We start from the raw sequence: 56,724 nt of genomic DNA, 5'->3' as shown, positions 1-56,724 counted from the left end.
CTCCTCCTCGGCGGGGGTCTCCTCCGCGGCCGGCGCCTCGTCCATGGCCTCGGGCGAGGGAGCGGTCTCGACCGCCTGCTCGGCGACCTCGACGACCTCCGCCGCGTCGGCGGACGCCGCCGCGTCGGCCTGCGGGGCCTCCTCTGCCGGCGTCTCGACGACGGGGTCGGCCTTCTTCGTGCGGCGCGGCGCGCGCTTGCGCACCGGCTTCGCGGGCGCCTCCTCAGCCACGGGCGCCTCGGCGGCGGCGGGTGCCTCCTCGGCCGCGGGGGCCTCCTCGGCGGGCGCCTCGACGGCCGCGTCGGCCGTGCCGGCCGACTTCACGCGGCGCGGCGCGCGCTTGCGCACGGGCTTGGCGGGCGCCTCCTCGGCGGGTGCCGCGTCTGCGGCGGGCTGGGCGTCGGCCTGCGCACTCTCGGCGGGCGACGTCTCGGTCGCCTGCGCCTCGGGCTGCGCGTCGAAGAGGGTCTCTTCTCCGCCGACGGCGTCGTTCTGGATCTCGGAGATCGGCTCCACGAGTACTCCTGTCGGTATTGCGTGGCATGACCCGAACCGCACTGGCGGGATTCGCGTGACGCGCGCCACGACGCGCGTGGATCTCGGCCGGTCTCGGAGACGGCGGGGATCGTGCGGGGGCTTCGCAGAATTGCGACGGTGGCTTCGAACGTGCTATTCAGCACCCACCGGGATGTCCCTCACTGTACCACCTTTGAAATCGACGGCGAGCATGAGGGCGTCCCACGGGGTGTCCGCGACGCGGGCGACGAGCTCGGCTGCCTCGACGCGTCGGCCGGGGCCGTCGGCGAGGACGAGGACGCTCGGGCCCGCGCCCGAGACGACGGCCGCGAAGCCCGCCGCGCGCAGCGCCTGCACGAGCCGGTGCGTCTCGGGCATCGCCTCGGCGCGGTAGTTCTGGTGGAGCTTGTCCTCGGTCGCGGCGAGCAGCAGCTCGGGGCTCTGCGTGAGCGCCGCGATGAGGAGCGCCGAGCGCGAGACGTTGAACACGGCGTCCTCGCGCGGCACCTGCAAGGGCTGCAGGCTGCGTGCGAGGGAGGTCGACATGGTCGTCTCCGGGACGAAGACGACGGGCGCGACGCCGCGATGCACGAGGAGCTTCTTGTGCTGCGGGCCCCGCTCGTCGACCCACGCGATCGTGAGCCCGCCGAAGAGGGCGGGTGCGACGTTGTCGGGGTGTCCTTCGAGCTCGGTCGCGAGGCGGAGGAGGTCGTTCTCGGAGAGCTCGACGTCGCCCTCGAGGAGCCCCTTCGCGGCGAGCACGCCGGCCGAGACGGCGGCGCCCGAGGAGCCGAGGCCGCGCCCGTGCGGGACGCCGTTGTGCGCGACGAGCCGCAGGCCCGGCGCGGGGCGCCCCGCATCGGCGAAGACGTGGCGGATGGCGCGCACGATGAGGTGCGACTCGTCGCGGGGGATCTCCTCCGCGCCCGACCCGGTCACCTCGATCTCGAGCTCGCTCTCCGGCAGGGCCGTCACGGTGAGCTCGTCGTACGCCGACAGCGCGAGGCCGAGGGTGTCGAACCCGGGGCCCAGGTTGGCGCTCGTGGCCGGCACGCGGACGTGCACCGAGCGCCGGGCTGGCGTCACGCGGGCGCTCCGACGGGAGCGAGCCCGAGCACGTCGGCGACGTCGGATGTCGAGGCGTCGACGACCGTCGGGGTCACCTCCGAGCCGTCCTCCTGCTTGAGCGCCCACTGCGGGTCCTTGAGCCCGTGGCCCGTGACGGTGATCGCGACGCGCGAGCCCGCGGGGATCGCGCCCGCCTCGGCGCGCTCGAGGAGACCGGCGACGCCGATCGCGGACGCCGGCTCGACGAACACGCCGGCCGTGCTCGCGAGGAGCCGCTGCGCGGCGAGGATGGCCGAGTCGGAGATCGCGCCGAAGTACCCGTCGGTCTTCTCGCGCGCCGCGAGGGCGAGCTCCCACGAGGCGGGGTTGCCGATGCGGATGGCCGTGGCGATCGTCTCCGGGTTCTTCACGACCTCGCCGCGGACGATGGGCGCCGAGCCCTCTGCCTGGAAGCCGAACATGCGCGGCACGCGCGTCGACGTGCCGGCCTCTGCGTCCTCGACGTACCCGCGCGAGTACGCGGTGTAGTTGCCCGCGTTGCCGATCGGGATGAAGTGGAATTCGGGGGCGTCGCCGAGCTGCGAGACGATCTCGTACGCCGCGGTCTTCTGGCCCTCGATGCGGTCGGGGTTGACCGAGTTCACGAGGTGCACGGGGTAGCTCTCGCTGAGCTCGCGCGCGATCTCGAGGCAGTCGTCGAAGTTGCCGCGGATCTGGATGAGCTGGCCGCCGTGGATGACGGCCTGGCTGAGCTTGCCCATGGCGATCTTGCCCTCGGGCACGAGGACCGCCGCGGTGATCCCCGCGTGCGCGGCGTACGCCGCGGCCGAGGCCGACGTGTTGCCGGTCGACGCGCAGATGACGGCCTTCGCGCCGTGCTCGACGGCGCGCGAGAGCGCGACGGTCATGCCGCGGTCCTTGAACGAGCCGGTCGGGTTCATGCCCTCGAACTTGATCCAGACATCCGCGCCCGTGCGCTGCGACAGGGCGGGTGCCGGGATGAGCGGCGTGCCGCCCTCGCCGAGGGTCACGACGGTCGAGGCGTCGGTGACGCCCAGACGGTCGGCGTACTCGCGCATCACTCCGCGCCAGACGTGGGCCATGGTCATTCTCCTTCCACGCGCAGCACCGAGGCCACGCGCTCGACGACATCGCTCTGAGCGAGGCGGGCGACGGTGTCGCTGAGCGCCTGCTCCCGAGCCCTGTGGGTTCCGATCACGATGCGGGCGGTGCCCTCGTCATCGACGGTCTGCTCGACGGTCGCCGCGGAGACGCCGCCGTCGTTGAGGATGCCCGCGATCGTCGCGAGCACGCCCTGCTCGTCCGACACCTCGAGGGTGATCTGGTAGCGCGTCGTGATGCGCCCGATCTCGGCGGTCGGCAGGCTCTGGCGCGCCGACTCCCCCACGCCCACGCCGCCGGCGATGTGGCGGCGGGCGGCCGAGACGACGTCGCCGAGCACGGCCGACGCGGTCTGCACGCCGCCCGCTCCCGCGCCGTAGAACATGAGGGGGCCCGCCGCCTCGGCCTCGACGAACACGGCGTTGTTGCCGCCGTGCACCGTCGCGAGGGGATGGTCGCGGCTGATGAGCGCGGGATACACGCGCACCGAGATCGACTCGTCCTCCCCTTCGGCGCCGGGCAGGCGCTCGCACACGGCGAGGAGCTTGATGACGAAGCCCGCGCGGCGCGCGCCCTCGATCATGTCGGCCGTGATCGACTCGATGCCCTCGCGGTGCACGTGCTCCATCGCGACCTCGGTGTGGAACGCGAGGCTCGCGAGGATGGCCGCCTTCTGGGCCGCGTCGTATCCCTCGAGGTCGAGGGTCGGGTCGGCCTCGAGGTAGCCGAGGTCCGTCGCGATGCGCTGCGCCTCCTCGGCGGAGAGCCCCTCGCGGTCCATCTTGTCGAGGATGAAGTTCGTCGAGCCGTTGACGATGCCGAAGATGCGAACGATCCGGTCGCCTGCGAGCGAGTCCTTCAGGGGGCGGATGATCGGGATCGCGCCTGCGACGGCGGCCTCGTACGAGACGGACGCGCCGACCTGGTCGGCGGCGTCGAAGATCTCGGCGCCGTGAGCGGCGAGGAGGGCCTTGTTGCCCGTCACGACGTCGGCGCCCGAGTTCAGGGCGGTGAGGATGTGGGTGCGGGCGGGCTCGATGCCGCCCATGAGCTCGATGACGATGTCGGCGCCGACGATGAGGTTCTCGGCGTCGGTCGTGAGCAGCTCGCGCGGGAGCTCGACGTCGCGAGGGGCGTCGAGGTCGCGGACGAGGATGCCCGAGAGCTCGAGGCTCGCGCCGCTGCGCTCGGCGAGGTCGTCGCCGTGCTCGAGAAGCAGGCGCGCGACCTGCGAGCCGACGGAACCGGCGCCCAGCAGGGCGACCCTCAGCGTGCGGTGGTCGATCATCCTTCTCCCTCTCCGGCCGCGAGGCCGGTCTCGGTGTCGAGCCCGGCGTCGCGGGCGAGCAGATCGTCGATCGTCTCGCCGCGCACGATCACGCGGGCGCTCCCCCCGCGGACCGCCACGACGGGCGGACGCGGGACGTGGTTGTAGTTGCTCGCGAGCGGCACGGTGTACGCGCCCGTCGCGGGGACGGCGAGCAGGTCGCCGGGCGTGACGTCGCCCGGAAGGTACTCGTGGTCGACGACGATGTCGCCCGACTCGCAGTGCATGCCGACGACGCGCACGAGCGCGGGAGCGTCCATCCCCTCGCGCGACGCGAGCCGCGCCGAGTACTGAGCGCCGTACAGCGCGCCGCGCGCGTTGTCGCTCATGCCGCCGTCGACGCTCACGTAGAGGCGGTCGCGCTCTCCGTCGGGCGTCTGCACGCGGACCGGCTTCACGGTGCCGACCTCGTAGAGCGTGACGCCCGCGGTGCCGATGATGCTGCGGCCCGGCTCGAAGGCGAGGGTCGGCAGCGGGATGCCGCGCGCGTCGCACTCGTCCGCGACGGCCCCGACGATGCCCTCCGCGAGGTCCTCGATGGGCGAGGGATCGTCGGCTCGCGTGTAGGCGATCCCGAAGCCCCCGCCGAGGTTGAGCAGCGGGATCTCCCCGCCCGCGAGGAGGCGCTCGTGCAGCTCGACGAGCCGCGAGGCCGACTCGCGGAAGCCGGCGACGCCGAAGATCTGCGAGCCGATGTGGCAGTGGAGGCCGGCGAAGCGCACGTGTGGCAGCTCGCGGATGCGGGCCACCGCCTCCTCGGCCGCGCTGAGCGGGAACCCGAACTTCTGGTCCTCGTGCGCCGTCGCGAGGAAGCTGTGCGTCTCGGCGTGCACACCGCTGTTGACGCGCACGAGCACGCTCTGCATGACGTCGAGGCGCTCCGTGATCGCCGCGAGGCGCTCGATCTCGATGAGCGAGTCCACGATGATCGTGCCGACGCCGGCGGTGACGGCGCGCTCGAGCTCCCACACCTGCTTGTTGTTGCCGTGGAAGCCGATGTGCGAGGGCGCCACGCCGGCAGCGAGGGCGACCGCGAGCTCGCCGCCCGAGCAGACGTCGATCCGCAGGCCCGCGTCGACCATCCACCGCGCGATCTCGGCGCTCAGGAACGCCTTGCCGGCGTAGTAGACGCGCGCGTCGCCGCCGCGGCGAGCCGCAGCGGACGCGAACGCGTCGCGCGTGCGCACGGCGCGCGAGCGCGCCTCGTCCTCGTCGATCACGACGACCGGGGTCCCGTACTCTCGCGCGAGCGCCGTGGCGGGCACCCCGCCGATGACGAGCACCCCGTTCGCGTCGCGCGACGCCGATGCCGGCCAGACACCGGGCGCGAGGTCGTTCGGGTCAGCGGGAGACGTGAGCCATTCGGGCGCGAGGGCGGACGAGGACACGGGGCACCAATCAGTGGATGGGGGTTCGCCGCGGCGCGGGATGGTCACGTCGCCGCGGTGACTGAGAGTCTATGGCACGCCGCGCGCGACCCGTGCCGCGGGACGACGCACGACGACGCATCAGCCGCAGCTCGCCGCGGCGAGGGCGTCGGCGTCGGAGAGGACGCCGTCGGCGAACGCGAGGCGGACGACGAGATGCTCGTCGTCGATGTCGGCCGCGGTCACCTCGAGGCCGTCGGGGAGCGCATCGGCGCGGCACAGCGTGAACGGCCGCGCGAGGGCGCTGAGGTCGACCGGCGCCTGCGCGAGCGTGTCCGCGGTCAGCTCGAGGTCGCCGATCGAGATCGCCTCGGGGGTGAGCACGACGTCGCCGTCCGACACGCTCGGCACGGCGCTGAACGACAGCGGGATGTCCGCGCCCAGCAGGCTCACGTGCGTCGACAGGCGCGCGGCGGGCCCGGGGAGCTGCACGGCGACATCCCCCCACGTCGCCCAGCTGCCGCCGACCGCGGCGAGCAGCGCGTCGACATCCGCCGCGTCCATCCGGATGGCGGCGGTGCCGCCGAGCGCGCTCAGGTCGTCTCCCCGCACAGGCACCCCGTGCGCGCGCACCGCGACGTCGCCGGACAGCCCGCCGACCGCGACGTCGTCGCTCGCGACGGCGAGGTCGTCGAGCCGGCCCGCGATGAGCTGCGGGATGACGAGCCCGCCGACCCCGACCTCGATCGGCTGGTCGGCCGGCAGCGCGAGCTCCGACACGATCACGTCGCGCACCTGCTGCTTCACGAGCTCGCGCGCGACCGCCTCGCCGACGAGGAACGCCGCGGCCGCGACGGCGACGATCACGCCGACGGCGACGAGCGCCCTCAGCGGACGACGGCGGCGCGCCACGTCACATCCGCTCGGGCGCGCTCACACCGAGGAGGTCGAGCCCGTTGCGGAGCACCTGGCCGGTCGCGTCGTTCAGCCACAGGCGCGTGCCGTGCACGGGCTCGACGGGCTCGTCGCCCTTGGGCGTGACGCGGCAGCTGTCGTACCAGCGGTGGTACAGGCCGGCGAGCTCCTCGAGGTAGCGCGCGATGCGGTGCGGCTCGCGCAGCTCGGCGGCGAACGCCACGACGCGGGGGAACTCCTGGAGGGCGCCGAGCAGCGCGCTCTCGGTCTCGTGGTCGAGCAGCTCGGGCGCGAACGTCGAGCGGTCGACTCCCGCGTCCACGGCGTTGCGCGCGACGTTCACCGTGCGCGCGTGCGCGTACTGCACGTAGAAGACCGGGTTGTCGTTCGTGCGCCTGCGCAGCTGCTCGGGGTCGAGCGCGAGCGGCGAGTCGGCGGGGTACCGCGCGAGCGAGTACCGCAGCGCGTCCGTCCCGATCCACGAGATGAGGTCGTCCATCTCGATGATGTTGCCCGCGCGCTTGGACAGGCGCGCCCCGTTCACCGAGACGAGCTGCCCGATGAGCACCTCGATGTCCTTCTGGGGGTCGTCGCCCGCCGCGCCCGCGAGGGCCTTGAGACGGTGGACGTAGCCGTGGTGGTCGGCGCCCAGCAGGTAGATCTTGTGCTGATAGCCGCGGTCGGACTTCGAGAGGTAGTACGCCGCGTCGGCCGCGAAGTACGTGTAGATCTCGCTGTCGGAGCGGCGGACGACGCGGTCCTTGTCGTCGCCGAACGCGGTCGTGCGCACCCAGACGGCACCGCCGTCCTCGAACACGTGGCCCTGCTCGGCCAGGCGGTCGATGGCCTGGTCGATCGCGCTGGCGCCCTCGGCGCCCTTCTCGTGCAGCGTGCGCTCGCTGAAGAAGACGTCGAAGTGCACGTTGAACGTCTCGAGGGACTGCTTGATCTCCTCGAGCTGGCGCGCATAGCCGAGCTCGCGGGCGACGGCGAGCTGCGCGTCGTCGTCGAGCTCGAGCAGATCGGGGCGCTGCTCGAGGACGTGCGCGGCGAGATCGGCGATGTACTGGCCCGGGTAGCCGCCCTCCGGCGTCGGCTCCCCCTTGGCCGCCGCGAGCACGCTCGCGCCGAACTTGTCCATCTGCGCGCCCGCGTCGTTGATGTAGTACTCGCTGACGAGGTCGGCGCCGCTCGCCTTGAGCACGCGCGCGATCGAGTCGCCGAGCGCGGCCCAGCGCGTGTGGCCGATGTGGAGCGGGCCCGTGGGGTTCGCGCTCACGAACTCGAGGTTGATCGTGTTGCCGACCTGCGTCTCGTTGCGCCCGTATGCGGCGCCCGCGTCGACGATCGTCTTCGCGAGGACCCCAGCCGCGGCGGCGTCGAGGCGGATGTTGATGAAGCCGGGGCCCGCGACCTCGACCGACGCGATGCCGTCGACCGAGCCGAGGGCGTCGGCGATCTCCTGCGCGAGTTCGCGCGGGTTCGCGCCGAGGCGCTTGGCGAGCTTCATGGCGATGTTCGTGGCCCAGTCGCCGTGATCGCGGTTCTTCGGGCGCTCGAAGACGACGTCGGCGGCGGCCAGGTCGAGGGACTCCTCGGGGCGGCGACGCTCGGCGATCGGAGAGAGGACGGCGAGCAGGGCGGCGGCGAGGGAATCCGGGTTCATAGCGTCACAAGTTTATGACGACGCACGGTGTGGCCACGCCGAGTGCTTATCCTCGTTCGCATGACCGCGGCGCACCCGACCCGCCGGCCCGTCGTGCTCGCCGCGGCGATCGGCTTCCTCCTGCTCGCCGCCGCCCTCGTGCTCGGGGTCTGGCGGCCCTGGGCGCCGCTCCCCGTGCCCGACGCGGCGGTCGCCTCCGACCGAGAGGCGGCTTCCGCCGAGAGCACCGCGACGATCGCGCTGCCCGACGACCCGACGGTGCTCGTCTTCGGCGATTCGTGGACCTACGGCTCGGCGGCGACGAGCCCGACGGGCGGGTACGCGTACCGCTTCGGGGAGCTCGAGGGCTGGGAAACCGTCGTCGACGGCGTGCGGGGCAGCGGGTACCTCAAGCCGGGGATCGACGGCCCGGCCTTCGGCGAGCGCATCGCCGCGCTCGATCCCGCGCTCGATCCGGATCTCGTCATCGTCCAGGGCTCGATCAACGACCGCCGTCAGGACCTGTCGCGCTACGCGGGCGCGGTGAATGCGGCATGGGACGCGCTCGCGGACCTCTACCCCGACGCCGCGATCGTCGTCCTCGGCCCCGCGCCGCACATCCTTCCGGTCGAGGACACGACGGCGGAGCTCGACCGCAGGCTCTCGGCGCTCGCGGCCGACCGCGGATGGCCGTACATCTCGCCCGTGCAGGACGAGTGGATCACGGCGGCCGACTACCTGCGGCTCATCGACACGTCGGAGCGCGGCGCGCGGCACCCCTCCGACGCCGGACACGCCCATCTCGCGGAGCGCCTCGTCGCGGCGATCGCGGAGATCACGGCCCCCGTGCAGGTCGAGGCCGCGGAGAACCAGCCCGAGCCGGCGCTCCCGGCGGCGCCCGACGTGTACGAGACACCCTCGCCGCGCTGATAAGCTCGATCAGCACGCCTCCGTAGCTCAGGGGATAGAGCGCCGGTTTCCGGTACCGAAGGTCGGGGGTTCGAATCCCTCCGGGGGCACCCGGTGCGAAGGCCCCGCTCGTCTGCGAGCGGGGCCTTCGCCGTTCCCGCCCCCCTGAGAGAATCGGACGATGGCCGACCCGCACCGCTTCGACCTCGCCGCGCTCGGCGCGGGGCTCACGGTGTCGACGGCGCGCGATGCGCTGCTTTCGGCCGCCCGGCACGGCGCGTTCGTCGTGACGGCGCCGCCCGGAACGGGCAAGACCACGTTCGTGCCACCGCTGCTCGCGAACGCGGTCGAGGGCCGCGTGCTCGTGACGCAGCCGCGGCGGGTCGCCGTGCGCGCGGCCGCCCGCCGCATCGCGCAGCTGGACGGGGCGGAGCTCGGCGGCCCGGTCGGCTTCAGCGTCCGCGGCGAGCGCGAGGTCGGCCCGCGCACGCGCATCGAGCTCCTCACCCCCGGCGTGCTGCTGCGCCGACTGCTCGCCGATCCCGGTCTCGACGGCGTCGACGCGGTCATCCTCGACGAGGTGCACGAGCGCTCGCTCGACGGCGACCTCCTCCTCGGGATGCTCGCCGAGGCACGCGCGCTCCGCGACGACCTCGTCGTGACGGCCATGTCGGCGACCCTCGATGCGGACGCCGTCGCCCGCCTGCTCGGCAGCGCTGATCATCCCGCGCCCGTCATCGATGTGCCGTCGCCCCTCCATCCGCTTGCGATCGAGTACGCGCCGGGAGATGCACCGCGCCTCGACGAGCGCGGCGTCACGCGCGCGCACCTCGCGCACCTCGCCCGCGTCGCGACGGCCGCACAGCGCGAGGACGGCTGCGATGCCCTCGTCTTCGTGCCCTCGGCGCGCGATGTCGACGAGCTCGTGCGACTCATCCGCGACCGCGCGGCGGACATCGAGGTCCTCCCCCTGCACGGCCGGCTGCCCGCCCGCGAGCAGGATCGCGCCACGCAGGGGCGCCGCGCCGGGGAGCCGCCCCGCATCGTCGTGAGCACGGCGCTCGCCGAGAGCTCGCTCACGGTGCCCGGCGTGCGGCTCGTCGTCGACGCGGGCCTCTCGCGCGAGGTGCGCCGAGACCGCGGCCGCGACATGACCGGCCTCGTGACGGTCAGCGCGTCGCGAGCGAGCGCGGACCAGCGAGCCGGGCGCGCGGCACGGCAGGGCCCCGGCCGAGCGGTGCGCGCCTACGCGGAGGTCGACTTCGCGCGGATGCCGGTTGCCGCCGCACCGGAGATCGCCTCGGCCGACCTCGTCGACGCCCTGCTCCTCGCGGGAGCGTGGGGCACGCCGGGCGGCGAGGGCCTCGCCCTCCTCACCCCTCCCCCGCGCGCCGCGGTCGCTCAGGCGCTCTCCGTGCTGCACGCGCTCGAGCTGACCGACGCGAGCGGACGGCCGACGGATCTCGGGCGCCGCATCGCACCGCTTCCCGTCGGCGCTCGCGAGGCGCGGGCCCTCCTCGAGGGCGCCGCGATGCTCGGCGATGCGCGCGCGGCCGCCGAGGTCGTCGCGGCGATCTCCGACGACCACCGCGATGCCGACGCCGACCTCGGGCGGATGCTCCGCGAGCTCAGGGATGGCCGCGGCCCGGGCGCCGCGCGCTGGCGGCGCGAGACGACCCGGCTCGCCCGGATCGCGGCATCCGACGCGGCGCCCCGCGAGTCCGATTCCGGGCCATCCGCGCCAGGCGGGTCCGATTCCGGGCTATCCGCGCCGGGAGCCGTCGTCGCCCTCGCGCGGCCCGACTGGATCGCCCGGCGCACGGGCCCGCACGACCGGACGTACCTCCTCGCGAGCGGCACGCGCGCCGCGCTTCCCGCGGGCAGTGCGCTGAGCGCGTCGGAGTGGCTCGCGGTCTGGGAGGTCCAGCGCGCAGAGGGCCGCGCTGCCGAGGGCACCGGCGCCGTCATCCGGACGGCCGCCGCGCTCGCCGAGGAGGACGCGCTCGCGATCGGGGCGGGGCTCACAAGCGACGAACGCGCCGCACGCATCGAGGGCGGTCGCGTGCGCGTCCGCCGCACCCGCCGGCTCGGCGCCATCCTGCTCGCCGAGACGCCCGTCGCGGCGACCCCCGAGGACGTCGGCCCCGCCTTCGCCGCGCACGTCCGCGAGAGAGGCCTCGACGCGCTCGCGTGGCGTCCCGAGGCGCTCGCCCTGCGCGCGCGCCTCGCGCTCGTGCACCGGGAGATCGGCCGCCCGTGGCCCGAGGTCGACGACGCCTCCCTGCTCGCGCGCATCGACGACTGGCTGGGGCCCGACCTCTCCCGCCTGCGCGCCGACGTGTCCCTGCACGGGATCGACGTCGAGGCGGCGCTGCGGCGCCTGCTCCCCTGGCCGGAGGCCGCGCGCCTCGACGAGCTCGTGCCCGAGCGGCTCGCCGTGCCGTCCGGGTCGCGCGTGCGCATCGACTACGCGGGCGATGTGGATGCACGGCCCGTCGTCGCCGTGAAGCTGCAGGAGGTCTTCGGCCTCGCGCAGACGCCGCGCCTGGTCGACGGGCGCGTGCCCGTGCTCTTCCACCTGCTCTCCCCCGCGCGGCGTCCTCTCGCCGTGACCGACGACCTCGCGTCCTTCTGGAACGGCCCGTACCAGCAGGTGCGCAGGGAGATGCGCGGGCGCTACCCGCGCCATCCGTGGCCGGAGGATCCGTGGACGGCGCCCGCGACCGCGAAGACGAACCGCGCGGCCGGGCGCTGAGCCCGCTGTCGGCGCCGGGCGCACTCGGCGCGGGGCGCTGAGCCTGCTCGGCGCCGCTCAGCTCCGGAGAGCGAGGGCGAACGGCAGGACGGCCGTGGCGCCGGCCCTGCGGAGCTCGCGCGCGGCGAGCGTGAGCGTCCACCGGCTCTCGGCGAGGTCGTCGACGAGCAGGATCGGCCCCGCCGGCACCGCGAGCGGGGACGCGTCGAGGCGACCGTGCAGGTCGGCGACGCGGAACGCGCTGTTGCCGCCGGGGCGGCCGACCGGCGCAGCGGGATCGAGGGCCAGCTCGCCGAGGTAGGGCAGGCGCCCGACCCGCGCGAGCCCCTGGGCGGTCGAGGCGACGAGCTGCGGGTGGGAGCGCGAGGGCACGGAGACGACGGCGACGGGGCGCTCGTCCCAGCCCCAGTCGGCGAGCACGCGCACGCAGGCGTCGAGCAGGCGCGGGGGCACGGGCTGGTCGGGCGCGCCCGCGGCGAAGATCTCGCGCAGGGCACCGCCCCAGCCGAGATCGGTCAGGCGGGCGAGCGCGCGACCCTCGGCCGCCTGCTCCTCGGCCGGGATGCGGCCCTTGAGGGGCACGCCGAGCCGATCGAGACCGGACGGCCACTGGCGCCGCGGCTCGATGGGCACGCCGACGCGGTCGAGGGCGGAGGCGGCGGACGCCGAGACGCCCTGGCCGATCTCGGCGGAGAGCCACGGTCCCGCGCAGTTGTCGCAACGCCCGCACGGCGCCGCGGTGTCGTCGTCGAGACGGCGCTGCAGGAACTCCATGCGGCACCCGGTGGTCGTCTCGTACTCGAGCATGTGCTCCTGCTCGATGCGACGCTCGGCGGCGATGCGGCTGTACCGCTCGGCGTCGTACGTCCACGGGATGCCGGTCGCGGCCCATCCGCCCTTCTCGCGCCGCACCGCGCCGTCGACGTCGAGCACCTTGAGGAGCAGCTCGAGGGGCGTGCGCCGGATGTCGACGACCGCCTCGAGCGCAGCCGTCGACAGCGGACGATCGGCCGCTCCGAGGGCCGACAGCACGCGCTCGGCGCGGTCCTTGTCGGGCATCGACGCGGTCGCGAAGTAGTGCCAGATGTCGCGATCCTCGGGGCCGGGAAGCAGCACGACATCCGCGGACGCCGTCGCGCGGCCCGCACGGCCGACCTGCTGGTAGTACGCCACGGGCGACGACGGGGCCCCCAGATGGAGCACGAAGCCGAGGTCGGGCTTGTCGAAGCCCATGCCGAGCGCACTCGTCGCGACGAGCGCCTTGACCTCGTTCCGCTTGAGCATCGCCTCCGACTCCGCGCGCTCGTCGGCGTCGCTCTGCCCGGTGTACGCGCGCACGGCGTGGCCGTGATCGCGCAGGAGCCGGGCGGTGTCGTTCGCGGCGGCGACCGTGAGCGTGTAGATGATGCCCGACCCCGGCAGCTCATCGAGGTGGCTGAGCAGCCACGCGAGGCGCGCCGTCGCGTCGGGGAGCCGCAGCACGCCGAGGCGCAGAGACGCGCGTGCGAGCGGGCCGCGGATCGTCGTCACGCCCTCCGCACCCAGCTGCTCGACGACGTCGGCGACCACGCGGCTGTTCGCGGTGGCCGTCGTCGCGAGCACAGGGACGGACGGCGGCATCTGCGCGATGAGGTCGCGCAGGCGCCGGTAGTCGGGGCGGAAGTCGTGACCCCAGTCGCTGATGCAGTGGGCCTCGTCGACGACGAGCATGCCGATGCGCCGCACGAGGGCGGGCAGCTGCTCGTCGCGGAACGTCGGGTTGTTGAGCCGCTCAGGAGACACGAGCAGCACGTCGACCTCGTCGGCGTCGAGCTGCGCGAGGACGTCGGTCCACTCGTGCGCGTTCGTCGAGTTGATCGCCACGGCGCGGACGCCGGCCCGCTGCGCGGCCGCGATCTGGTCGCGCATGAGGGCGATGAGGGGCGACACGAGCACCGTCGGCCCGGCTCCCGCGTCTCGGAGCAGCCTCGTCGCCACGAAGTACACGGCCGACTTGCCCCACCCGGTCCGCTGCACGACGAGCGCGCGGCGGCGTCCGCCCACGAGCGCCTCGATCGCCTCGAACTGCCCCTCGTGGAAGTCGGCGTCGTCCCGCCCCACGAGCTTCCGGAGGGCCGCGAGCGCGGAGGTTCGCAGGGTGTCGTCGCTCATGCTCCCAGCCTCGCACGGGCATCCGACAGCCGGCCTGGTCCTCCCGCGCCGACCCGGCAGGTCGGACGCACCTCTCGCCCCACCGGGCCCGCATGTCTCACCACGCGCGGCTAACCGGCGCCCATACCCACCCGCACCGAGACACGCACACGAGGACACCCCGCCAACCCCGCTCACGTCGCGGGATCGGCGCGCGGATCACCGTCGCAGGGCGAAGAACGGATCCGGATGGCCCGTGCCGGTCGCGAGGGAGGCCAGGTGCTCGCCGAGCGCGGGGGCGAACTTGAACCCGTGCCCCGCGAAGCCGGCGGCGACGATGATCGGCCCCGCCGCGTCGAGGATGAAGTCCTCGCCCTCGCGCGACGTGTACGTGCAGCTGATCGGCTTCAGCCGGTCGGGGTCGGCGCCGGGCATCCACTCGCGCACGTACGCGCGCAGGGCGGAGACGACGTGCTCCTCGGGCGCGAACGTGCGCGTCGCGGGTGTGACCTCGGGGCCCGCGCCGTGCCATCCGACCTTGAGGCCCTCGCCCGGCGACACGAGCCCGTAGATCGGCCCGAGCCATCCGAACCCTGACGGCTCGGCGAAGTGGTTGAAGCTCGGCCAGCCCGCGCCGTCGTCGCCCGCGGCGAGCGCGAAGTGGGCGGGATGCTCCTCCGTGACCCGCAGGCGCGGCAGGCCGACGACGCCCGCGAGCAGCTCCGACGACCACGCGCCCGCCGCGACGACCGCACGGCGCGCGCGGACGACGAGATCGCCGGCGCGGACCTCGGCCGTCCCGTCGCCGAGGACGCGGATCCCGTCGACGCGCACGCCGTGTCGGATGTCTCCGCCGAAGCGCGCAGCGAGGGCGTGGAACGCGCGGACGGCGCGCTCGGCCCAGATCCGCCCGCCGTCCGGCAGGAAGAGCGCGTCGCTCGCGAACCGCATCCCCGGCCAGCGGCGCGCGGCCTCGCCCGCGGGAACCGTCTCCACGGCGAACCCGGCGCGCGGCGCGTTCTCGCGCAGGCGCTCGGCATCGGGAACGGGCCCGCGGTTCACGATGCCGGTCTGCTCGAGGATGGTCTCGCCCGACTCCGCCTCGAGCTCGCGCCACAGGGGCAGCGCACGCGTGAGCAGCCGCAGGTACGCGGGCTCCGCGTACGACGGGTTGAAGTTGCGGGTCGACGCGTGCGAGGCGCCGAGCGCGTGGGCGGGCTCGTGCGCCTCGAGCAGCACGACCTCGCGCCCTTGGCGGGCGAGCGCCCACGCGGTCGCGGCGCCGACGACGCCGCCTCCGACGACGACGGTCTCGACGTCCATCCGATCGGTCATGCGGGTCTCCTCACACCAGGAAGAACGGGACGGCTCCGGGGTTGTGCGCGTGCACGAGCACGAGGAACACGACGGCGTCGAAGAGCAGGTGCACGGTCACGACGTAGGCCAGCGAGTGCGTGCGCAGGAAGATCCACCCCTGCAGCAGCGCGAACGGGATCGTCAGCACGGGACCCCACGCGCGGTAGCCGAGCTCCCACAGGAACGACACGAACACGATCGCCTGGAGCGCGTTGGCGGCCGTCGTCGGGAAGTGCCGCAGCAGCAGCGCGAACACCGTGCACACGAAGAAGAGCTCGTCCCAGATGCCCACGGCGCCCACGCCCACGAAGAGCCGCGCGATGAGGTCGGCGGTGTCGACGACCGGCCAGTTGCGGTACACGCCCGACGTGATGAAGTAGAACGGCAGGATCAGCCAGCCGAGCGCGAGCACCGCGACGAGCCACCCCCACTGCAGGCGCGTCCAGCGCCGGCCCGTCCGCCACGGGAACGCGATCGCGCGGTCGCGGTAGACGAACCGCGAGACCGCGTACGGCACGGCGACCGCGCCGCCGAGCGCGACCGTGAAGCGGATCATCGCGGCGTCGTCGAGCTCGGCCGCGAGCGGGATGGCGCTCACGATGAGCAGCCCGACCGCGATGAGCGACAGATCCCGCGCGAGGGAGGGCATGGGCGCGGATGGCCCGGGCGCGGATGGCGCGGATGGCGCGGATGGCGCGAGGGCCCACGGCGCGACGCCGCGCGACCGATCCGCCGCGATCGCGAGGGCGATGCCGGCCGCGAGCAGCAGCCATCCGAGCCACGGCACGAGCAGCACGAAGAACGCCGGAGCCGCGAGGCACGTGAGAAGCGCGGCGACGAGCGGGAGCGGGGCGACGGCGCGCGCAGCGGGCACGGCCACCCGTCAGCTCCGCGCGACGCGGCGGTAGACGAGATCGCGGATCTCGCGCCCCTTCTCGATGCCCTTGCGCTCGAAGGCCGTCATCACCCGTCCGTCGAAGCGGTCGGCCCAGTCCCCGTCGAACGCGCGCTCGAACTCGGGCGCGTCGTCGAGCACCTCGCGCATCTGCAGGGCGTAGTCCTCCCAGTCGGTCGCGAGGCGCAGGAGGCCGCCGTCGCGCAGGGCGCGGCCCGCCGTGGCGCCGAACCCGGGGCGGATCATCCGGCGCTTCGTGTGCCGCTTCTTGTGCCACGGGTCGGAGAAGAAGATCCAGACCTCGTCGGCGCCGCCCTCCGGCAGGAGCGTCTCGAGCACCTCGGGCGCGTTCGCCTCGATGAGACGGAGGTTGCGCACGCCGGCGGCGTCGGCGTCGAGCATCGTCCGCGCGAGCCCCGCGCGGAACACCTCGACGGCGAGGAAGTCGACGTCGGGCCGGGTCGACGCGGCGTGCACGATCGCGTGCCCCTGCCCCGACCCGATCTCGACGATGAGCGGCGCCACGCGGCCGTACTCCTCCGCGGGGACGAACCGCGCGTCGGGGTGGACCGATGTCGACGCGATGGCCCGCGGCACGTCGAAGAAGTACGTCGGCGCGAGCTCGGCCCACGCGCGCTCCTGCGCCTCCGACATGCGCCCGCTGCGGCGGACGAACGAGACGGGATGGTCGCGGAAGGTGCGGGGCTCGGGCATGCCTCCAGGGTACTTTCCGCCGCCGTGCCCTCCCCGTGGGTCAGGCGCCGTGGGTCACGGGGCCGTGACGAAGTCGATGAGCTCCTCGACCCTGCCGAGCAGCTCGGGCTCGAGGTCGCGGTACGTCGTCACGCGCGAGAGGATGCGCTGCCACGCGAGGCCGAGGTCCTCCTTGGTCTCGGCGGGCCAGCCGAGGCCGCGGCAGATCCCGGTCTTCCAGTCGGTGCCGCGCGGCACGACGGGCCAGCGCGCGATGCCGACCGCCTGCGGCTTGACGCACTGCCACACGTCGACGAACGGATGGCCGACGATGCGGACGTGCGCACCGTGGCGCCCGCGCGCGATCTGCTCGGCGATGCGCGACTCCTTGGACCCCGGGACGAGGTGGTCGACGAGCACGCCGTAGCGGCGCTTCGCCGACGGCGGCTCCTCCTCGAGGAGCTCATGCAGGAGGTCGATGCCCTGGAGGAACTCGACCGCCACGCCCTCGACGCGCAGATCGGCGCCCCAGACCTTCTCCACGAGCTCGGCGTCGTGCTTCCCCTCCACGAGGATGCGACTCGGCAGCGCGACCCGCGCCCGCTGATCCTCGACCGCGAACGATCCGGATGCCGTGCGGCGGCGGCCCTGCGGTGCCGCCTTCGGCGGGACGAGGGCGACCGGCTCGCCGTCGATGAGGAAGCCCGCGCCGAGCGGGAAGACGCGCGTGCGCCCCTTCCAGTCCTCGAGCTCGACGCTGCCGTTCTCGACGCGCGTGATCGCGCCGCAGTACCCGTCTCCCGCGACCTCGACGACGAGGTCGAGCTCCGCGGGGACCGGCTTCGACGTCTTCCTGCCCTTCTCGCGCCATCCCGCCGCGAGCACGTCGGTGCCGTATCTGTCGTCCATGAGGGTCCTCCCGCCCTCCATCCCACCACGGGCCGCCGACCCGTCGCGGAACGGCGCGCGCTCGACGCGGTCGATGAATCTCCTGTGCGCGGCGGCCTCGTCTTCCGCCGCATGCCGCCGCGTGCATAGGATCGGTCTCGCGGGCCCATGGCGCCCGCGGAGGGGAAGTCGCCATGCGGGCAAGGTGGACCGTGGCGCTGTGCGCCGGCCTGACGCTGTTCCTCGGGGGCGCCCCGATGGCGGCCTCGGCGGAGAGCCCGGTCGAGCTCGGCGACGCGTACGTCTACGACGGCTCGGATGTGCTGAACCCGAGCGAGGAGCGCGCCGCCGACGAGCGCCTCGCTCAGCTCGCGGCCGACACCGACGTCTCGCTCTGGGTCGTCTACGTCGACGACTTCGAGAACCCCTCCGACGCCATCGAGTGGGCGGATCGCACCGCCGATCTCAACGGGCTCGGCAGCACGCAGTACCTCCTCGCGATCGCGACCGAGGGCCGCCAGCTCTACATCTCCTCGGCCGCGGACGGCCCCGTGAGCGAGGACCGTCTCGCGGCGATCGAGCAGGACCTCTTCGACGCCCTGGCGGACGACGACTGGGCGAGCGCGGTCGACGTCGCCGCCGACGGGTTCGAGGGCGGCGGACAGGGCGGCGCCAGCGCATGGCCGTGGATCATCGGCCTCGTCGTGATCGCGGGCATCGTGATCGTCGTCGTGCTGCTCTCGCGCAAGCGCAGCCCCGCGGAGAGGGCAGGAGCCGGTGACGCGCCCGCCGAGCCCGAGGTCCCGACCGCCGAGCTGCAGCGCCGGGCGGCATCCGCCCTCATCGCGACCGACGACGCCATCCGCTCGAGCGAGCAGGAGCTCGGGTTCGCGGTCGCGCAGTTCGGCGAGGAGGCGACCGGCGAGTTCCGCACCGCGCTGTCGGATGCGCGCGCGTCGCTCGCGCGCGCGTTCGAGTTCAAGCAGCGGCTCGACGACGCCACGGAGGACACCGAGGCCGACGTGCGCGCGTGGAACACCGAGATCGTCGCCCTCTGCGAGCAGGCGGCGGCGTCGCTCGAGGAGAAGGCACAGGGATTCGCGCAGCTGCGCCAGCTCGAGCAGAACGCGCCGGAGGCGCTCACGCAGGTGCAGGAAAAGCGCGCGCAGGCGGCGTCCGTGTCCGACGAGGCCCGCAGCGCGCTCGAGGCGCTGGGCGCCCGGTACGCGCCCGAGGCGCTCACGACCGTGGCCGACAACCCCGAGCAGGCTCAGGCACGGCTGGCGTTCGCCGACGAGCAGCTCGCCGTCGCGCAGCGCGCGATCGGCTCGGGCGAGGGCGGCGAGGCCGCCGTCGCCATCCGCGATGCCGAGCAGGCGATCGCCCAGGCGCGGCGCCTCGGCACCGCGATCGACGAGCTCGGCGCGGCGCTCGCTGAGGGCGAGAAGCAGGCGGCCGATCTCATCCTCGAGCTCGAGGGCGACGTGGCCGCGGCCCGGCAGCTGCCCGACGAGGACGGGGCCGTCGCGGCCGCCGTCGCGCGCACCGAGCAGCAGATGCAGACCGCGAAGCAGAACCTCGCCGGCGCCGGGCGCCGCCCGCTCGCGATGCTCGAGGCCCTCCAGAAGGCCGACGAGGAGATCGACCGCGCCCTCGCCGGCGGTCGCGACGCGGTCGAGCGGCGACGGCGGTCCGAGCAGATGCTCGAGCAGACCATCCTCCAGGCGCGCAGCCAGGTCTCGGCGGCCGAGGAGTACGTGTCGGCGCGGCGCGGCGGAGTGGGCTCGGACGCCCGCACGCGGCTCGCGCAGGCCGGCGCCGAGCTCGCGCGAGCGGAGGGCCTGCGCCAGAGCGACCCCGCGGCCGCGCTCGGCCACGCGCAGTCCGCGCTCCGTCTCGCGAACGACGCGATCTCCCTCACGCAGAGCGACCTCAGCATGTTCGAGTCGTCGTACCGCTCGCAGGGCCGCTCCTCCGGCGGAGACGACTTCCTCGGCGGGCTCCTGGGCGGCCTCATCGGCAGCTCCCTCGGCGGCGGGCGCTCCTCGAGCTCCGGATGGGGCGGCGGCCTCCTCGGCGGAGGCGGGGGCGGGCTCTTCGGCGGCGGGGGCGGCTCGTCGCGCTCCGGGCGCCGCGGAGGCGGGTCGTTCGGCGGAGGACGATCCGGCCGCCGGAGCTTCGGCGGAGGCGGCCGCTCGGGCCGCCGCGGAGGTGGTCGCTTCTGATCCGTCCCTCCCTGCCCTGAGACAGCCATCCGCTCCTGACCCCAACCGAAAGGGAAACACCGATGACCAAGCAGTCGATCTTCGGACGCATCTCGACCCTCATCCGGGCGAACATCAACGCCCTCATCGACGAGGCCGAGGACCCCCAGAAGATGCTCGACCAGCTCGTCCGCGACTACACGAACAACATCGCCGACGCCGAGGCCGCCATCGCCGAGACGATCGGGAACCTGCGCCTGCTCGAGCGCGACACCGCAGAGGACCGCCAGACCGCGGCCGAGTGGGGCAACAAGGCGCTCGCCGCGAGCCGCAAGGCCGACGAGCTGCGCGCATCGGGCAACACCGCCGACGCCGACAAGTTCGACAACCTCGCGAAGGTCGCCCTGCAGCGTCAGATCTCGACCGAGAACGAGATCAAGGCCGTCGAGCCGCAGCTGCAGCAGCAGACCGAGGTCGTGAACAAGCTCAAGGACGGGCTCAACGGCATGAAGGTCAAGCTCGAGCAGCTCAAGGGCAAGCGCGCCGAGCTCCTCGCGCGCGCCAAGACGGCCGAGGCGCAGAACAAGGTGCACGACGCCGTCAAGTCGATCGACGTGCTCGACCCGACGAGCGAGCTCGGCCGCTTCGAGGACAAGGTCCGCCGCCAGGAGGCCCTCGCCGCGGGCAAGGCGGAGATCGCCGCATCGAGCCTCGACGCGCAGTTCGAGTCGCTCGAGGACGTGGGCGAGCTGACCGAGGTCGAAGCGCGCCTCGCGGCGCTCAAGACCGGCGGCCAGCCGCAGGGCCAGCTCGGCGCCTGACCGCCTTCCGACGCCGCCCTCTCCCCGGGGAGGGCGGCGTCGTCGTGTCCGCGGGCGCACTCGCGCGCGCCCTCCGGCAGGGGCAGGATGGGAGGATGGCACGATTCCTCGTGGTCCCGCAGTGGCAGGGCTCCCCCTCGTCGAGGGCGATGGCGCTCATCGACGGCGCCGAGGCCATCGCCGGCGACCTGCCCCGCTCCGCGTGCACCGGCATCGACGTCCCGCTCGAGGCGGGCGACACCCTGGGCACCGGGGTCCTCAGAGCGAGCGCCCTCCAGCGCGTGCGCGACGGCATCGGCGCCGCGCTCGACGAGCACGACGATGAGCCGGTCATCGTCGTCGGCGGCGACTGCGGCGTCGCGGTGCCCGCGATCGGCCGCGTCGCGGCCGACGACCTCGCGGTCGTGTGGCTCGACGCGCACGCCGACCTGCACGAGCCGTCCTCGTCTCCGTCCGGCGCGTTCTCGGGGATGTCGCTGCGCGGCGTCCTGGGCGGCGGCGAGCCCACGCTCGCGCTCCCCCGCGGCGCCGTGACGCCCGACCGCGTCGTCCTCGCGGGCGCCCGGATCCTCGAGGACGAGGAGGCCGACTTCCTGGAGACGAGCGCGATCCGCCGCGTGCCCGCCGCGGAGTTCACCCCCGACGCCCTCGCCGAGGCCGCGACCACCACGGGCGCGGCGCGCGTCTACGTGCACATCGATCTCGACGTCCTCGACCCCGCGCACATGTCGGGGGTCACGGCCCCCACGCCGTTCGGCCTCGAGCCCTCCCAGGTGGTCGCGGCGATCGCGGCTCTGCGCTCGGCGCTGCCGCTCGCGGGCGCATCGGTCGCGGGCTTCGCGCCGTCGTCGCCCGCTGCCGCCGTCGACGACATGGGCACGATCCTGCGCCTCATCGGCGCCCTCGCGCGCTGAGCCCGGGTCAGCGCTCCTCGACGAGGCGGCGCGTCACGACGAGATCGTCGTCCCCGAGGCCGCGTTCGACGAGCTCGTCGAACGCGGCGCGCAGCGCCGGAAGCAGCACGGGGTGCGTGCGCGTCTCCGCTGCCACGTCATCTGCGAACGCGAGGTCCTTCACCATGTACTTCGCGACTCCGGAGGGGCTGTAGTCGCGGGCCACGAGCTTGTCGCGGCGGCTGCGGAGCAGGTTCGATCCCGCGTAGCCGCCGCCGAGCAGCTCCCACAGCTGCCCGGGGTCGATCCCGCTGCGCTCGGCGAGCACGGTGGCCTCGGCGAGCGCGAGCATCGTCGCCGACACGACGAGCTGATTGCACGACTTGGCGACCTCCCCCGCTCCGAGCGGACCGAGGCGCACGGGCGTTCCGCAGGGAGCGAGCACGCGCGCCGCGAGCGCGGCGTCGGCCTCGTCGCCGCCCATCATGATCGAGAGCGTCCCCGCCCTCGCGCCGTCCTCCCCGCCCGACACGGGGCAGTCGACCACCCGCACCCGGCCATCCGTCCGCTCCGCGAGGTCCGCAGCCAGAGCGCGCACGCGCGTGGCCGACGACGTCGAGCCGATGAGCAGAAGGAGGGGATGCGCGACGCCCGCGAGCAGGCCGTCGTCGCCCTCGAGCAGGCCCTCGAGCTCGGGAAGGTCGGGCACCATCGCGAGCACGGCGTCGCTGCGCTCGGCGAGGGCGCGCGGCGTCTCGCACCAGGTCGCGCCGGCGCTCTCGAGAGACGGATGGCGGCGCGTGCGGCCCGTGATCGCGAGCGCGCCGTGCGCCTCCACGAGGTGCTCGGCCATCGGCAGGCCCATCGCGCCGAGGCCCACGACGCCGACGCGGAGAGGAGGATGAGCGTCATCGGTCATGCTCCGACTCTACGGGTTTTGGCCAGAATATGGAACGTCGTACAGAACTTTGGCCGAGCCGGTATGCTGGCACCACCCCACATCGAAGAGGATGGTCATGACCGAAAGCACCGGACGGCTGCGCGCCGTCATCGCCACCGACCTGTCGGAGCAGCTGTGCCGCGAGCTCGAGCGGCGCGAGCCGCGACTCGAGATCGTCCGCGATCCGAGCCTGTGCCGCCCCATGCGGTGGCCCGCGGACTGGGGCGGGGACCCCGCCCACGTCCGCTCGCCCGCCGAGCAGGAGGCGTTCGACGCGCTCGTCGACTCGGCCGACATCCTCTTCTCGATCCCCGACACCGACCCGGCGGCCCTCGCCCGCACGGTGCGCGCGAATCCGCGCCTCCGCTGGGTGCACGTCATGGCGGCCGGCGGCGGCGCCCAGGTCAAGGCCGCGGGCCTCACCGAGGAGGAGCTCGACCGGGTCGTCTTCACGACGAGCGCGGGCGTGCACGGCTCGACCCTCGCGGAGTTCGCCGTCTTCGGCGTGCTCGCGGGCGCCAAGGAGCTTCCCCGCCTGCAGCAGGCGCAGCGCGAGCACGCGTGGGACGACCGCTGGACGATGCGCCACCTCGACGAGATGACCGTGCTCGTCGTGGGCCTGGGCGGCATCGGCAAGGCCGTCGTCTCGCGGTTCGCCGCCTTCGGCGCGCGGGTGTGGGGAACGAGCCGATCGGGCCGCCCTGTCGACGGCGTCGAGCGCATCGTCCCCGTGGACGAGCTCGCATCCGCGGTCGGCGAGGTCGACGCGATCGTCGTCACCCTGCCCGGCACCGCGCAGACCGAGCACCTCATCGGCGAGGAGGTGCTCCGCGCGGTCAAGCCGGGCGTCATCGTGACCAACGTCGGGCGCGGCAGCGTCATCGACGAGGCGGCGCTTCTCGCCGCCCTCGACGACGGCCGGGTGTCGTACGCGGCGCTCGACGTGTTCGAGGTGGAGCCGCTTCCCGACCGGAGCCCGCTGTGGGACCATCCGCGCGTTCTCGTGAGCCCGCACACCGCGGCACTGTCGACGCAGGAGGACGCGCGCATCATGCGCCTCTTCGCCGACAACGCGCGTCGCCTGCTCGACGGCGAGCCCCTGCGTAACGTGGTGGACACCGTCGAGTTCTACTAGGCCGGCCGCGCGAGCGCCGGCATCGCGAAGGAGCGCCATGTCCACTGCCCCCGATCGAGACCCGGCGCCGGCCGTCACGCGCGCCCTGCGCATCCTCACGGCGCTGGCCGACTCCGGCGGAGCGCCGATGACGCTCAGCGAGCTGGCCAGAGCGGTCGGCATCGCGAAGTCCTCCGCCGCGAACCTCTGCGCGGCGCTCGAGGAGGGCGGCATGATCGAGCGCGACGCGCGCGGCTTCCGGCTCGGTCGGCGCACCGCCGAGCTCGGCGGGGCGTTCGCACTGCAGTTCAACCAGGTGCGCGAGTTCTTCGCGATCTGCGCGGCCTCCGAGGTGCTGCACCGGGAGGTCGTGCAGATCGCCATGCTCGACGGAGCCGACGTGCTCTACCTCGCGCGCCACGAGGGGCGCGCTCCGCACCGCCTCGGCACGCCCCTCGGCTCGCGCCTGCCGGCCGCGCAGAGCGCGACCGGCAGGGCCATCCTCATGACCCTCGACGACGAGGACGTCGCCCGCCAGCTGCCGCCCTCGGCGTTCGCGGCCGTGACCGAGCGCAGCGTCACGAGCCTCGAGGCCCTCCTCGCGCTCCTCGCGGAGGCGCGGGAGCGCGGCTATGCGCTCGACGAGAGCGGGTCGTTCGCGGGCATCACGGGCGTCGCCGTGCCCCTGTCGCCGTGGAATCCGAGCGACCCGCCGCTCGCCATGGGCGCGGCGCTGCCCGCCGACGCGACGACTCCCGAGCGGGTCGCCGAGGTCGGCGAGGCGCTGCTCGCGGCGGCGTCGCTCCTGACGAACCCGCTCGCCGTCCGAGGCTCCAGCTCGGACTGAGCGTTCAACCTGTTGCACACCGTTCCATCTGTGGTACGGTGGTCACGTCTCGCGCTCCCGCGAGCGCCCTCATCGAAGGAGATGACGTGAGCACAGCAGCCCCGACTGCCCCCAAGACCCAGTACGACGATCCCGAGTACGCCGCGAACCTCCGGCGCGCCACCCTCGCCTCGAGCGTCGGCAGCGCGCTGGAGTACTTCGACTTCGCGCTGTACGGCCTGATGACGGCCCTCGTCTTCAACCGCCTGTTCTTCGACCCCGCCGATCCCGCGATGGGCGTGATCGGCGCGTTCGCGGTCTACGGCGTGGGCTTCGTCGCGCGCCCGTTCGGCGGGTTCTTCTTCGGGACGATCGGCGACCGGCTCGGCCGCAAGTGGGTCCTCGTCGTGACGATCCTCCTCATGGGCGGCGCATCGACGGCCATCGGCCTCCTGCCGACCTACGAGGTCGTGGGCGTGTGGGCAGCCGTGCTGCTCGTGATCATGCGCCTCCTGCAGGGCTTCGGCGCGGGAGCCGAGCAGGCCGGCGCCACGGTGCTCATGGCGGAGTACGCGCCGGTGCGCCAGCGCGGGTTCTTCGCGGCGCTGCCGTTCATCGGCATCCAGGCGGGAACGCTCCTCGCGGCCCTCGTCTTCTCCGGGCTGTCGCTCATGCCCGAGGACGCGTTCCTCGCCTGGGGATGGCGCGTGCCGTTCCTCGCCTCGTTCCTCCTCATCCTCATCGCGCTGTTCATCCGCATGCGGCTGCGCGAGACGCCGACCTTCGTCGAGCTCGAGAAGCACGAGCAGGTCGCCGCGCACCCCTTCCGCGACATCTTCACGACCGGAATGCCGGGCGTCATCACGGGCATCGGCCTGCGGATGGCCGAGAACGGCGGCTCGTACATCTTCCAGAACGTCGCGCTCGCGTTCGTCGCCGGCACGTTCATCGCGAACCCCGTCGACCGCGGCATCGCGACGTGGGGCGTGACGATCGGCTCGCTCATCGGCATCTTCTCGGTTCCGCTCACCGGCTGGCTGTCCGACCGGTTCGGCCGTCGCCCGGTGTACCGCTTCGGCGCCGTCTTCATGCTGCTCTTCGCGTTCCCTGCGTGGTGGATGCTCTCGCTCGGCGACCCGGTTCTCACGGTGGCCGTCATCGCGATCGGCATCGGCGTCGCCGTCGCCTCGATGCTCGGCCCGCAGTGCGCGCTCCTTCCCGAGATGTTCGGCAACCGCCACCGCTACCTCGGCGTCGCGATGGCGCGCGAGATCTCCGCGGTGCTCGCGGGCGGCCTCGCGGGAGTGCTCGGCACGTGGCTGCTCACGCTGACCGGCGGCAACTGGGTCGTCATGGGCCTCTACCTCGCCACGCTCGCCGCGATCACGACGGCATCGACCTTCCTCATCCCGGAGACCCGCAGCCGCGACCTCCTGCGCATCCAGGACGCCGTCCGCGTCTCGACCGACGAGAAGGACACCGGCCTCGTGTCGGTGGTCATCGCCGACGCGCGATGAGGATCGCCCGCATCGCCTCCCCGTCCGGCGCCGTGCACGCGGTGCCGGACGGGGAGCGCTGGCAGCCTGTGTCCGACCCGTTCGCGGCCTTCGCCTCGGGCGCAGCGCCGGTTCCGCTCGGCGCTCCCGTCGACTCCCCCGTGTTCCTGGCGCCCGTCGACCCCCGCGTCGTCGTGGGGATCGCCCAGCCCGCGCACCCGGGCGGACCCGTCGGCGCGTGGCTCAAGAGCCCGCGCACGGTCGTCGCGAGCGGCGCCGAGGTCGCCCTGCGGCGCGACGCCGGGCGCCCCGTGATCGAGGGCGAGGTCGCCGTCGTTCTCGGGCGGAGCACGGCCGGCCTCACGCCCGAGAACGCGGCGTCGTACGTGCTCGGCGTGACCGCCGTGAACGACGTCTCGAGCCCCGACCGCTCCGATCCGCGCAACTTCGAGGTCAAGGGCGGAGCAGGCTACACCCCGCTCGGTCCGTGGATCGAGACCGCGATCGACCTCGACGAGGTCGACCTCGCCGTCCGCGTCGACGGGGTGGAGCGCGTCCGGACCGGCACCCACGAGCTCCCGGCGCCCGTGGCGGACTGCCTTGCGTACGTCGCGCACTGGATCGAGCTCGGGCCGGGCGACGTCGTGATGACGGGAGCGCCGCGCTCGGCGTTCCCGGTCGAGCAGGGAGCGCTCGTCGAGATCGAGGTCGCCGGCGCCCTGCTGCGCACGCGCTTCCGCTGACCCGCGTGCGCCATCCGCCCCTCGCCCGCCCGGACTGCGGCAGGATGGCGTCATGCGCATCAGCTTCCCGGCCGATCCGGCTCCCGCCCACTGGCGCGAGATCGCCGCGCTGCGGGTCGAGCACGGGCGGCGCATCGACGCCCGCATCCCGCGATGGCTGCTCGACTCCCCCGTGAGCGCGGTCGGCTGCGCGGCCGCGACGGCGCTCGGATGGCTGTGGGGCATGCTGTGGAGCCGCGGGCGCGTCGAGCGCCGCGAGGGCCTGCTCGTCTTCCGCGGGATGCCCGCGTGGACCTTCGGCCGCGGCGGCGTGTGCGTGGGCGGGTGCTTCCTGACCGGCGACCGCAGCGTGTCGACCCGGCTCCTGCGGCACGAGGCCGTGCACCTGCGGCAGTGGCGCCGCTACGGCGTGCTCATGCCCGTGCTGTACCTGCTCGCGGGACGGAACCCGCTGCGCAATCGCTTCGAGATCGAGGCCGGGCTGGAAGCGGGCGGCTACGTCAGCGGATGAGGCTCGCGAAGGCGTCGGGCACGTGGATGGCCTCCGCCGGGGTCCCGAGGGATCCCGTCAGGTGGTCGACGATGTCGGCCGTGCCGAGGAAGCCGCCGAGCAGCACGACGCGCGTCGAGTCGTCGCCGGCGCACATCATCTCGTCGGCCCACGCGGTGACCGCACGGGACAGCGCCTGGCCGGGCGCGCAGGCACGTCCGGTGCCGGGTGCGCCCGAACGCCGGGAGCGGTCGAGCCACGTCACGACCATCCGGGCGGGTGCGGCGATCTCGCCGATCCACGACGCGTCGGGAACCTCGATGAAGATGCGGCCCGTCGAGCAGATCGGCAGCGTCGCGACGAGCGTCTCGAGGTCGACGAGCGACCGCTCGTCGGCCGTGATGAGGTGCTGCACGCGCGCGTGACGCGACGCACGGCAGACCTTGTCGCCGTGCTCCTGGGTCGTCTCGATGCTCTCCATGACGACGCCAGTCTACACCGCGCGAAGGGTTGCCTTACCTCAGCACGGTCAGCTCCCCGCGGGGCGGGGTGGCACGGGGTAGCGTCCGGCGACGGTGATGCGGTTGAACGCGTTGATCGAGACGCTGAGCCAGCTGACGGCGACGTACTCCTGCTCGCTGAGCACCGCGCCGACCCGGTCGTACAGGTCATCGGGGATGCCGGCACGGTGGATGAACGTGTGCGCCTCGGCGAGCTCGAGGGCCGCGCGCTCGCGCTCGGAGAAGACGCCCGACTCGCGCCACACCGCGATCTGCGCGATCTCGTCGACCGTGAGCCCCGCGGCGACGGCCCGATCCACGTGCACGCGGACGCAGTAGGCGCAGCCGTTGAGCTGCGAGCAGTGCAGGAGCACGAGCTCCTTGAGCCGGTCGTCGACGCCGTACTCGCGCGCGATGCGGCCGACGGTCTGCGAGAACGCGTCGAGCGCCTTGTAGGCCTCGATCGCCGACTTGGACAGATGCACGCGCTGCTCGGTCATGCTTCGACCCTAGTGCGCGGAGGCGGACCCGGCTCGGCGGCAGATCGCTCAGCGCCACCCGCCCGCTCCGTGCCTTATGCTCAGATCTGCCGCCGCGCGACGAGCAGTTCGATCCGCGATTTCCCGGGCGGGCCTCGACCTCGCCAGAATGGAGGCGTCGGGAGCCCTCCCGTGCGTCCCGCTCGGCGTCCCCATCGAGGAGTCCTGTGAGCATCGCCCCCGCGAACGCGGCATCCCCCGCCGACGACGCGTTCGACGAGTTCTCGTTCCTGCCGGAGCAGGCCGCCGCTCAGGGGCGCCCCGCCCCGATCGGCCGACGCGAGCGTCTCCTCCTTCGCGACGGACGCGCTCTCAGCGCTCTCGCGTACGGCGAGGGACGCCCGAGGATCGTGCTCCTCCACGGGGCCGGCCTCAACGCCCACACGTGGGACCAGACCGTCATCGCGCTCGGCCTCCCCGCGCTCGCGATCGACCTTCCCGGCCACGGGCACTCGTCGTGGCGCGCCGACGCGGACTACCGCGCCCGCACGATCGCCGATGACGTCGTGCGCGGCATCGAGGCGTGGGCGGACGCTCCCGTCGTCCTCGTCGGACAGTCCCTCGGCGGGCTCACTGCGGCCGCCGTGGCGTCGCGACGGCCCGACCTCGTCGCGCGCCTCGCCATCGTCGACATCACGCCGGGCGTCGACACCTCGGCCGGGCCGGCGATGCTCCGCCGCTTCTACGAGGAGACGGTCTTCGCATCTCGCGACGAGCTCGTCGAGCGCGCGCTCGCGTTCGGCCTCGGCGGCTCGCGCGCGCAGGCCGAGCGGGGCGTCCTCCTCAACTCCCGCGTGCGCGACGACGGCCGGGTGGAGTGGCGCCACCACTTCGCCCAGCTCATGTCCTCGGGGACGCCCTCCCCCGCCGCTGCGCCCGAGAGCGGGTGGGAGGACCTCGCCGGCGTGACCGCCCCGATCGCGCTCGTGCGCGGCACCACCGGGTTCGTCACCTCAGGTGACGCCGACGAGTTCGCCCGGCGCACGGGCGCCGACGTCGTCGCGCTCGACGCCCCTCACAACGTGCAGGAGGTCGCCTTCGCCGACCTCGCATCCCTCATCGCGCGTCTCGCCGCCTCGGCGGGCGCCGCACCGGAAGGACGGCAGACAGCATGATCCGCATCCCCGCGCGCCCGGCGTCCGCCGCAGCGCTCCTCGTGCCCGCCGTGCTCCTCGCCGGCTGCGCCGGCGGCGGGCAGACGTCGCCCTCCGACGCTCCCGCGGGCGAGCCCAACCCCGACGCGAGTCTGCGCGTGGGCCTCGTCCTCGAGCCGACGAACCTCGACATCCGCCGCACCTCGGGCGCCGCGCTCGAGCAGATCCTCGTCGACAACGTGTACGAGGGCCTCGTGACCCGCACGCAGGAGAACGAGATCGTGCCCGCGCTCGCGAGCTCCTGGGAGATGTCGGAGGACGGCCTCGTCTACACCTTCACGCTCGAGGAGGGGGTCGTCTTCCACGACGGCGGCGAGCTCACCGCGCAGGATGCCGTCGCATCGCTCGAGGAGGTCGTCTCCGACGAGTCCGTCGTCGGCCACGACGACCTCGCGAACGTCAAGGCCGTGACCGCTCCCGACGACCGCACCGTCGTCGTCGAGCTGACGGAGCCGAACCAGAACCTCCTCTTCACGCTCACGGGCCCCGCCGGCCTCGTGTTCGACGAGGGCGACGAGACCGACCTCCAGAGCGACGCGAACGGCACCGGCCCGTTCACCCTCGCGGAGTGGAACCAGGGCGAGAGCATCGTGCTCGAGCGCTTCGACGAGTACTGGGGCGAGGCTGCGGGCGTGGCCGAGGTCGTCGCGAGCTACATCCCGGACTTCACCGCGGGCGTGAACGCGGCACTCGACGGCTCGCTCGACGTGCTCACGGCCGTCGACCCCCAGCTCGCGCCGCAGCTCGACGGCGCGAACGGCTTCACGCTCACGACCGGTCGGACCACGGACAAGTACGTGCTCGCGTTCAACAGCGCCGAGGCGCCGCTCGACGACGCCCGCGTGCGGGAGGCCCTGCGCCTCGCGATCGACCACGACGCCCTCGTCGAGGCCGTGGGCGCCGGCGTGACCCAGTACGGCCCGATCCCCGAGCTCGACCCGGGCTATGAGGACCTGTCCGACGTGGCGCCCTTCGACCCTGACCGCGCGCGGCAGCTCCTCGCGGAGGCCGGTCAGGAGGATCTCGAGCTCGAGCTCACGATCCCCGCGTTCTACGGCACGACGGCGTCGACGTTCCTCGTCTCGGCGTTCCACGACGTCGGGGTCGAGCTGACCGTGAACCCCGTCGAGTTCTCGACGTGGCTGCAGGACGTCTACACGAACGGCGACTACCAGCTGAGCTTCGTGAACCACGTCGAGCCGCGCGACTTCGGAGCGTGGGCGAACCCCGACTACTACTTCCACTACGACAGCGCCGAGGTCCAGGAGCTCTACGCGCAGGCGATCGCCGCGATCGATCCGGACGAGTCCGCCGATCTGCTCGCGCAGGCCGCGCGGATCGTCGCCGAGGACCACGCCGCCGACTGGCTCTACACGGGCGAGACGATCGTCGCGGTGGGGCCGGGCGTCGCGGGCTTCCCCGTCGACTCGATCAACTCCCGCCTCGACCTCGCGTCCGTGACGCTGGCCGACTGAGGTCCCTCCGCCGGTGCTCCGGTACACGCTGACGAGGCTCGCGCTGCTGGCGCTCGGGCTGCTCGTCGCGAGCGCGCTCGTCTTCGCGACGCTGCGCGTGCTGCCGGGCGACGTGGCGCAGCTCGTCGCGGGCACCGAGGGCAGCCCCGGCCAGGTGGCGGCGATCCGCGAGCGCCTCGGCCTCGACCGGCCCGTCCTCGTGCAGTACGCCGACTGGATCGGCGGGATCCTGCGCGGCGACCTGGGCCGGTCGCTCCTGACCGGCACCCCGGTCGCCGACGAGCTCGCGTCGAAGGCGCAGGTGACGGTGCCGCTCGGCGTGCTCTCGCTCGCCATCGCCCTCGCGATCGCCGTCCCGTTCGGCGTCCTGTCGGCCATCCGCCGCGGGCGCCCCGTCGGCACCTCGATCAGCGTCGTCGCGCAGCTGCTCGCCGCGGTTCCCGTCGTCTGGGCCGGGATGATGCTCGTCGTCGTCTTCGCGATCACGCTGGGCTGGCTGCCCGCGCAGGGATTCCCGCGCGCGGGCTGGTCCGACCCGGCCGCCGCGCTGCGAGCGCTCACGCTGCCCGCCCTCACGGTGGGCGTCGTCGAGGGCGCGCTCCTCCTCCGCTTCGTGCGCAGCGCGACGCTGCAGGCGCTCGGCGAGGATCACGTGCGCACGGCGGCGGCGAAGGGGCTCACGCGCACCCAGGCGCTCGTCCGGCACGGCCTGCCGTCGGTCGGCCTGTCGATCATCACGGTGCTCGGCCTGCAGATCGCCGGCATCGTCGTCGGCGCTGTCGTCATCGAGCAGGTGTTCAACCTCCCCGGCATCGGGCGGATGCTCGTGGCGGATGTCGGCGCGCGCGACCTCGTGAAGGTGCAGGGCGAGCTGCTCGTCCTCACGGGCTTCGTGCTCGCGATCGGGTTCGCGGTCGACATCGTGCACCGTGTGATCGACCCCCGGCAGAGGGAGGCCGCATGACACCCGCGCGCGTGCTCTCGCGCCTGTGGCGCACGGGGACGGGGCGATTCGGCCTCGTCGCGGTCGCCGTGATCGGCGTCGTCGCCCTCGTGTCGCTGCTCTGGACCCCGTTCGATCCGCGCACGGTCGACCTCGCGGCGCGCTGGACGGGCCCCGGATGGCCGCACCTCCTCGGCGGCGACGCGAACGGGCGCGACATCCTCAGCCTGCTCATGGTCGGCGCGCGCACGACCGTGCTCGTCGCGGCGGGCGCGGGCGCGGTGGCGACAGCCGTCGGCGTGCTGCTCGCCGCGCTCGGCGCCCTCACCGCGCGGCCCGTGCGCGAGGCCGTGGCGGTGCTCGTCGACATCCTCATCGCCTTCCCCGTGCTCCTCATCGCCATGATGCTGTCGGCCGTGTGGGGTGCGTCGCTGTGGATCGTCGTGTGGTCGGTCGGCATCGGGTTCGGCGTGAACATCGCGCGGGTCGCCCGCGCCGAGCTGCGCCGCGTGCAGCGCAGCGACTTCGTGCTCGCGGCGCGCGCGTCGGGGCTCACGACCGTGCAGACGCTCACGCGCCACCTCCTCCCGAACGTGCTGCCGGTGTTCATCGTGCAGCTGTCGTGGTCGATGGCGGCGGCCGTGCTGGCGGAGGCGGGGCTGTCGTACCTCGGCTTCGGCGCCCCGGTCACCGAGCCGAGCTGGGGCCTGCTCCTCGGCGACATGCAGCGCTACATCTCGCTGCACCCGCTCTCGGTGCTGTGGCCGGGACTCGCGATCACGGTCACCGTGCTCGCGCTGAACCTCCTCGGCGACGCCCTGCGCGAGGCGACCGACCCGACCCTGCGCCGCGGCGAGGCCAAGCCGCAGGCGCATCAGCCGGTGGTGGTCGCATGAGCCTCGAGGTCTCGGGTCTCACGATCGAGATCGGCGGTCGCCGCGTCGTCGACGACGTCTCGTTCGCCGTGCCCGACGGCGCGCGGCTCGGGCTCATCGGCGAGTCCGGGTCGGGCAAGTCGCTCACGGCGCTCGCGATCCTGGGCCTCCTGCCCGCGGCCGCCACCGCGAGCGGCAGCGTCCGCTGGCAGGGCGCCGAGATCCTCGGCATCCCCGACCGCGAGATGGCGCGGCTGCGGGGCGACGAGATCGGCATGGTCTTCCAGGAGCCGCAGACCGCGCTCAACCCGATCCGCACCGTGGGGCGCCAGATCTCGGAGGCCGTGCGCATCCACCGCGACGTCTCCCGGCGCGAGGCCGCGGAGATCGCCGTCGCCGAGGCCCGTCGCGTCGCGCTGCCCGACCCCGAGCGCATCGTCGCCCGCTACCCGCACCAGCTCTCGGGCGGGCAGCGCCAGCGGGTCGCGCTCGCCATGGCGCTCGCATGCCGCCCGCGGCTGCTCATCGCCGACGAGCCCACGACGGCCCTCGACGTCACGATCCAGGCCGAGGTGCTGCGCCTGCTCCTGTCGCTCGTCGCGGACGACGGGATGTCGCTCGTGTTCATCACGCACGATCTCGCGGTGCTGTCGCAGGTCGCGACCCACGGCGTCGTGCTCGAGGACGGCCGCGTCGTCGAGGATGCGCCCGTGTCGCGGCTGCTCACGGCGCCGCAGCACCCCGTCACGCAGGGCCTCCTGCGCGACGCGACCGCGACGCTCTGGCGACCCGCGGGCGCGGAGAACGCCCCGCGCGATGACGGCTCGGCGAAGGGGGCGGATGGCCGTGGCTGACGTCCTCCTGCGAGCGCGCGCGCTCGAGCGGCGGCACCTCCATCCGCGCACGACGCTCTTCGAGCGGCGGCGCGAGACCGTCGCGCTGCACCCGACCGACCTCGACATCCGCCGCGGCGAGGCCGTCGGGATCATCGGAGAGTCCGGGTCGGGCAAATCCACGCTCGTGCGCCTCCTGCTCGGGCTCGACGTCCCGACGGCGGGCACCGTGGAGTACGACGGCCGGCCGGTCGACGCCCGCGCCCCGGCGCGGGCGCTGCACGGGCTGCGGCGCGCGACGGGCATCGTCTTCCAGGACCCCTACGCCTCGCTCGACCCCCGCATGACGGTCGCGCGCATCGTCGAGGAGCCGCTGTGGGCGCTCGGCATCCCGGGAGACCGCGCGGCGCGCGTCCGCGAGGTGCTCGCGCAGGTCGGCCTCGAGCCCGACATGGCCGACCGCTACCCGCACGAGTTCTCCGGAGGCCAGCGTCAGCGCATCGCCCTCGCCAGGGCCATCGTCCACCGCCCGGAGACGCTCGTGGGCGACGAGCCGCTGTCGGCGCTCGACGTCACGGTGCGGGCGCAGATCCTCGCGCTCCTCGCCGACCTGCGCGCCCGCGAGCGGATGACCCTGGTGCTCGTCTCGCACGACATCGGCGTCGTGCAGAACCTCTGCGACACGGTCGTCGTCATGAAGGACGGCCGCGTCGTCGAGCACGGGCCGACCCCGCAGGTGCTCCTCTTCCCGCGCGAGGACTACACGCGGCGGCTGCTTGCGGCCATCCCGACGATCGACCACCCGCGCGCCTGACCCGGCACGGGGCATCCGCACGCGCCCGCGGCACGGGGCGGTCGCCATCCGTTTGCCGTCCGTTCACGCGCGCGCGTCAGGCTCGCCCCATGTCGATCGAGCGCGCCGCAGCCGGACCGCACCGCAGCCCCGCGACGACCGCCGCGGCCACGCTGTGAGCGCCGCGCCCACGACCCTCGCCGCCGTGTGGCGGGGCGCCGACGGCATCCGGATCGAGGAGCTGCCGGTGCCCGCGCCGCGGCCCGGCGAGCTCGTCGTCGAGATCGACCTCGCGACCGTCAGCGGCGACGACCGCCGCACCGCGTCGGACGCGCACCGCGCACCCGCTGCCGTGCTCGGCCACGAGGCGGTCGGACGCGTCGTCGCCGCCGGAGTCGGCGCACCGGCGGCCGAGGGCGATCGGGTCGTCTGGGCCCCATCCGTCGGATGCGGGATGTGCGACCGCTGCCGACACGGACGGGTCGCGCGCTGCCGCAAGCTGCGCGAGATCGGGCGCGAGCCCATCGACGGACCGTGGCCGCTCTCGGGCGCCTACGCCCGGCACATCCTCCTCCCGTCCGGATCGACCGTGGAGCGGGTGCCGGACGAGCTGTGCGATGCCGTCGCGGCGCCCGCGGGCGGCGCCACGGCGACCGCGATGGCCGTGCGCGAGGCGTCGGGCGACCTCACGGGCCTGCGCGTCCTCGTCTGCGGTGCGGGGATGCTCGGCCTCACGGCGACGGCGGTCGCCCGCGAGAGCGGGGCGTCCGAGGTGGTCGTCCTCGATACCGACGCGTCGCGCCGCTCGCTCGCGCTCGCCTTCGGGGCGACGGCGGTCGTGGGGCCGCGAGATCGCCCGGGCGAGGCGGATCTCGCGTGGGAGCTCTCGGGAGCGGCCGAGGCGGCCCCGGGCGCGCTCGCGGCACTCGCGATCGGCGGCCGGCTCGTCCTCGCGCGCGCAGCCGCGACATCCGCCGCGGTCCCTGTCGACCTGGACCGCGTCGTCCGCCGCGGGCTCGCGATCACCGGCGTGCTCGGCTCCGAGCCCCGCCACCTGCGCGAGGCGGTCGCGTTCCTCGCGTCCACGCGGACGCGGTACCCGTGGGAGCGGCTCGTCGCGCCCGCGATGGGCCTCGAGCACCTGGCGCTCCTCCTCGCGCAGCCCGCGAGCGTCGCGCCGCGGACCGCGATCGCGCCCTGACGACGGTCAGTCGTCCGAGCCGAAGACCCGCGAGAGCACGCCGCGCTTCCGCTTCGGCGTGAGCGACTTCTGGAGGTACACCGTGCCGAGCCAGCGGTCGAACTTGAAGCCGACCTTGCCCATCCGCCCGACCTCCTCGAAGCCGAAGCGCTCGTGCAGCGCGAGCGACCCCTCGGCGCCCTTGTCGCTGATCACCGCGACGATCTGACGGAGCCCCTTCTCCTCGCACGCCTCGATGAGGGCGGCCAGGAGCGCGGTGCCGAGGCCCTTGCCCGTCGCGGCGTGCCCGAGGTAGATGGAGTTCTCGACGGTGTACCGGTACGACGACTTGCCCGACCACGGCGACACGAGCGCATAGCCCAGCACCTGCCCGGTCGGCGCGACGGCGACGAGGAAGGGGAGGTCGAGCTTCTGCAGGTGGAGGAACTTCTCCTTCCACTGCCGATGCGTCCACTTCTTCTCGTCGAACGTCACGACCGAGTTCGTCACGTAGTAGTTGTAGATCTCGCGGATGTCCTCGATGTCGCGCATCTCGGCGGGGCGGATCTCGTACGAGAACGGGCGCTCGGGGGCGGGCCGACGCTGCAGGTGCAGCGGCAGGCGTCGGCGCTTCTGGTATTCCTCCTCGAGCATGCGTCCAGCCTACGCGGGGATCGTCCAGTCGACAGGGCCGGCGCCCTGCTGCGCGAGCAGCGCGTTCGCGCGTGAGAACGGCCGCGATCCGAAGAAGCCGCGGCTCGCCGAGAGCGGCGAGGGGTGGGGCGACTCGATCGACGGCACGCCGCCCAGCAGCGGCTTGAGGTTCGCGGCGTCACGCCCCCACAGGATCGCCACGAGCGGCCCGCCGCGCTCTGCGAGGGCGCGGATCGCGGTCTCGGTCACCCGCTCCCACCCCCATCCGCGGTGCGACGCGGGCGCACCCGGGCTCACCGTGAGCACGCGGTTGAGGAGCATGACGCCCTGGTCGCTCCACGCCGAGAGGTCGCCGTGGGGCGCGGGCGCGACGCCGAGGTCGCTCTGCAGCTCGCGATAGATGTTCTGCAGGCTGCGCGGGATGGGCCGGACGTGTCGCTCGACCGCGAACGACAGGCCGATCGGATGGCCCGGGGTCGGGTACGGGTCCTGCCCGACGATGAGCACGCGGACGTCGGCGAGCGGGCGCTGGAACGCCCGCAGCACGCGGTCCCCCGCGGGCAGATATGGCCGCCCGGCCGCGACCTCGGCGCGGAGCCGGTCGCCGAGCGCGGCGATGTCGGCGGCCACGGGTGCGAGCGCGTGCGCCCAGCCGGCGTCGATGAGGCCCGCCTCGGCGAGCTCGGGAAGGGAGCGCCCTGCCATGTCGAGCGCGCTCACGCGGTCGGGGCGAGGCCGAGGTCCTCCTCGCGCACGGTGCCCCTGGCCGACCAGGGGAAGTCGATCCAGAGGTCGGTGTCCTTCCACGCGTAGTCGGGCTGGATGATCGTCGACGGCTTCGTGAAGATCGTGACCGACCGCACGTCGGCGCCCTTGTCGGAGAGCAGCTGGACGGCGAGTGCGAGCGTGCGCCCCGAGTCGGCGACGTCGTCGACGAGGAGCACGCGTCGTCCGTCGAGGTACTCCATGTCGAGTGCCGGCGGGAGCACCTCCGGCGCGTCGAGGACGGTCCCGATGCCCGTGTAGAACTCGACGTTGATGGCGCCGCAGTTCTTCGCGCCGAGGCCGTAGGCGATGGCGCCGGCGGGGAGGAGTCCGCCGCGCGCGATCGCGACGACGACCTCGGGCTCGAAGCCGCTGTCGAGGATCGTGCGGGCGAGATCGCGCGTCGCGGCGCCGAAGCCGTCCCAGGTGAGGACTTCGCGCTCGGTCGGAGTGTCGGTCACGGGCGTTCCTTTCGATCGTGTCTCAGTCATCGCGCCTTCCCGGGCCGGAAAACCAGGGAAAACGAGACATGCAAGTCAGACCCATCCCGCATGTCTCGAAAACCGCCGCCATCCGGGCGGGAAAACCAGGGAAAACGAGACATGCGGATGGTGCGGATCAGCTCTCGCGGACGGCGAGAGGGCCGCGGTGCAGGAGATGGGCGGCCGCCTGGGCGACGGGCCGCACCGTCACGAGGTCGAGGTTCACATGCCCGGGCGCCTCGAGGGCGTACGCGATCACGTCGGCCACGTCGTCGGCGGAGAGCGGACTGTCGACGCCCGCGTACACGGCGTCCGCCGCCTCCTGGTCGCCGCCGAGGCGCGTGAGCGAGAACTCCTCGGTGCGCACCATCCCCGGCGCGATCTCGATCACGCGCAGAGGCTCGCCGTTGAGCTCGAGCCGGAGGGCGTCGACGATCATCGACTCCCCGGCCTTCGCGGCGTTGTAGCCGGCGCCGCCCGGATACGCGCGCTGAGCAGCCGTCGACGTGACGAAGAGCAGGTCGGCGTGGCCCGCTCCCCCGCGCACGGCGTCGCGCAGCTGCGGCAGGAGAGCCCGCACGAGCCGCTGCGCGGACAGGACGTTCGCCTCGAACATCCACGTCCACTCGTCGGCGTCGCCGTCCTCGACGCGGTCGGTGCCGCGCGCGCCGCCCGCGACGTGCGCGAGCGCGTGCACGCCGCCGCTCGCGGCGAGATGCGCGGCCAGGGCGTCGACGTCGGCCTGCCGGGTGAGGTCGGCGGCGAACACGTCGGCGCCCGTCTCCGCGGCGAGCGCCTCGAGGCGCTCGGCCCGCCGGGCGACGCCCGTGACGTCCCATCCGCGCGAGCGCAGCAGGCGCACCGTCGCCGCGCCGATCCCCGAGCTCGCTCCCGTCACGACCGCACGCCTGTTCGCCATCCGTCCAGTATGCCGTCCCCGACCGAGGGCGCACCGTGACGGCCTGTGACGAGCCGTGACGGCATGCGACGCGCGATATGACGCCGCGTGTCCCGTGCGTTGCCCGGGCACCGCGGGTTCCGTACTGTCGCAGTCATGCCCGAAGGCGGGCATCCCCGAGCAGATCCCACGACCATCCTTCGAGCAGGAGACACGCATGAGCGAGAACTGGCGCTTCGAGACCACGCAGATCCACGCTGGCGCGCAGCCCGACCCCGTGACCGGGGCCCGCGCGACGCCGATCTACAACACGACCTCGTACGTGTTCCGCGACGCGGACCACGCGAAGAACCTCTTCGCGCTCGCCGAGTTCGGCAACATCTACACGCGCCTGCAGAACCCGACGCAGGATGTCGTCGAACAGCGCATCGCGGCGCTCGAGGGCGGCACGGGCGCGCTCCTCGTGGCGAGCGGCCAGGCCGCCGAGACCTTCGCCGTGCTCAACATCGCGCAGGCCGGCGACCACATCGTGTCCTCGAGCTCGATCTACGGCGGCACCTACAACCTCTTCAAGTACACGCTCGGCAAGCTGGGCATCGAGGTCACCTTCGTCGAGAACCAGGACGACCCCGAGCAGTGGCGCGCGGCGGTCCGCCCGAACACGAAGCTGTTCTTCGCGGAGACGATCGGCAACCCCGCCATCAACGTCCTCGACATCCGCACGGTCGCCGACATCGCCCACGAGAACGGCGTGCCGCTCATCGTGGACAACACGATCGCGACGCCGTACCTCATCCGCCCGTTCGAGCACGGCGCCGACATCGTCGTGCACTCCGCGACGAAGTTCCTCGGCGGGCACGGCACGGTCCTCGGCGGTGCGATCGTCGACGGCGGCCGCTTCGCGTGGTCGCAGAACGTCGAGAGGTTCCCGGGTCTCACCGAGCCCGACCCGTCGTACCACGGCGCGAGCTACACGACCGCCGTGGGCGACGAGCTCGCGTACATCATCAAGGCGCGCGTGCAGCTGCTGCGCGACCTCGGCTCGGCCATCGCCCCGCAGAGCGCGTGGCAGCTCATCCAGGGCATCGAGACGCTGTCGCTGCGGATCGAGCGCCACGTGCAGAACGCCCAGGAGATCGCGGAGTGGCTCGAGAACCACCCCGACGTCGCGACGGTCAACTACGCGGGTCTCCCGTCGTCGCCGTGGTACGCGAACGCGAACCGCTACGCGCCGAAGGGCGTCGGCGCCGTGCTGTCGTTCGAGCTCAAGGGCGGCGTCGACGCGGGCCGCGCGTTCGTCAACTCGCTGGGCCTGTTCAGCCACCTCGCCAACATCGGCGACGTGCGCTCGCTCGTCATCCACCCCGCATCGACGACGCACTCGCAGCTCACCCCCGAGCAGCAGCTCACGAGCGGCGTGACGCCGGGACTCGTGCGCCTGTCGATCGGCCTCGAGAACGTCGACGACCTCAAGGCCGACCTCGAGCAGGCGCTCGTCGCGGCCCGCGAGACGGCGGCGGCCGCTCGGGCCTGACCCGCGAACACGATGGATGCCCCGGGCGCGCGCCCGGGGCATCCGCCGTATCCGGCGACGCGTAACAGTGGCGGGGGCGCCCCGCAGAGCACGGGAGAATGGACGGATGGACTGGCAGATCTCCGAGGACACGGTGCCGTCTGCTCCCGTCACGGAGGCCGACGCCCGCTCGATGGCCGGCCGTCCGCCCGCGACGGGAGCGTGGCTCGACGGCGATCCCGTGGGGGATCGCCGGTTCGCCGCGTTCGGACCGCTCACGACCGAGAGCGGTGCGGAGCTGCCAGGGTTCCGCCTCGCGTACGAGACGTGGGGCGAGCTGAGCCCCGCCCGCGACAACGCGGTGCTCATCCTGCACGCGCTGACCGGCGACAGCCATGTCCGCGGCCCCGCCGGCCCCGGGCATCCGACCGCGGGATGGTGGGACGCGCTCGTCGGGCCGGGGCTCGCGATCGACACCGACCGGTGGTTCGTCATCGCCCCGAACGTCCTCGGCGGATGTCAGGGCTCAACCGGGCCGGCGAGCATCCACCCCGACGGCGAGGCCTGGGGCTCGCGCTTCCCGTATCTCACCATCCGCGACCAGGTCGCCGCGCAGGTCCGCCTCGCCGACGCCCTGGGCATCGACCGCTGGGCCGCCGTGATCGGCGGCTCGATGGGCGGCATGCACGCGCTCGAATGGGCCGTCGGGCTGCCCGACCGCGTCGAGCGGCTGGCCATCCTCTCCTCGCCCCCGATCAACACGGCCGACCAGATCGCCCTGAACTCCGTCCAGCTCGAGGCGATCGAGATCGATCCCCGATTCGCGGGCGGCGACTACTACGACGCGGCACCCGGTGAGGGGCCGCACCGCGGTCTCGCGCTCGCCCGTCGGATGGCCCTGCTGAACTACCGCAGCCCCACCGAGCTCAATCAGCGGTTCCAGCGGTCGTGGCAGTCCGACGTCAGCCCCCTCGGCTTCGGCGGCCGCTTCGCCGTGGAGTCGTACCTCGACTTCCACGGCAACAAGTTCACGCGCCGCTTCGACGCGAACACGTACATCCGGCTCGTGGAGGCGATGGACTCGCACGACGTCGGCCGCGGCCGCGGCGGTGTCGAGGAGGCCCTGTCGGAGGTCACCGCGACGACGCTCGTGCTGGGGATCGACAGCGACCGGCTCTTCCCCGTCGACGGGCAGCACCGCATCGCGCGCAGCATCCCGAACACGCTCGACGGGCAGGAGTCGGTGGTGCTGCACAGCGACTTCGGCCACGACGGGTTCCTCATCGAGACCGAGGCCGTCGCCCACCACCTCGGCCGCCTGTTCGCGGCGTAGCGCGGGTCAGTCCCAGACGCCGGTCGCGAGGAAGCGGTCCATCCGCTCGCGGTGCGGCGCGAGGTCGTGCCCCTGCGCGGCGACCCACGCGTCGTCGTGGTAGGTGTGAGCGTAGCGCGCGCCGCCGTCGCAGATGAGGGTGACGACGCTGCCCCGCTCCCCCGCCGCGATCATCCGCGCGATGATCTGGAACGCGCCGACGAGGTTGGTGCCGGTCGAGCCGCCCGCCCAGTGCAGCGTGCGCTCCCTGAGGAGGCGGATGGCCGCGAGCGACGCCGCGTCGGGGATCGGGAGCACCTCGTCGATCACTCCGGGGACGAACGACGGCTCGACGCGCGGGCGCCCGATGCCCTCGATGCGGCTCGGCATGCCCGTCGTGTGGTCGGAGCGCCCGGTGCGCCATCCGCCGTAATACGCGGAGTTCTCCGGGTCGACGACCGCGATCCGGGTCGGATGGCGGCGGTAGCGCACATAGCGGCCGAACGTCGCGCTCGTGCCGCCGGTTCCCGCGCCCACGACGATCCACGCGGGGACGGGATAGCGCTCGGCGGCGAGCTGCTCGAACACGCTCTCGGCGATGTTGTTGTTGCCGCGCCAGTCGGTCGCGCGCTCGGCGTACGTGAACTGGTCGAGGTAGTACCCGCCGCTCTCCGCCGCCAGGCGCTCCGCCTCGGCGTACATGTCGCCGGGGACGTCGACGAAGTGGCAGCGCCCTCCGTAGAACTCGATGAGCTCGATCTTCTCGGGACTCGTCGCCCGCGGCACGACCGTCACGAAGTCGAGCCCGAGCATGCGCGCGAAGTACGCCTCCGACACGGCGGTCGATCCGCTCGACGCCTCGACGAGCGTCGTCCCCTCGTCGATGCGCCCGTTCACGAGCCCGTAGAGGATGAGCGATCGCGCGAGACGGTGCTTGAGCGAGCCGGTCGGGTGCACCGACTCGTCCTTGAGGTACAGGTCGATGCCCCACTCCGACGGAAGCGGGAAGACGTGCAGGTGCGTGTCGGCGCTGCGGTTCGCATCGGCCTCGAGCAGGCGGATGGCGTCGCGCACCCAGGTGCATCGGTCGGTCACGCCTTCGACCCTACGCGGCGTCCTGCGCCGCGAGCGGATGGCCCGGGCTCAGACCGTGGGGATGGGCGAGGTGCCGGTGTCCTCCGAGGAGAAGGATGCGAGCATCCGCGCGTCGGAGCGCCGTTCGGCCGCGAAGGCGACGAGCGCGATCGCCATCCCGACGAGTGACAGGACGACGCCGACCCACACCGGGGCGACGTATCCCCATCCGGCGGCGATCACGGCGCCGCCGAGCGCCGCCCCGAGGCTGTTGCCGACATTGAGCGCCGAGTGGTTGAGGGCGGCGCCGATCGCCTGGTGGTCGCGCGCGACGTCGAGCAGGCGCAGCTGCACGGTCGGCGTCGCCGTGGCCGAGACGGTCGCGAAGACGAACAGGCCGACGACGAGCGCGACGGTGAGGTGGGCGACGACGCCGACGAGGGCCGACGCGCCGGCGAGCGCGAGCAGACCGTAGACGAGGGTGCGGCGCACGCTGATGTCGGCGAGCAGGCCGCCGAGCAGGTTGCCGATCGTCATGCCGAGCCCGATGGCGACGAGCGCGATCGACACGACCCACTCCTCTGCCCCGGCGACCTCGGTCACGAGGGTCGCGACGTAGCTGTACACCGCGAAGAACGCGCCGAAGCCGATCGACCCGATCGCGACCGTGAGCCAGACCTGGGGGATGCGGAAGATGCCGAGCTCGTGGCGGACCGTGCGACCCGCGTCACCGGGCTGCGCGGGCACGAAGAAGGCGATCATGAGCAGGGCGAGCAGGAAGACCGCCCCGACGACGACGTAGGCTGCGCGCCATCCGAGCTGCTGACCGAGGAGCGTGCCGCCGGGCACGCCGACCACGTTCGCGATCATGAGGCCGCTCATGACGATCGAGATCGCGCGGCCGCGCTTCTCGGGGCCGAACAGGTCGGCCGCGACGACGGCGGCCATGCCGAAGTAGGCGCCGTGCGGCAGCCCCGACAGGAAGCGCGAGAGGCCGACGAGCTCGAACGTCGGCATGATGACGGTGAGCGCGTTGAAGACGAGGAGCGCGAGGGCGAGGGCGATGAGCACGCGGTGACGCGGGAACCGCGACACGAACGCCGCGATCGTCGGCGCTCCGATGACGACGCCGAGCGCGTAGAGGCTGATCAGCACGCCCGCCTGCGCGACGGCGTCCTCGGGGCTCGCGGCGTGGACGGCCGGCAGGAGGTCGCCCGCGATGCGCGGGAGGAGGCCCATCGAGACGAACTCGGTCATGCCGATGCCGAAGGCGCCGATGGCGAGCGAGAGGAGCGCCCACATCGCCGCACCCCTCGACGTGGTGGTCGAGGTGGTCACCAGGAGAGTCTACGGGCCGTGCGCGGCGCCGCTCTCACGGAAGCCTCAGTCCAGCTCTCCGATCGCGCGCTCGAGGCGGTCGATCTTGCCGTCGATCTCGCCGTGGTATCCCGGGCGGATGTCGGCCTTCAGCACGAGGGAGACGCGGGAGCCGAACGGCATGACGGCCTCGGTCGCGCGGCGCACGACATCCATCACCTCGTCCCAGGTCTCGCCCTCGATCTCGGTGAACATCGACGTCGTGCGGTGCGCGAGGCCCGATTCGCGGACGACCTTGACGGCCGCGGCGACCGCGTCGTGCACGGAGCCGTCGGCGCTGCCGTCTCCCGAGGGAGCGACGGAGAAGGCGACGAGCATGGGATTCCCCTTTCGAAGGACGGTCAGGACTCCGCGAGCGCGACGGCGCGCGGGCGGACGCGGACGGGCACGCGCGCCATGCGCGCGACCGCCCAGACGAGGAGGACGACGAGCAGTGCGTTGCGCGCCGTCAGGACCGACACGGCGAACGGCTCGGCGAGCATGACCCCCATGTAGAGGATGGGGTACACGAGCTGGGTGAGGAGCGCGCAGCACAGCGCGAGGAGAGCCGGCCCCCGAGCACGTCGCCGGTCGACGACGAGCCACAGCGCGATCGGCGCGATGAGCCAGTCGTGGAACTGAGGGGAGCCGACCTTGTTGAACACCATGAACGCGAGAACGAGGGCCAGCGCGAGCGGCGGCACGAGCGAGCGGTACGCGGCGCCCCGGCGCGCCTGGACGACGCCGAGCACCGCGATCGCGGCGACCGCGGCACCGAGCAGCGGGGTCATCGCGGCGATGACGGCATCGACCTGCGGTCCCGTCACCTGGAACGTGAGGATGTCGCGGTCGTAGAAGATCCACCAGTCCGGGATGTGCAGCGCGGCGCCCCAGAGGTAGAACGTGCTCACGGGCGCCTCGAGCTGCAGGCCGCGCCCCGTCTGCATCGTGACGAATCCGAGCAGGTGGGCCGCTCCCCCGCTCACCACGACGACCGCGACGACGAGGGCGGAGGCGACGGCAGCGCCGACGAGCACGGCCCCTCGGCGGCGCATCGCGACCACGGCCGTGGCCACGAGCGCAGCCGGCCACACCTTGATCCAGGCGGCGGCCGTGAGGAGGGCGGAGGCGACGGTCGGCCGCGTCGCGAGGAGGAGCAGCCCGACGATCGCGATCGGCACCGTGATCGCGTCGAGCCGGAACATCCCGACCGGCCCGAGGAGGAGCGCGAAGCCGAGCCAGAACCACGCGGCCGTGCGGCGACCGCGTGACCGTCCGTCTCCGACGAGGAGCCAGAAGGCGACCGCGTCGCACAGCGTGACGAGGATCGCCCACGCGAGGTCGTATCCGCCGATCCCGGCGAGGGCGTGTGCGAGCAGCATCGGCGCGAGGGCCAGCTGCGGGTAGACCCACGCCTCGGTGACGCCGACGATGCCGTGGCCCGCGAGGGCGCGCGCCGACCACGGCTCGTACACGAGGTGGACGTCGCCCATCGGCTGGTTGGGCATCCACCACCCGGCCGCCGCGACCCAGACGTGCACGAGCGTGAACGCGATCCACAGCAGCATCCGCCTCGGCACGCCCCCATCCTACGGACCGCCCCTCCGGCCATCCGCCCCCGTGCATGTCTCGAAAAGAAACGGATTCGGCGCGTCTATCCCTACCCGGGTGAGACATGCCGGGTCGGGCCTTGGCGCGTGGCCCTGGCGCATGTCTCGAAAGGGCACCGTTTCGGGGTGTCTATCCCTACCCAGGTGAGACATGCCGACCCGGGCCCGGTCGCATGTCTCGAAAAGGCACGGTTTCGGCGCGCCAATCCCTACCCGGGTGAGACATGCCGGCCCCGGCCCGGTCGCATGTCTCGAAAAGGCACGGTTTCGGCGCGCCAATCCCTACCCGGGTGAGACATGCCGACCCGGGCCCGGTCGCATGTCTCGAAAAGGCACGGTTTCGGCGTGCCAATCCCTACCCGGGTGAGACATGCCGGCCCGGGCCCGGTCGCATGTCTCGAAAAGGCACCCTTTCGGCGCGTCTATCCCTACCCGGGTGAGACATGCTGGCTCCGCCCGGCCGCCCCGCCCMGGCCGCCGCCCGGCCTCCGCCCGGCCGCCACCCCGGCGGCCGCCCCGCCCCAGCCCCCGCCCCAACCCCAGCACCAGCCCCCGAACACGCCCGCGCCGACTCAGGCGGCGAGCGCGGCGGCGAAGGCGGCCGGAAGCGCCTCGGCCACATCGATCGCGGCGATCGGATGGCCGCGGCCGGAGGCGATGCGTCCGGCGGTCCCGTGGAGCCAGGCAGCGGTCGCGGCGATCGGGCCGAGCTCCTCGACGTCGAGCTCGCGCCCCGCGACGCGGGCGGCCGCCGCTGCTCCCGCGAGAAGAGCGCCCGCCGCTCCGGCCAGGACGTCGCCCGTGCCCGCCGACGCGAGCCAGGGCGTGCCGGAGCGGACGACCGTCCACCATCCTCCGGGCGTCGCCACGATCGTCGCGGCGCCCTTGAGGAGCACGACGCCGCCGAGCGCGACCGCGGTCTCGCGGACCACGAGCACGCGCTCTCGGAACGGGCCGCTCAGGCGCGGGGCGAGCGGATCCTCCTCGACGTCGTCGATGCCGAAGCCGAGCGGAATGCGCACCTCGCGCAGCTCCCCCTCGTGCGGCGTCACGATGAGCGGGCCCGTGGCCTCCGCGGCGAGGTCGAGCGCCCCCGCGTCGACGACGACGGGCAGCGGCCGGTCGCGCAGGATGCCGCGCAGCAGCCGCGTCTCATCCTCGCCGCGTCCGCGCGCATCCACACCGGAGCCGATGACCCAGGCGTCGGCGCGCCCCGCGCCGAGCACGGTCTCGGGTCGGCGCTGCAGCACGAGACCCGCGACGTCCTCGGGGCCGTCCCACCGGACCATCCCGACGCCCGCGCGCCACGCGCCCTCCGTCGAGAGCACCGCCGCGCCCGGGTACGCGAGCGACCCCGTGCGCAGGGCGACGACGCCTCGGGAATACTTGTGGTCGTCTGCGGTTGGCACTCGCAGGACGCGGACCGCGTCCTGGGCGGTCCACTCATCCGAGTGCCATGCGTGTCCTCCCGGCATGCCGCCACCCTACTCGCGCTGTGCGCGGCGCCGACGAGCGCCGCCGGATCGGAGCATTGTGAGCCAGCTGTTCAGCCCCCTGACCGTCCGCGAGACGACGTTCCGCAACCGCCTGTGGGTGTCGCCGATGTGCATGTACAGCGCCGAGGACGGCGTCGTGAACGACTGGCACCACGTGCACCTCGCGCAGTTCGCATCGGGCGGCGCGGGCCTGGTCATGAGCGAGGCGGCGGCCGTCTCGCCCGAGGGCCGGATCTCGCCGCGCGACGCGGGCATCTGGAACGACGCCCAGCGCGACGCGTGGGCCGAGGTCGTCGCCGCGATCCACGCGCGGGGCGCGCTCGCGGCCGTGCAGCTCGCGCACGCGGGTCGCAAGGGCTCGACCTGGTGGCCGTTCGCCGACGCGGAGGGCAGCGTTCCGATCGAGGAGGGCGGATGGCCCACGGTCGCCCCGTCTCCGGTCGCGTTCGACGGCTACGCCGTCCCGCAGGAGCTCGACGAGGCGGGAATCGCGCAGGTGATCTCGGACTTCCGCGCCGCCGCCCGGCGCGCCCTCGATGCCGGCTTCGACGTCGTCGAGGTGCACGCGGCGCACGGCTACCTCCTGCACGAGTTCCTCTCGCCGCTGTCGAATCAGCGCACCGACGGATGGGGCGGCTCGCCGGAGGGCCGGGCACGGCTCCTGCTCGAGGTCGTCCGCGCCGTGCGCGCCGAGGTGGGCGACGGCGTGCCCGTCTTCGTGCGCTTCTCCGCGACGGACTGGGCCCCGGGCGGGCTCGAGGTCGAGGACGTCGCGACCGCGGCGACCTGGGCGCACGAGGCCGGCGCCGACCTCTTCGACATCTCCACCGGGGGTCTCGTGCGCCACCAGCGCATCGAGCCGGGACCGGGCTACCAGGTTCCGCACGCCGCGCGCATCCGCGAGCTCACGGGCCTCCCCACGGCGGCCGTGGGGATCATCACATCGGGAGAGCAGGCCGAGGAGGTGCTCGCCGAAGGCGCAGCCGACGCCGTCTTCGCGGGTCGCGAGTTCCTGCGGGATCCGCACTTCGCGCTCCGTGCGGCGGCCGAGCTCGGCGAGCCGGCCGACGCGCTGTGGCCGCCGCAGTACCTGCGCGCGCACCGCGAGCGCGTGGCGGCACGACGCTGAGCGAGACGCGCGTCCAGAGGCGTGCCGTATCATGAGCGGCACGATGGACGACCCTCCGAGTTACAGACGATCGCCCCACTGCCCGCCCTCCGAGCCCCTCGGAGGTGACGAATGATGGATTACGTCTTCCTGGGCGTGGGGCTCATCCTGACGATCGGAACCGGTCTGTTCGTCGCGAGCGAGTTCGCGCTCGTGAACCTCGACCGCGCCGAGCTCGAGGCGCGCCAGTCGCGCGGCGAGAGCCGCCTGTCTCTCACGATCCGCGCGCTGCGGCACACCTCGACGCACCTGTCGAGCGCCCAGCTCGGCATCACGCTGACGACCCTGCTCACGGGCTACACGCTCGAGCCCGCGTTCTCGAACCTGCTGCGGCCGGTCCTCATCGGCTGGGGCGTCGCCGAGCCGGCCGTCGCGCCCATCGCGACCGTCGTGGCGATGGCCGTCGCGACCATCCTCTCGATGATCCTGGGCGAGCTCGTGCCGAAGAACTTCGCGCTCGCGCTGCCGCTGGCCACGGCCAAGGTGGTCGCGCCGTTCCAGATCGCGTTCACCGCCGTGTTCCGGCCCGTGATCGCCCTGCTGAACGGCAGCGCCAACGCCGTGCTGCGGGCGATGGGCATCGAGCCCAAGGAGGAGCTCTCGGGCGCCCGCTCGGCCGAGGAGCTCTCGAGCCTCGTGCGGCGCTCCGCTCTCGCGGGCGTCCTCGAGGAGGACACCGCGACCCTGCTCGACCGGAGCCTCACGTTCGCGCGACTCAGCGCGGGCGACGTCATGACGCCGCGGCCGCGCGTCCACGCGGTCGCGGCCGGCGACTCCGCCGACGAGGTGATCCAGCTCGCGCGGCAGACCGGGCACAGCCGGTTCCCCGTGTACGACGAGTCGATGGACGACATCGTCGGCATCGTGCACCTCAAGGCCGCGGTCAGCGTTCCGCGCGAGCGGCGAGGCGACGTGCCGGCGGCCGCCCTCGCGAACGAGCCGCTGCGCGTTCCCGAGACCGTGCACCTCGACGCCCTCATCGCCGAGCTCCGGGTCGGCGGCTACCAGATGGCCGTCGTCGTCGACGAGTACGGCGGCACGGCGGGCGTCGTGACCCTCGAGGACCTCGTCGAGGAGATCGTCGGCGAGGTGTCCGACGAGCACGACCGCCGCCCCGCGGGGGTCGTGCGCCACCGCGACTCGGTGACCTTCCCCGGTCAGCTCCGCCCCGACGAGCTGCGCGACCGCGCAGCCGTCGAGGTGCCGGAGGACGACGCGTACGACACGGTCGGCGGATTCATCATGAGCGTGCTCGAGCGCGTGCCCGTCGTCGGAGACGCCGTCCGCGTCGACGACGGCACGCTCACCGTGGAGCGGATGGACGGGCGCCGCGTCGACCGCGTGCGCTTCACCCCCGACCCGCTCCCCGAGGGCGCTGAGGACGAGGAGGGCCGGCGATGAGCGACTGGGCCGGACTGGCATGGCTCGTGGTGCTGCTGCTCGCGAACGCCTTCTTCGTCGGCGCCGAGTTCGCCGTCATCTCGGCGCGGCGCTCGCAGATCGAGCCGCTCGCCGAGAAGGGCTCGCGCGCGGCGCGCACCGCGCTGTTCGCGATGGAGCACGCGACGCTCATGCTCGCGACCTCGCAGCTGGGCATCACGATCTGCTCGCTGCTCATCCTGAACGTCTCGGAGCCGGCGCTGCACCACCTCCTCGCGGTGCCGCTCGGGCTCACCGGGATGGCCGAGGCGGCCGTCGACACGATCGCGTTCGTGATCGCGCTCGTGTTCGTCTCCTACCTGCACGTCGTGTTCGGCGAGATGGTCGCCAAGAACATCGCGTTCTCGGTTCCCGACCGCGCCGTGCTCCTGCTCGCGCCGCCGCTCGTGTGGGTGTCGAAGGTCTTCCACCCCGTGATCTGGGCCCTGAACTGGCTCGCGAACGCGGTGCTGCGCCTCTTCGGCGTCGAGCCGAAGAACGAGGCCGCATCGACCTTCACCCTCGACGAGGTCGCCACGATCGTCGCGCAGTCGCGCCGCGAGGGCGTCCTCGACGACACCGCCGGAACGGTCGCGGCCGCGGTGGAGTTCACCGACAAGAAGGCGAAGGATGTCGCGGTGCCGCTCGCGCGGATCGTGACGCTTCCCGAGCAGGTCACGCCCGACGAGGTCGAGCGCGCGGTGGCGAAGCACGGCTACTCGCGCTACGTGATCGTCGACGATGCGGGCGACCCGGTCGGATACGTCCACCTCAAGGACATCCTCCGCGCCGCGAACGGCGACGATCCGGATGAGAAGGCCGCGCGCCCCATCCCGCCCAAGCGGATCCACGCGATGGTGCCGGTTCAGGAGACGACCGACCTCGAGGACGCGCTGGCGATCATGCGCCGCGCCGGGCGCCACCTGGCCCGGGTGCGCGACGCCGAGGGCACGACGACAGCCGTGCTCTTCCTCGAGGACATCATCGAGGAGCTCGTGGGCGAGGTCCACGACGCGACCGAGCGCTCCCGCCGGCGCTGACGCGACGCCCCGGCGCTCCCCGTCACCAGCTGACGGGGAGCGCCTTCCCCTCCTCGTAGCCCGCCGCGGACTGCAGGCCGACGCGGGCGCGGTCGTGGAACTCCGCCACGGTCGCGGCGCCCGCATACGTGAACGACGAGCGCACGCCCGAGGTGATCATGTCGACGAGGTCCTCGACGCTCGGGCGGAGCGGGTCGAGGTAGATGCGCGACGACGAGATCCCCTCGGCGAACAGCTCCTTGCGTGCACGCTCGTAGGCGTCGAGTCGGCCGAAGCGCTCCTGCACGGCCTTCGTCGAGGCCATCCCCCACGACTCCTTGAAGATGCGACCGTCGGCGTCCGTCTGCAGCGAGCCCGGCGCCTCGATGGTGCCGGCGAACCACGAGCCGATCATGACGCTCGCGGCGCCCGCCGCGAGCGCGAGCGCGACGTCGCGCGGGTAGCGGACGCCGCCATCCGCCCACACGTGCGCGCCGAGGTCGCGCGCGGCCTCGGCGGTCTCGAGCACGGCCGAGAACTGGGGCCGCCCGACGGCGGTCATCATGCGGGTCGTGCACATCGCGCCGGGGCCCACGCCGACCTTGAGGATCGACGCGCCGGCCGCCACGAGGTCGCGGACGCCGTCGGCCGTGACGATGTTGCCGGCCACGACCGGGATGCCGAGGCCGAGGCCCGCGACGACGCCGAGCGCGCGCAGCATCCCCTCCTGATGCCCGTGCGCGGTGTCGACCACGAGCACGTCGACGCCCGCCGCCGCGAGCGCCCGGGCCTTCGCCTCGACGTCGCCGTTGATGCCGATCGCCGCGGCGACGACGAGGCGGCCGCCGGCGTCGACCGCGGGGCGGTAGAGCGTCGACCGGAGGGCGCTGCGGCGCGTCGCGGTGCCCACGAGCCGGCCCTTGCGCACGACCGTCATCATCTCGACATCGGCGTCCACGAGCAGGGCGAACGCATGCCGCGCGTCGGTGACGTCGTCGGCGTCGATCGACGGCACGGGGCCGCGCACGAGGTCGCCGAGCGCGGCGTCGGGAAGCGCGGTAGCGAGCCGAGACGCCGGCAGCATGCCGCGGATGTCGGACGCGTGCGGGAGCTCGCCATCCGCTCCCTCGCCGCGACCGACGACGATGCCGTGCCCCTCGAGCGGCGGCAGCACGCGACGCGCCTCCTCGACCGTCGTCTCCGGCGCGAGGATGAGCGGCGTGTCCCAGTGCACCGGCTGCCGCTTCACCCAGCGGATGGCCGCATCGAGGGCCTGAAGGGGCATGTCCTGCGGGAGCACGCCGAGCCCGCCGCGGCGCGCGAGGGCCGCCGCGAGCCGCGGGCCCGTCACGGAGTTCATGTTGCTCGACACGAGCGGGATGGTCGCGGTCGTGCCGTCACCCGGCGCGAGGTCGACCTGGAGGCGGCTCGTGATCGCCGATCTGCGCGGCGCGAGGAAGACGTCCGAGTAGGTGAGATCGACCGTCGGGGGCTCGCCGATGAATTCCATGTCGCCCACGGTAGCGCCGCCCTGTCGGAACGCGGCGGCGCGCGACTGTGCGTGCCATCAGAGCGCGTCGCCTCAGGGCGTTCCGCGCGGCGAGTGGGCTAGGCTGGATGCCTGAACGCACGCGCATCGTCCCGGTGCGAAGAGACCGCCTCGGGAGGTCCGGTTCGGGGGTTTTCCGCATCGGAGCATGCGTGCCATCGATTCAGGGACGAAAGTGGGCGATCCTGCCGTGTCAAGCCGTGTGACGGGCGTCGGTACCTCGAGCGAAGACGAGTTCGGTGCCAACGAGTGGCTCGTCGAAGAGCTCTATGAGCAGTTCAAGGTCGACCGCAACGCGGTCGACAGGGAATGGTGGCCGATCCTCGAGGCGTACGGCGCAGGCGCCGGCGCGCCCGCGGCTCCGGCCGCTCCGACCGCGACGCCCTCGGGCGGCCCCGCGCATCCGCCGACGGCGCCGATCCCCGTCGTCGGGCAGCAGCCGGTCGCGCGCACGACGGCGCGCCCCGCGGCGCCCGCGCCCATCCCGGCCGACCAGCCCGTCTCGAAGCCCGCGAACGGCGACGACCAGCGCGAGGCCGAGGAGGACAGGGTCACCGTCCTCAAGGGAATGACCAAGACGCTCGCGAAGAACATGGACGAGTCGCTGACCGTCCCGACCGCGACGAGCGTGCGGACCATCCCCGCGAAGCTGATGATCGACAACCGGATCGTCATCAACAACCACATGGCGCGTGCACGCGGCGGCAAGGTGAGCTTCACGCACCTCATCGGGTGGGCGCTCATCCGCGCGCTCAAGGAGTTCCCGAGCCAGAACGTCTTCTACGCCGAGATCGACGGCAAGCCGTCGGTCGTCGCCCCCGCGCACATCAACCTGGGCATCGCGATCGACCTGCCCAAGCCCGACGGCTCCCGCGCCCTCATGGTGCCGAGCATCAAGAAGGCCGACACGCTGACCTTCAACGAGTACCTCGCCGCCTACGAGGACCTCGTCAAGCGCGCTCGCGCGAACAAGCTCACCGCGGCCGACTTCGCGGGCACGACGATCTCGCTCACGAACCCCGGCGGCATCGGCACCGTCCACTCGGTGCCCCGCCTCATGAAGGGCCAGGGCTGCATCATCGGCGCGGGCGCCCTCGAGTACCCGGCCGAGTTCCAGGGCGCGAGCCCGAAGACGCTCAACGAGCTCGCGATCGGCAAGACGATCACCCTCACGAGCACCTACGACCACCGGGTCATCCAGGGCGCCGGGTCGGGCGAGTTCCTCAAGAAGGTGCACGAGCTGCTGCTCGGCGAGCGCGACTTCTACGAGGAGATCTTCGCGGCCCTGCGCATCCCGTACGCGCCGATCCACTGGAACCCCGACGTCGCCGTCGACCTCTCCGAGCGCATCGACAAGACCGCGCGCGTGCAGGAGATCATCAACTCCTACCGCGTGCGCGGGCACCTCATGGCCGACGTCGACCCGCTCGAGTACGTCCAGCGCGAGCACCACGACCTCGACATCGAGTCGCACGGGCTGTCGTTCTGGGATCTCGACCGCGAGTTCGTCACGAACGGCTTCGGCGGCAAGCGCCAGATGAAGCTGCGCGACGTGCTCGGCGTGCTGCGCGACACGTACTGCCGCACCGTCGGCATCGAGTACATGCACATCGCCGACCACGAGCAGCGCGAGTGGTTCCAGCAGAAGCTCGAGGTCAAGTACGTCAAGCCGGACCACGACGAGCAGCTGCGCATCCTCCGCAAGCTCAACGAGGCCGAGGCGTTCGAGACCTTCCTCCAGACGAAGTACGTCGGCCAGAAGCGCTTCTCGCTCGAGGGCGGCGAGTCGCTCATCCCGCTCCTCGACCGCATCCTGCAGGGCGCGGCCGACGGCGGGCTCGAGGGCGCCGCGATCGGCATGCCGCACCGCGGCCGCCTCAACGTGCTGACGAACATCGCCGGCAAGGCGTACGGCGAGGTCTTCCAGGAGTTCGAGGGCGCCCTGCCCGGCAACAAGCGCGGCTCGGGCGACGTCAAGTACCACCTCGGCACCCAGGGCACCTTCACGTCGGACGGCGGCTCCTCGCTCGAGGTGCTCCTCGCCGCGAACCCGTCGCACCTCGAGACCGTCGACGGCGTGCTCGAGGGCATCGCGCGCGCCAAGCAGGACCGCGGCCCGATCGCGTCGTTCTCGTGGCTGCCCGTCCTCATCCACGGCGACGCGGCCTTCGCGGGCCAGGGCGTCGTCGTCGAGACCCTGCAGATGTCGCAGCTGCGCGGCTACCGGACCGGCGGCACGGTGCACATCATCGTGAACAACCAGGTCGGCTTCACAACGCTGCCGCAGGACTCGCGGACCTCGTACTACGCGAGCGACACGGCCAAGACCATCCAGGCGCCGATCCTCCACGTGAATGGCGACGACCCGGAGGCCGTCGTGCGCGCCGCGGAGCTCGCCTTCGAGTACCGCGAGCGCTTCCACCGCGACATCGTCATCGACCTCGTCTGCTACCGCCGCCGCGGTCACAACGAGGGCGACGACCCGTCGATGACGCAGCCGCTCATGACCGACCTCATCGAGGCGAAGCGCTCCGTGCGCCGCCTGTACACCGAGGCCCTCGTCGGCCGCGGCGACATCACCGAGGAGGAGTACGAGCAGGCGAAGGCCGACTTCCAGAACCGCCTCGAGGTCGCGTTCGCCGAGACGCACGCGGTCGAGACGGGGGCGAACCCCGTCGTCACGCCCGAGGTCGAGCAGGACCCGGTCGTCGGGGAGCCCGACGTCACCGGCGTCCCGGTCGAGGTGATCCACCAGATCGGCGATGCGCACGCGAACAAGCCCGAGGGCTTCACGGTGCATCAGAAGCTGCAGCAGCTGCTCGACAAGCGCGTGCAGATGAGCCGCGAGGGCAAGATCGACTGGGCGTTCGGCGAGCTCCTCGCGTTCGGATCGCTCCTGCTCGAGGGCACGAACGTCCGCCTCGCGGGCCAGGACTCGCGTCGCGGCACGTTCGTGCAGCGCCACGCGGCGTTCCACGACCGCGTGAACGGCCAGGAGTGGCTGCCGCTCGTCAACCTCTCGGAGAGCCAGGGCCGCTTCTGGGTGTACGACTCGCTCCTCAGCGAGTACGCAGCGCTCGCGTACGAGTACGGCTACTCGGTCGAGGCCGAGGAGGCGCTCGTTCTCTGGGAGGCGCAGTTCGGCGACTTCGTCAACGGCGCGCAGTCGGTGATCGACGAGTACGTCTCGTCGGCCGAGCAGAAGTGGGGCCAGGAGTCGGGTGTCGTGCTCCTCCTCCCCCACGGGTACGAGGGCCAGGGCCCCGACCACTCGTCGGCGCGCATCGAGCGCTTCCTGCAGCTGTGCGCGCAGGACAACATGACGGTCGCGCGTCCGTCGACGCCCGCGTCGTACTTCCACCTCCTCCGCCGCCAGGCGTACGCACGGCCGCGCAAGCCGCTCATCGTCTTCACGCCGAAGGCCATGCTGCGTCTGCGCGGGGCGACGAGCGAGATCCAGGACTTCACGCAGGGCCGCTTCCAGCCGGTTCTCGCCGACGACCGTCCGATCGACAAGGCGGGCGTCACGAAGGTGCTCCTGCACTCGGGCAAGATCCACTGGGATCTCCGCGGCGAGCTCGAGAAGAACCCCAACCCGTCGATCGCGCTCGTGCGCCTCGAGCAGTTCTACCCGGCGCCCGTCGAGGCGCTGCAGGCCGTGCTCGCGGAGTACCCGAACGCGGAGATCGTCTGGGTCCAGGACGAGCCCGAGAACCAGGGCGCGTGGCCGTTCATCTCGCTCGAGGTCGCCGGCCGTCTCGGCCGCACGATCTCGGTCGTCTCGCGACCGGCTGCCGCCGCGCCGTCGACCGGGTCCTCGAAGATCCACGCGGTCGAGCAGGCCGAGCTGATGGGCCGCGCGCTGGCCTGATCCGCACGATGAAGCGGCCGGTCATCCCTCGGGATGGCCGGCCGCTTCGTCGTGCGGTGCGGATGCCGCGAGCTCAGTACCAGATGCTGAGCGACGGCGGCTGGGCGGGCCGGAACGCGACGTCGAGCGCCGCCGCGACCGCACGGTCGCCCGCCATGCGACGTGCCGCGAGGAGACCGAGGGCGGGCACGCCCCCGAGGAAGATCGAGGACAGCTGCGCGATCCCGAGCCGGAGGTCGGGCGCCGCGTCCGTCGGCGCGACGTGCGCACGGCCATCCGCGCCGATCTCGAGGTGCCACGTGCCCGTCGTGAGGTCGAGCGGGTCGGTCACCTCGAGCGTCGCCGTCGCCGGTGCGGAGTACGTGCGCGCCTCGAGCGCGCGCGGCACGTCGAGGATGCGCAGCCAGCCGTGGTCGCGGATGGTCTGCACGGCACCGCGCTCGTCGCTCACGAGCCAGCGGAGCGGGTCGTCGACGGGTCGCAGGTCGGTGCGGACCTCGGCCACGAGATCGTGCTGGAGGGCGAAGCGCAGGAGGGCGGCGGTCGCGTCGTCGGTCTCGGCCGCAAGATGGCGGATGTCCAGGCGCGCGAGCGCGAAGTCGCTCTCGCCCTCGGCGATCCGGTAGGCCATCGCGCCCCGCACGGCGCCGTCGGCGTCGACATACCGCACGCCGCGGACGCTGTCGCCGTCCTTCACCGAGGAGGACAGGCCAGCGTGCTGCCGCCAGCGCCGCGGCCATCCGGCGATCTCGCCCGCGCGCAGCGTGCGCTGACGGTCGTGCACCTCCCCGAGGTCGCGCGCGAGCTGCTCGCGGCTCACGAACTCGACGCGGCCGTCGGGCTCGCCCCCGGACCATCCCGCCCGCCGCACATCGATCGTCCACCGGCCCATGGGGATCGCCGATCCGAAGCCGTACCGGCCGTAGATGGTGGTCTCGGTCACGGTCAGCCCCGCCATCGCGAGGCCGGCCTCGGCCGCGGCGCGCACCTCGCCCTCGAGCATGGCCCGCGCGATGCCGCGCCGCCGGTGGGTCGGCGACACGGTCACACCGCTGATCGCCCACATGTCGAGCTCGCCGCCGGGGATCGTCAGCGGCGTGACCCACGAATCGACCGTCGCGACCGGGATCTCC

The 56,724-nt window shown here is 73.2% G+C and carries 49 protein-coding genes and 1 tRNA gene (2 of these 50 running past the window's edge); 24 read left to right on the top strand and 26 right to left on the bottom strand.

From position 1 onward, the window contains the following. The 7 genes from rho to argS all read right to left on the bottom strand — a co-directional run. A protein-coding gene (gene rho, locus ACOWU6_RS10330) for a transcription termination factor Rho (protein WP_421075625.1) crosses the window boundary here: on the bottom strand, window positions 1-516 show its 5' portion. It extends 1,752 nt beyond the left edge of the window; only the first 516 of its 2,268 coding nucleotides appear in the window; the start codon lies at window positions 514-516; its stop codon lies off the left edge, out of view. Between the two features lie 153 nt (window positions 517-669). After that, window positions 670-1,602, bottom strand: coding sequence for a homoserine kinase (thrB, locus tag ACOWU6_RS10325; RefSeq protein WP_421075624.1), 933 nt, complete (start codon window positions 1,600-1,602; stop codon window positions 670-672). Continuing rightward, a complete protein-coding gene (gene thrC, locus ACOWU6_RS10320; RefSeq protein WP_421075623.1) occupies window positions 1,599-2,687 on the bottom strand; it encodes a threonine synthase in 1,089 nt (362 codons plus the stop codon). Before thrC ends, thrB begins: the two co-directional genes overlap by 4 nt. Before the next feature lie 2 nt (window positions 2,688-2,689). Further along, window positions 2,690-3,994, bottom strand: a complete 1,305-nt coding sequence (locus ACOWU6_RS10315; RefSeq protein ID WP_421075622.1) for a homoserine dehydrogenase — start codon at window positions 3,992-3,994, stop codon at window positions 2,690-2,692. Continuing rightward, window positions 3,991-5,421, bottom strand: a complete 1,431-nt coding sequence (gene lysA, locus ACOWU6_RS10310) for a diaminopimelate decarboxylase (RefSeq protein WP_421075621.1) — start codon at window positions 5,419-5,421, stop codon at window positions 3,991-3,993. The genes ACOWU6_RS10315 and lysA overlap by 4 nt, the downstream gene beginning before the upstream one ends. 120 nt (window positions 5,422-5,541) lie before the next feature. After that, complete coding sequence (locus tag ACOWU6_RS10305) at window positions 5,542-6,312, bottom strand: LmeA family phospholipid-binding protein (RefSeq protein WP_421075620.1); 771 nt, start codon at window positions 6,310-6,312, stop codon at window positions 5,542-5,544. Window position 6,313: 1 nt separating this feature from the next. Continuing rightward, window positions 6,314-7,981: an arginine--tRNA ligase gene (argS, locus tag ACOWU6_RS10300; RefSeq protein ID WP_421075619.1), complete on the bottom strand. Its 1,668-nt coding sequence runs from the start codon at window positions 7,979-7,981 to the stop codon at window positions 6,314-6,316. 60 nt (window positions 7,982-8,041) lie between these two features. On the opposite strand from argS, the gene ACOWU6_RS10295 reads away from it, so the two are divergent. The 3 genes from ACOWU6_RS10295 (at window position 8,042) to hrpB (ending at window position 11,624) form a co-directional block, all read left to right on the top strand. Then, window positions 8,042-8,890 (top strand): SGNH/GDSL hydrolase family protein, encoded by an 849-nt coding sequence (locus ACOWU6_RS10295; RefSeq protein ID WP_421075618.1) that lies wholly within the window; start codon window positions 8,042-8,044, stop codon window positions 8,888-8,890. A gap of 16 nt (window positions 8,891-8,906) precedes the next feature. Beyond that, a tRNA-Arg gene (locus ACOWU6_RS10290) sits at window positions 8,907-8,979 on the top strand. Window positions 8,980-9,050: 71 nt separating this feature from the next. Then, window positions 9,051-11,624: an ATP-dependent helicase HrpB gene (hrpB, locus tag ACOWU6_RS10285; protein WP_421075617.1), complete on the top strand. Its 2,574-nt coding sequence runs from the start codon at window positions 9,051-9,053 to the stop codon at window positions 11,622-11,624. A 57-nt stretch (window positions 11,625-11,681) separates the two neighbouring features. Here the strand turns inward: hrpB and ACOWU6_RS10280 are convergent, their stop codons facing one another. The 5 genes from ACOWU6_RS10280 to ACOWU6_RS10260 form a co-directional block, all read right to left on the bottom strand. Further along, window positions 11,682-13,775: a RecQ family ATP-dependent DNA helicase gene (locus ACOWU6_RS10280; RefSeq protein ID WP_421075616.1), complete on the bottom strand. Its 2,094-nt coding sequence runs from the start codon at window positions 13,773-13,775 to the stop codon at window positions 11,682-11,684. A 198-nt stretch (window positions 13,776-13,973) separates the two neighbouring features. Continuing rightward, on the bottom strand, window positions 13,974-15,089 hold the full coding sequence (locus ACOWU6_RS10275) for an FAD-dependent oxidoreductase (protein WP_421075615.1): 1,116 nt from the start codon (window positions 15,087-15,089) through the stop codon (window positions 13,974-13,976). A gap of 10 nt (window positions 15,090-15,099) precedes the next feature. Next, the gene (locus tag ACOWU6_RS10270) at window positions 15,100-15,990 is read right to left on the bottom strand and encodes a CPBP family intramembrane glutamic endopeptidase (RefSeq protein ID WP_421075614.1); all 891 of its coding nucleotides are present in this window, start codon (window positions 15,988-15,990) and stop codon (window positions 15,100-15,102) included. Between the two features lie 3 nt (window positions 15,991-15,993). Next, window positions 15,994-16,719, bottom strand: a complete 726-nt coding sequence (gene trmB, locus ACOWU6_RS10265) for a tRNA (guanosine(46)-N7)-methyltransferase TrmB (RefSeq protein WP_421075613.1) — start codon at window positions 16,717-16,719, stop codon at window positions 15,994-15,996. Window positions 16,720-16,773: 54 nt separating this feature from the next. Beyond that, entirely contained in the window at window positions 16,774-17,607 is an 834-nt protein-coding gene (locus ACOWU6_RS10260; RefSeq protein ID WP_271172262.1) for a DUF3097 domain-containing protein, read from the bottom strand. Window positions 17,608-17,780: 173 nt separating this feature from the next. Between ACOWU6_RS10260 and ACOWU6_RS10255 the strand changes: the two genes are divergently transcribed. The 3 genes from ACOWU6_RS10255 (at window position 17,781) to ACOWU6_RS10245 (ending at window position 21,525) form a co-directional block, all read left to right on the top strand. Beyond that, window positions 17,781-19,811 (top strand): TPM domain-containing protein, encoded by a 2,031-nt coding sequence (locus tag ACOWU6_RS10255; protein ID WP_421075612.1) that lies wholly within the window; start codon window positions 17,781-17,783, stop codon window positions 19,809-19,811. A 62-nt stretch (window positions 19,812-19,873) separates the two neighbouring features. Beyond that, window positions 19,874-20,611, top strand: a complete 738-nt coding sequence (locus ACOWU6_RS10250; protein WP_271172264.1) for a PspA/IM30 family protein — start codon at window positions 19,874-19,876, stop codon at window positions 20,609-20,611. Window positions 20,612-20,706: 95 nt separating this feature from the next. Then, entirely contained in the window at window positions 20,707-21,525 is an 819-nt protein-coding gene (locus ACOWU6_RS10245; RefSeq protein WP_421075611.1) for an arginase family protein, read from the top strand. Window positions 21,526-21,532: 7 nt separating this feature from the next. On the opposite strand, the gene ACOWU6_RS10240 is transcribed toward ACOWU6_RS10245, so the two are convergent. Then, window positions 21,533-22,423, bottom strand: a complete 891-nt coding sequence (locus tag ACOWU6_RS10240; RefSeq protein ID WP_421075610.1) for an NAD(P)-dependent oxidoreductase — start codon at window positions 22,421-22,423, stop codon at window positions 21,533-21,535. A gap of 97 nt (window positions 22,424-22,520) precedes the next feature. On the opposite strand from ACOWU6_RS10240, the gene ACOWU6_RS10235 reads away from it, so the two are divergent. The 5 genes from ACOWU6_RS10235 to ACOWU6_RS10215 all read left to right on the top strand — a co-directional run bounded on the left by ACOWU6_RS10235 (window position 22,521) and on the right by ACOWU6_RS10215 (window position 27,134). Beyond that, window positions 22,521-23,579 (top strand): D-2-hydroxyacid dehydrogenase, encoded by a 1,059-nt coding sequence (locus ACOWU6_RS10235; protein ID WP_324012066.1) that lies wholly within the window; start codon window positions 22,521-22,523, stop codon window positions 23,577-23,579. A gap of 37 nt (window positions 23,580-23,616) precedes the next feature. Next, a complete protein-coding gene (locus tag ACOWU6_RS10230) occupies window positions 23,617-24,405 on the top strand; it encodes an IclR family transcriptional regulator (protein ID WP_421075609.1) in 789 nt (262 codons plus the stop codon). An 86-nt stretch (window positions 24,406-24,491) separates the two neighbouring features. After that, on the top strand, window positions 24,492-25,901 hold the full coding sequence (locus ACOWU6_RS10225) for an MFS transporter (protein WP_421075608.1): 1,410 nt from the start codon (window positions 24,492-24,494) through the stop codon (window positions 25,899-25,901). Next, on the top strand, window positions 25,898-26,623 hold the full coding sequence (locus ACOWU6_RS10220) for a fumarylacetoacetate hydrolase family protein (protein ID WP_421075607.1): 726 nt from the start codon (window positions 25,898-25,900) through the stop codon (window positions 26,621-26,623). Before ACOWU6_RS10225 ends, ACOWU6_RS10220 begins: the two co-directional genes overlap by 4 nt. 52 nt (window positions 26,624-26,675) lie before the next feature. Further along, entirely contained in the window at window positions 26,676-27,134 is a 459-nt protein-coding gene (locus tag ACOWU6_RS10215; RefSeq protein WP_421075606.1) for a Fe-S oxidoreductase, read from the top strand. Here the strand turns inward: ACOWU6_RS10215 and ACOWU6_RS10210 are convergent. Continuing rightward, on the bottom strand, window positions 27,124-27,594 hold the full coding sequence (locus tag ACOWU6_RS10210; protein ID WP_271172272.1) for an SIP domain-containing protein: 471 nt from the start codon (window positions 27,592-27,594) through the stop codon (window positions 27,124-27,126). The genes ACOWU6_RS10215 and ACOWU6_RS10210 overlap by 11 nt on opposite strands. A 48-nt stretch (window positions 27,595-27,642) precedes the next feature. Further along, on the bottom strand, window positions 27,643-28,113 hold the full coding sequence (locus ACOWU6_RS10205; RefSeq protein ID WP_421075605.1) for a carboxymuconolactone decarboxylase family protein: 471 nt from the start codon (window positions 28,111-28,113) through the stop codon (window positions 27,643-27,645). A gap of 206 nt (window positions 28,114-28,319) precedes the next feature. On the opposite strand from ACOWU6_RS10205, the gene ACOWU6_RS10200 reads away from it, so the two are divergent. The 7 genes from ACOWU6_RS10200 to ACOWU6_RS10170 all read left to right on the top strand — a co-directional run bounded on the left by ACOWU6_RS10200 (window position 28,320) and on the right by ACOWU6_RS10170 (window position 35,426). Next, the gene (locus ACOWU6_RS10200) at window positions 28,320-29,267 is read left to right on the top strand and encodes an alpha/beta fold hydrolase (RefSeq protein WP_421075604.1); all 948 of its coding nucleotides are present in this window, start codon (window positions 28,320-28,322) and stop codon (window positions 29,265-29,267) included. Next, window positions 29,264-30,781: an ABC transporter substrate-binding protein gene (locus ACOWU6_RS10195; protein WP_421075603.1), complete on the top strand. Its 1,518-nt coding sequence runs from the start codon at window positions 29,264-29,266 to the stop codon at window positions 30,779-30,781. Before ACOWU6_RS10200 ends, ACOWU6_RS10195 begins: the two co-directional genes overlap by 4 nt. A gap of 13 nt (window positions 30,782-30,794) precedes the next feature. After that, complete coding sequence (locus ACOWU6_RS10190; RefSeq protein ID WP_271172276.1) at window positions 30,795-31,745, top strand: ABC transporter permease; 951 nt, start codon at window positions 30,795-30,797, stop codon at window positions 31,743-31,745. Beyond that, entirely contained in the window at window positions 31,742-32,620 is an 879-nt protein-coding gene (locus tag ACOWU6_RS10185) for an ABC transporter permease (protein WP_421075602.1), read from the top strand. Before ACOWU6_RS10190 ends, ACOWU6_RS10185 begins: the two co-directional genes overlap by 4 nt. Then, the gene (locus tag ACOWU6_RS10180) at window positions 32,617-33,453 is read left to right on the top strand and encodes an ABC transporter ATP-binding protein (protein WP_282978152.1); all 837 of its coding nucleotides are present in this window, start codon (window positions 32,617-32,619) and stop codon (window positions 33,451-33,453) included. Before ACOWU6_RS10185 ends, ACOWU6_RS10180 begins: the two co-directional genes overlap by 4 nt. After that, complete coding sequence (locus ACOWU6_RS10175; RefSeq protein ID WP_421075601.1) at window positions 33,440-34,246, top strand: ATP-binding cassette domain-containing protein; 807 nt, start codon at window positions 33,440-33,442, stop codon at window positions 34,244-34,246. The genes ACOWU6_RS10180 and ACOWU6_RS10175 overlap by 14 nt, the downstream gene beginning before the upstream one ends. Window positions 34,247-34,400: 154 nt before the next feature. After that, window positions 34,401-35,426, top strand: a complete 1,026-nt coding sequence (locus ACOWU6_RS10170; RefSeq protein WP_421075600.1) for an alcohol dehydrogenase catalytic domain-containing protein — start codon at window positions 34,401-34,403, stop codon at window positions 35,424-35,426. Between the two features lie 6 nt (window positions 35,427-35,432). Here ACOWU6_RS10170 and ACOWU6_RS10165 read toward each other — a convergent pair whose 3' ends face one another. The 4 genes from ACOWU6_RS10165 to ACOWU6_RS10150 form a co-directional block, all read right to left on the bottom strand. After that, window positions 35,433-36,059, bottom strand: a complete 627-nt coding sequence (locus ACOWU6_RS10165; RefSeq protein ID WP_271172281.1) for a GNAT family N-acetyltransferase — start codon at window positions 36,057-36,059, stop codon at window positions 35,433-35,435. A 9-nt stretch (window positions 36,060-36,068) separates the two neighbouring features. Next, window positions 36,069-36,764 carry a uracil-DNA glycosylase gene (locus ACOWU6_RS10160; RefSeq protein WP_282978261.1) on the bottom strand — a complete coding sequence of 232 codons (696 nt, stop codon included), beginning with the start codon at window positions 36,762-36,764 and terminating at the stop codon, window positions 36,069-36,071. Window positions 36,765-36,775: 11 nt separating this feature from the next. Further along, on the bottom strand, window positions 36,776-37,315 hold the full coding sequence (locus ACOWU6_RS10155; RefSeq protein WP_374727724.1) for a phosphoribosyltransferase: 540 nt from the start codon (window positions 37,313-37,315) through the stop codon (window positions 36,776-36,778). Window positions 37,316-37,442: 127 nt separating this feature from the next. Then, window positions 37,443-38,225, bottom strand: coding sequence for an SDR family oxidoreductase (locus tag ACOWU6_RS10150; RefSeq protein WP_421075599.1), 783 nt, complete (start codon window positions 38,223-38,225; stop codon window positions 37,443-37,445). A gap of 196 nt (window positions 38,226-38,421) precedes the next feature. Between ACOWU6_RS10150 and ACOWU6_RS10145 the strand changes: the two genes are divergently transcribed. Both ACOWU6_RS10145 and metX read left to right on the top strand, forming a co-directional pair. Beyond that, the gene (locus tag ACOWU6_RS10145; protein WP_416383271.1) at window positions 38,422-39,738 is read left to right on the top strand and encodes a bifunctional o-acetylhomoserine/o-acetylserine sulfhydrylase; all 1,317 of its coding nucleotides are present in this window, start codon (window positions 38,422-38,424) and stop codon (window positions 39,736-39,738) included. 106 nt (window positions 39,739-39,844) lie between these two features. Continuing rightward, window positions 39,845-41,050 (top strand): homoserine O-acetyltransferase MetX, encoded by a 1,206-nt coding sequence (gene metX, locus ACOWU6_RS10140; RefSeq protein ID WP_271172284.1) that lies wholly within the window; start codon window positions 39,845-39,847, stop codon window positions 41,048-41,050. 6 nt (window positions 41,051-41,056) lie between these two features. Here the strand turns inward: metX and ACOWU6_RS10135 are convergent, their stop codons facing one another. The 5 genes from ACOWU6_RS10135 to ACOWU6_RS10115 all read right to left on the bottom strand — a co-directional run bounded on the left by ACOWU6_RS10135 (window position 41,057) and on the right by ACOWU6_RS10115 (window position 46,544). After that, the gene (locus tag ACOWU6_RS10135) at window positions 41,057-42,124 is read right to left on the bottom strand and encodes a PLP-dependent cysteine synthase family protein (protein ID WP_421075598.1); all 1,068 of its coding nucleotides are present in this window, start codon (window positions 42,122-42,124) and stop codon (window positions 41,057-41,059) included. Between the two features lie 48 nt (window positions 42,125-42,172). Next, window positions 42,173-43,405 carry an MFS transporter gene (locus ACOWU6_RS10130; RefSeq protein ID WP_421075652.1) on the bottom strand — a complete coding sequence of 411 codons (1,233 nt, stop codon included), beginning with the start codon at window positions 43,403-43,405 and terminating at the stop codon, window positions 42,173-42,175. An 81-nt stretch (window positions 43,406-43,486) separates the two neighbouring features. Then, on the bottom strand, window positions 43,487-43,798 hold the full coding sequence (locus ACOWU6_RS10125; RefSeq protein WP_282978159.1) for a thiamine-binding protein: 312 nt from the start codon (window positions 43,796-43,798) through the stop codon (window positions 43,487-43,489). 23 nt (window positions 43,799-43,821) lie between these two features. Further along, window positions 43,822-45,039, bottom strand: coding sequence for a hypothetical protein (locus tag ACOWU6_RS10120; RefSeq protein ID WP_421075597.1), 1,218 nt, complete (start codon window positions 45,037-45,039; stop codon window positions 43,822-43,824). Window positions 45,040-45,641: 602 nt separating this feature from the next. Further along, entirely contained in the window at window positions 45,642-46,544 is a 903-nt protein-coding gene (locus tag ACOWU6_RS10115; protein ID WP_282978162.1) for an ADP-dependent NAD(P)H-hydrate dehydratase, read from the bottom strand. 58 nt (window positions 46,545-46,602) lie between these two features. Between ACOWU6_RS10115 and ACOWU6_RS10110 the strand changes: the two genes are divergently transcribed. The 3 genes from ACOWU6_RS10110 (at window position 46,603) to ACOWU6_RS10100 (ending at window position 50,192) form a co-directional block, all read left to right on the top strand. Beyond that, complete coding sequence (locus ACOWU6_RS10110) at window positions 46,603-47,694, top strand: NADH:flavin oxidoreductase/NADH oxidase (RefSeq protein ID WP_421075596.1); 1,092 nt, start codon at window positions 46,603-46,605, stop codon at window positions 47,692-47,694. Between the two features lie 114 nt (window positions 47,695-47,808). Then, window positions 47,809-49,134, top strand: a complete 1,326-nt coding sequence (locus tag ACOWU6_RS10105; protein ID WP_271172290.1) for a hemolysin family protein — start codon at window positions 47,809-47,811, stop codon at window positions 49,132-49,134. Next, entirely contained in the window at window positions 49,131-50,192 is a 1,062-nt protein-coding gene (locus ACOWU6_RS10100; protein ID WP_271172291.1) for a hemolysin family protein, read from the top strand. Before ACOWU6_RS10105 ends, ACOWU6_RS10100 begins: the two co-directional genes overlap by 4 nt. A gap of 22 nt (window positions 50,193-50,214) precedes the next feature. Here ACOWU6_RS10100 and ACOWU6_RS10095 read toward each other — a convergent pair whose 3' ends face one another. Continuing rightward, complete coding sequence (locus ACOWU6_RS10095) at window positions 50,215-51,681, bottom strand: GuaB1 family IMP dehydrogenase-related protein (protein ID WP_421075595.1); 1,467 nt, start codon at window positions 51,679-51,681, stop codon at window positions 50,215-50,217. A 229-nt stretch (window positions 51,682-51,910) separates the two neighbouring features. On the opposite strand from ACOWU6_RS10095, the gene ACOWU6_RS10090 reads away from it, so the two are divergent. Beyond that, entirely contained in the window at window positions 51,911-55,591 is a 3,681-nt protein-coding gene (locus tag ACOWU6_RS10090; protein WP_421075594.1) for a multifunctional oxoglutarate decarboxylase/oxoglutarate dehydrogenase thiamine pyrophosphate-binding subunit/dihydrolipoyllysine-residue succinyltransferase subunit, read from the top strand. Window positions 55,592-55,664: 73 nt separating this feature from the next. Here ACOWU6_RS10090 and ACOWU6_RS10085 read toward each other — a convergent pair whose 3' ends face one another. Next, window positions 55,665-56,724, bottom strand: partial view of a GNAT family N-acetyltransferase gene (locus ACOWU6_RS10085; RefSeq protein ID WP_421075593.1) — the 3' portion only. Its footprint extends 242 nt past the window's final position; only the last 1,060 of its 1,302 coding nucleotides appear in the window; its start codon lies beyond the right edge, outside the window; the stop codon is at window positions 55,665-55,667.

The organism is Microbacterium sp. SA156 (assembly GCF_049065455.1).
GTDB lineage: Bacteria > Actinomycetota > Actinomycetes > Actinomycetales > Microbacteriaceae > Microbacterium > Microbacterium barkeri.
The sequence above is the reverse complement of the archived record's forward strand: the minus strand, read 5'-3'. Positions and strand labels throughout refer to the sequence as shown.

Bases quoted from the DNA above. Each gene is read 5' to 3' on its own strand.
- thrC (WP_421075623.1), bottom strand. From the start codon at position 2,687: ATGGCCCACGTCTGGCGCGGAGTGATGCGCGAGTACGCCGACCGTCTG.
- ACOWU6_RS10315 (WP_421075622.1), bottom strand. From the start codon at position 3,994: ATGATCGACCACCGCACGCTGAGGGTCGCCCTGCTGGGCGCCGGTTCC.
- argS (WP_421075619.1), bottom strand. From the start codon at position 7,981: ATGAACCCGGATTCCCTCGCCGCCGCCCTGCTCGCCGTCCTCTCTCCG.
- ACOWU6_RS10295 (WP_421075618.1), top strand. From the start codon at position 8,042: ATGACCGCGGCGCACCCGACCCGCCGGCCCGTCGTGCTCGCCGCGGCG.
- hrpB (WP_421075617.1), top strand. From the start codon at position 9,051: ATGGCCGACCCGCACCGCTTCGACCTCGCCGCGCTCGGCGCGGGGCTC.
- ACOWU6_RS10280 (WP_421075616.1), bottom strand. From the start codon at position 13,775: ATGAGCGACGACACCCTGCGAACCTCCGCGCTCGCGGCCCTCCGGAAG.
- ACOWU6_RS10275 (WP_421075615.1), bottom strand. From the start codon at position 15,089: ATGACCGATCGGATGGACGTCGAGACCGTCGTCGTCGGAGGCGGCGTC.
- trmB (WP_421075613.1), bottom strand. From the start codon at position 16,719: ATGCCCGAGCCCCGCACCTTCCGCGACCATCCCGTCTCGTTCGTCCGC.
- ACOWU6_RS10260 (WP_271172262.1), bottom strand. From the start codon at position 17,607: ATGGACGACAGATACGGCACCGACGTGCTCGCGGCGGGATGGCGCGAG.
- ACOWU6_RS10255 (WP_421075612.1), top strand. From the start codon at position 17,781: ATGCGGGCAAGGTGGACCGTGGCGCTGTGCGCCGGCCTGACGCTGTTC.
- ACOWU6_RS10250 (WP_271172264.1), top strand. From the start codon at position 19,874: ATGACCAAGCAGTCGATCTTCGGACGCATCTCGACCCTCATCCGGGCG.
- ACOWU6_RS10245 (WP_421075611.1), top strand. From the start codon at position 20,707: ATGGCACGATTCCTCGTGGTCCCGCAGTGGCAGGGCTCCCCCTCGTCG.
- ACOWU6_RS10240 (WP_421075610.1), bottom strand. From the start codon at position 22,423: ATGACCGATGACGCTCATCCTCCTCTCCGCGTCGGCGTCGTGGGCCTC.
- ACOWU6_RS10235 (WP_324012066.1), top strand. From the start codon at position 22,521: ATGACCGAAAGCACCGGACGGCTGCGCGCCGTCATCGCCACCGACCTG.
- ACOWU6_RS10230 (WP_421075609.1), top strand. From the start codon at position 23,617: ATGTCCACTGCCCCCGATCGAGACCCGGCGCCGGCCGTCACGCGCGCC.
- ACOWU6_RS10220 (WP_421075607.1), top strand. From the start codon at position 25,898: ATGAGGATCGCCCGCATCGCCTCCCCGTCCGGCGCCGTGCACGCGGTG.
- ACOWU6_RS10215 (WP_421075606.1), top strand. From the start codon at position 26,676: ATGCGCATCAGCTTCCCGGCCGATCCGGCTCCCGCCCACTGGCGCGAG.
- ACOWU6_RS10210 (WP_271172272.1), bottom strand. From the start codon at position 27,594: ATGGAGAGCATCGAGACGACCCAGGAGCACGGCGACAAGGTCTGCCGT.
- ACOWU6_RS10205 (WP_421075605.1), bottom strand. From the start codon at position 28,113: ATGACCGAGCAGCGCGTGCATCTGTCCAAGTCGGCGATCGAGGCCTAC.
- ACOWU6_RS10195 (WP_421075603.1), top strand. From the start codon at position 29,264: ATGATCCGCATCCCCGCGCGCCCGGCGTCCGCCGCAGCGCTCCTCGTG.
- ACOWU6_RS10185 (WP_421075602.1), top strand. From the start codon at position 31,742: ATGACACCCGCGCGCGTGCTCTCGCGCCTGTGGCGCACGGGGACGGGG.
- ACOWU6_RS10180 (WP_282978152.1), top strand. From the start codon at position 32,617: ATGAGCCTCGAGGTCTCGGGTCTCACGATCGAGATCGGCGGTCGCCGC.
- ACOWU6_RS10175 (WP_421075601.1), top strand. From the start codon at position 33,440: ATGGCCGTGGCTGACGTCCTCCTGCGAGCGCGCGCGCTCGAGCGGCGG.
- ACOWU6_RS10165 (WP_271172281.1), bottom strand. From the start codon at position 36,059: ATGCTCGAGGAGGAATACCAGAAGCGCCGACGCCTGCCGCTGCACCTG.
- ACOWU6_RS10160 (WP_282978261.1), bottom strand. From the start codon at position 36,764: ATGGCAGGGCGCTCCCTTCCCGAGCTCGCCGAGGCGGGCCTCATCGAC.
- ACOWU6_RS10155 (WP_374727724.1), bottom strand. From the start codon at position 37,315: ATGACTGAGACACGATCGAAAGGAACGCCCGTGACCGACACTCCGACC.
- ACOWU6_RS10150 (WP_421075599.1), bottom strand. From the start codon at position 38,225: ATGGCGAACAGGCGTGCGGTCGTGACGGGAGCGAGCTCGGGGATCGGC.
- ACOWU6_RS10145 (WP_416383271.1), top strand. From the start codon at position 38,422: ATGAGCGAGAACTGGCGCTTCGAGACCACGCAGATCCACGCTGGCGCG.
- metX (WP_271172284.1), top strand. From the start codon at position 39,845: ATGGACTGGCAGATCTCCGAGGACACGGTGCCGTCTGCTCCCGTCACG.
- ACOWU6_RS10130 (WP_421075652.1), bottom strand. From the start codon at position 43,405: ATGTGGGCGCTCCTCTCGCTCGCCATCGGCGCCTTCGGCATCGGCATG.
- ACOWU6_RS10125 (WP_282978159.1), bottom strand. From the start codon at position 43,798: ATGCTCGTCGCCTTCTCCGTCGCTCCCTCGGGAGACGGCAGCGCCGAC.
- ACOWU6_RS10115 (WP_282978162.1), bottom strand. From the start codon at position 46,544: ATGCCGGGAGGACACGCATGGCACTCGGATGAGTGGACCGCCCAGGAC.
- ACOWU6_RS10105 (WP_271172290.1), top strand. From the start codon at position 47,809: ATGGATTACGTCTTCCTGGGCGTGGGGCTCATCCTGACGATCGGAACC.
- ACOWU6_RS10100 (WP_271172291.1), top strand. From the start codon at position 49,131: ATGAGCGACTGGGCCGGACTGGCATGGCTCGTGGTGCTGCTGCTCGCG.
- ACOWU6_RS10095 (WP_421075595.1), bottom strand. From the start codon at position 51,681: ATGGAATTCATCGGCGAGCCCCCGACGGTCGATCTCACCTACTCGGAC.